Below are 57,671 nucleotides of genomic sequence, written 5' to 3'. Positions count from 1 at the left end.
AAAACATTGCGCGCAGAGCGAATAAAGAAGATAACTGCACAGGACGATTCTGGGAGGGGCGCTTTACGTCTCAAGCATTATTAGATGAAGCCGCACTTGCCGCCTGTATGGCGTATGTAGATTTAAATCCTATTAGAGCTAAAATGGCTAACACCCCAGAAGAGTCAGACCATACCAGCGTCCAAGAACGTTTAACAAATGCAAAGGATGGCAAACAACCAAAAAAACTACTTCGCTTTGCAGGCATGCCACGCCAAATAATGCCAAAAGGACTCCCGTTTGAGCTTAAATCGTACCTTGAACTTGTTGAATTAACAGGACGTTGTATACGAGAAGACAAGCGAGGGTATATTGAAAGTACACATTTGCCTTTACTAGACAGGGTGAATATCTCCCCAGAAAACTGGTTAAAGCTCACCACACAATTTACGCGCGTATTTCATGGCGCAGTAGGCAGGCCCACTTCACAAGTAAGTTACTGTGAAAATTTAAACCGAAAGCGACGAGCGAATATCAGTAATTGCGAAAAGCTACTCGCATAAGACGTAAACTTCTTAGTAAGAAATTAAAACTATAATTATGCAGTTATTCTCATGCGTGTAATTTAGGTTTAAGGGCGCTAATGACTTACTAAATGGATGAAATTAAAATAACCGAGTAGGAAAGGTAAATAATTAACCTAAAAGTAGATTTTATGGCACAGTTTTATTTTTTAATTGAAGTGGCTGTCTAGTTTAGTTGCAATTGAAGTGGCTGTCTAGTTTAGTTGCAATATGTTAGCGGTTATTAAAATTAATAGTTAACTCATCATAAGTAGGTCGCTAATTTTAAGAGATAATAGTTATAAAATTAAATTTTTCAGCCGCGTATGTGCTAGTGTAGGTCGGATAAGCGAAGCGCCATCCGACACAGTAAAATACCTTGCCAATTATTATCAACATTTTATGTTGTTGAATGACTGGAGAGTGCCATAAACGAACACTCAAGCGTAACTCGTTTCTGCCCCAAAATGAGTTTTAAATACTATTTAAATCAATAAGCGATTCCAATACGAATAAGCCTCGCTATGAATGCGAGGCTCACAAACGATTGGGTTTTTACCACTAAATCAGAATTATGGTATACAGCATCGTTTATATTTCTTACCACTGCCGCATGGGCAAGGGTCATTTCTTCCTACTTTTCTGCCTTCTATCTGTGGCTGCTTACCAAAGGAAATTGTTCTTACGTCTTCTATGTGATGCTCTGGTGAAATAGGCTTTAGATCCGCAACTAATCTATCCATTTCATCTGATTTGTTCCACTTACCTTCGTGGTATGAAGCGAATCGGAATTTATCTTTAGTTGGGCTAAAACAACATCCAACCCAAGATTCTGCTTTGCATGTGTATTTTCGCTTCTCACAATGTGTCACTAGTTTCTTGTAGGCAGTATCATTCTCATCTTCATTACAATGGACAGTTAAACCAGTTTTTTCCTCTAACAAGGGAAGTGATATATCATGGTGCTGTTGATCTTTTTTAAACTGAGCAATCATCTTTGAAATAGCTTCATTGAGTAGAACGATACTATTACCACTCATAGATAGAAGCTGTAATCCTAGCTTCTGAAGACAATAATCTGCCGAAAACTCAATCTCATCGATAATTCTTCCAACATGAGACTTTCTAGGAAATGTGAGAAAACCTTCGGGAGTTTTCGGGCCATCATGGCCATCTCTTCTGGCTAACATGGCCAATTCAAGATCTGTGGAAATATCATCGTCAAGCATAACTAGTGTCGGATCTTCCTCAAAATATAAGTTTTGCTTGATGTAAGTTGAAAGAATTACTAGTTCATGATTAGAAAGGATTGAATCACCATACTCACTCCGTTTGAGAAGGTAATCGAGAACCCAGAGGGGAGATGGTAGCATTTCCGTAATCATATCTACTAAGAACACATCCATTACATAGGGATGTTTTATTACATTGGTTGTTTGATATTTTAGAAAGTGTCGCGCTTGCGCAGCAAGGGCTGGGAAGTGGTCTGATACGATACAAACAGGAAATATCGCCTTGAAATCTGATTGAATATTAACTTCTTTGCCAGATTCGTCTTTGAAAATATAACCTTCTTTTTGCAAGAGTTTGCTACACAAGTCAGCTTGGTCATAAGCGTCTTGAATCGCTTTCTTAAAATCGTCTTCAAGCTGCTGACTATTACCTTTACGAGCTTCAATCGTCAGCTTCTTAGACTTGGCTTGCACTACTATCGCGAAACGACCAAATGTGACTAAAACGTCAATCTCACCAGCTTTGTCTTTACCATCGAAGATATCGATATTGGTTAAAACGTTCTCTTCGCCAAATAATAATGCTAGGCGTTCTGCTGTAAAATTTTCAGTAAAAGCACCTCTGTGTTTGCTTGCAATAGACTTGTAAGCTTTGTCTTCGTTAAACCAAAAGAATGGGCTTTCATAAAGAGCTTCCCATAAACTGTAGGCTTGAAAACTGACGAAGGTGTCTTCACCAGTTTTTATTATAGGAAACGCATTCTTATGATTAAAATCATCTACAGATTTAAAGCATTGCATTCCTTCTTCAGGGTTGGCTGATAAAGCTGCGATCACAGCCTCGACAACCTTCTCGCCTAAACCACTTTGTGTTACAACTTCAGAGATGGTAAAAATGAACATAGGTAGGTGGTATGGCAATGGCCAGCTTTTCGCTGAAGAGGCTAATTGATTGGCTTTTTCTAGTTGAATTTTTTCTATAGCCGAAATGACATCAACTGCTTGAGAGATTTTGAACCCTTTGTTTGCCTCAAGCCAATCTTCATCAAGAGAATATCTACGCTTGGCTAAATCTCTATATTGATGTTTAAAAACCCCATCCCCTCCGTAAAAAATAGCTTCTCGCATAAATTGATTTTTATCACTATTTGGGGCTAGTTCTCGCATGAACTCACCAAAATTAGGGATATCATCACCAACCTTTTCGGACAAGTCAGCAAAGTCTAGTGGTGGATAAAAGCTATGATGTAATTCATCAAGAAGATGCCAGACATGTTCCGCTCTTTCTTTTAATTCATCTAAGCTCAATTGCTTATCTCTGAATCCGCTTTTACACGCTAAACCAATGAGTGTTGAAAGCTCAGTTCTGGATAAGCGAGTTCTATCAAATGCCTGCGCGAAGGCTTCAGCGTCCAACTTTCCACCAGAAAAATGAATAAAAGTGTCTTTACAACAGAAAAAAGCTATAACCTCCCAGAAACCTTCTTGGGCAGCAATTACCTCTAGTTCATCAAAAATTTCTTGCTCAGTTCTCATAGTATTCCGTGATATGTATGGTTACTTATACCCAATTTAACACATACTGAAGCATATCAATTAGATGAAGGCCTTGTTTTTCATTAGTTACTTTAATCAATAGCCACGGGGTTACAGCAATTATACAAACTCGTTTCTGTCCAAAAACGAGTTTACCCGACCGTCTGCTCCTCGCCCTTAACTGTCTATCAATTGCACTCTACAATGCGTTATTTGCTCTTCTTTACTTATTTATTTTGTCCTGTTTTTGGCTGGCTTAATACGGATTATAAATATATGATATTGATAATTATTTGTATTAACAGGTTTTAAAAGGTGTGTATGAAAAAGTCTATGTTAACTCTGGCGTTAGTTATGGGTTTGAGTGGTTGTAGTACAACCACTGTGCTGCCCGATAAAAGCTCATCGCTGTATTTCTCAGCACTTTATAATGCCAAAGCAAAGGCTGTTAGCTCTGTATTATTAGAGCCCACGCTATTAAATGCCGATGTGGTTTTAGTAGGTGAATGGCATACGCACCCGGGCGTGCATTTATTTCAGGCTGAGTTATTTGAGCAATTAAGCAAAAGTAATAAACGCACTACCCTTTCGCTTGAGCAGTTTAGCCGTGCCGATCAGCCTATTTTAAACCAGTACATTAAAAGTGAAATTGGTGAGCAGTATTTAATTGATAACACCCAAGCGTGGCCTAATTATAAAAGCGACTACCGTGCGCTTATAGAGCTGGCAAAAACGAACAATAGCGATGTAATAGCTGCAAATGCGCCTAAAAATATTGTTACGTGTATTGGCAGGCAAGGCATAAGTTACCTCAATAAACTTGATGATAAACAACGCCGCTACATTGCAGCCACTATTGATACGTCCCCCAGTGATTATAAACAACGCTTTATGACCTCAATGCACCACGGCTCGGTGAGTCAAAACGAAAACTATTATGCTGCGCAAGTTACCTGGGATGAAACCATGGGTGAGTCTATCGTTAACTATTTAAATAATCATAAAGATGCGCAGGTAATGCATATAGCGGGCGATTTTCATGTAAAAAATGGCGAAGGTATAGCACGTGTTATTAAGCGTCTAGCGCCAGAGTTAAATGTTGTTTGGGTATCGCCGGTAACAAGTGTGCAAGCTAATCAAAGTGGGTACCAATTGCAGGTTAACCCTTTGCCTACTCGCTATGTACAAAAAGAACATCAACAAGCGGCTTTTAAGGCTTTAGCCAAACGAGGCGAGCAAACAGCTTGCTTATGAAACAACGACATAGTTAGTGAATCTCTTAATCAGAGTTCAGGTTAACTATGTCGTCATTTATTTATTTAGTCACTTCGAGCTTGGTTAGTTAACGCAACCAGCGCTTTACGTACCTCTAACGGGCTGTTGCACTGGGTTTTAAAGTTAATAAAGTAGTTACGCTTTTGGCTTTGTATATAAAAACCTGTGGGTAATAAGCCGCTCATTATTGGGGTGTTATCAGCAACGTTATAGTGCTGCATTAATATGAGCGACATAGCATCTTGATGATCGTCGTTCATATGGCTTATCATGCTTTGCTGCTGGTTTTCGTCCCAGTTTTTTGCCTCGCCTTGCCATTCGTTTTGTTCAAGCCAAAATATTTTTCCAAAGCCGCCAATGTAGCGCACGCGCACTACGTCTAATTGCCATAACTGAAAGTCGTGCGCGTTGCGATAGCTAGCGGCTTCGGGATATAGGGCAATATAGTTATTAAGTAAAGTGTGTGCGTGCTCACTTGGCACAACAGAGCCATCCCCTACAAGCGTTACTCGCCCGTGCTCGTTTTGATCGCCGTAGTCGGCAGCATCAAATACGGTAAGGCTCATGCGAGAGTCGTGCTTTAGGTTTTTAGTGTGCTGGGCTATATCGCTAATAAAAAAGTAAACACGGCCTTGTTCGTCGCACATATAAGGGGTTACTGATCCAAACGGGTAGCCGCGTAAATTATTAGAAATAGTCGACATAACACCGGCATTGGTTTTGTAAACCAAGGTGCGTGCATCGTTTAATGCTTGCTCTCTCATAAAAACTCCTGACGTTGAGAAAAAACCATGGGTGCATCGTTATAAGGATGAGGATTTACATGCAGTTTCATGGCGTACATTTGTTGTAAGTTTTGTTCAGTTAATACGGTGTTTATAGGCCCGCTTTGCAGCACTTTTTTGTTGTGCAGTAAAATAGCATCGGTTGCATAAAGGCTGGCCAAATTTAGATCGTGTATTGCAATAATGGCGCTGTTACCCTGCTCCACAAACGCTTTAACGCAGCTGAGCAAAGCATGTTGGTGGCGCATATCAAGTGCTGATGTAGGCTCGTCGAGCAACATGAGTTTTGGCTCGGCCGATTGTGTAAAGGCGTTTAGCTGCGCTAAAGTACGCGCCATATGCACGCGTTGTTGCTCCCCGCCCGAAAGCGCACTTACGCGGCGAGTTAAGTAATTACTTAAATCCATAATTGCGGCGTATTTATGTACTTTTTCGCTTTGCATTTTTAATGACTCTACATACGGGTAGCGGCCCATTGCAATAAGCTCAAATACAGTAAAATCAAACCCTACGTGGTTTGCTTGCATCATCACCGCGCGCTGTGTGGCTAGGCTTTTTTTAGCGTGAGAGGCCAATGGCTTGTTATTAAAAAGTACACTACCTGTAAAGGCATGCATACCCGCTAAGGTATGTAGCAAAGTAGACTTACCAGCGCCATTTTCACCAAGTAGTGCAACAAGTTGCCCTTGTTTAGCACTGCCATTAATGGTGTTTAAAACGCTATGGTTGCCAAAGCCAACGCTTAGATTACTAAACGCGATCATGACCAACCTCGCTTATTTTTAACGATTAAATAAATAAACAATGGCGCACCTAAAAGCGCAGTAATAATGCCAATAGGTAGCTCTGCAGGCATAACGACTAAGCGTGCTAACCAGTCTGAAAGTAGCAATACTACTATGCCAATTAACATACAAAGCGGCAGCATATTACGTAAATGCGGCCCCACCATTAAGCGGGCAATATGCGGGACTACTAAACCAACAAACCCTATTAAACCAGTAAGCGCTACAACCGCACCTACCCCTAAGGCTACAAGTATAATTACATATAATTTAAGCTTATTTGTGTCTACTCCTAGGTACTGAGCTTGTGACTCGCCAATAAGAAGTAAGTTCATAGGATTTTTTAAACGCCACAGGCCAATTAGGCTAATAAGCAGTAATGGCGCAGCTTGAATAATTGTGCTCCAGCTTGCTCCGCCTAATGAGCCCATGGTCCAGTAATTTATTAATCGTAATGCGCTGTCGTCGGCAAAAAAGCTCAGTAGCCCAATAACCGCAAAGGCTAATGCATTAATAGCCACACCCACTAATATAAGTGTGGTTATATTTATTTGCCCCTGCTGCTTGGCAATAAAATATACCAGCGAGGTAACCCCAAGCGCCCCTAAAAACGAGGCATAAGGTAAATACAGCTGAGCGTTAAAATTAAACTGCGCGCTAAGTGCAATAAATGCTACTGCAACCATGGCCGCACCCGCACTAATGCCAATAATAGATGGGTCGGCCAATGGGTTGCGGCACAGTGCTTGCGTTGACGCGCCTGTTTGGGCAAGCACCAATCCTACAAGCACAGCAAGCATAAAACGTGGCAAACGTATTTGCATAACCACATTAATTTGCAGGGCATCAAACTGATTAAAGTACTCGGGCGCAAGCCAAGCAATGGCTAAACGCCAATCCCATCCGGCAGGCCCGTACCCTATGCTTAGTAGCGCCAAAGCAAAAATAAAAACAGAGGTTAATAGCATCCATTTATGGGGTTGGCTAAGTGTTATAGGCACAAAGCGACTTAACGTTAGGGTGTTCATAAGTGGGCTTTGTACTCGTTAAGCTCACTAATTGCTGTGGCAATACGCGGCGACATGCCAAGCGAAAGCAAGCTATCCATTACAAGTAAGTTACAGCTTTGCGCGGCTTTTAATAACCGTAGTGTAGGTTGCTCACAAAATGCCTGCTTACCGCCAAGGCTTTGCACAACATGCTTTGGTGCAACTAAAAAGTCAGGTTGATTTACAGCAAGTACTTCATTATTAATTGCTTTAAAGCCTGAATGTGTAGCACCTATATTGGTAATACCTGCATAGCTAAATAATAAATTAGGCACGGTTTCTTGCCCTGCGGCAACAAGCCCGCGCTCATTAGCTGAGAGTAAAAATAGCGCACGGTGCGTTTGCGTTTTTGCTTTTTTAGGCAGCGTTTTAGTAATTTGAGTAATAAGTGACTGTGCTTTTTGCTTGGCATTTAAATCGTCACCTAAGCGCTTTATTAGCTCAAGTAGCTCATTAACTGAGGTGGGCTTTTTATAATGAATGAGCTTAACCCCTGTTGTCTCAATTTGTTTAAGCGCTTGGCTTCGCCCTGCGCCTTCAAGTGCTAGTAAAGTAGTTGGGCGCATAGAAAGTACGCCTTCTGCTGCTAAATCTCGGTAATAACCCACTTGCGGTAATTGCGTAGCTTGTGGCGGGTACATGCTAGATTGATCAACCGCTACAAGGGTACTTTGTTTGCCTAGCGCATAAATTATTTCTGTAAGGGTGCCGCCCGCGCTAATAACACGCTCTTGTGCAAGTGCAGGTTGGGCTATTAAAGCAAACAATACAAATAGGTATTTCATTCCATACTCCGGTTTTATTTTTTGGCTATTATAACTAACAAAATCTAAATGAAAATGATTATCATAACCAATTGATCTTAATTTGACTTAGTTGTAACATTCTCGCCATAAATAATAATTATTATCATTTGGAGTTGATATGAATCCCTCTGCTTTTAAATTTACTGCTATAGCAACCTTATTACTTGGCTCGGGCACTGCATTTGCCGAAAACATAATTGACGATCATATTGTTGTGAGCGGCTCTCGCTTTGAACAAAAACTTAAAGATGTAACAGGCTCAGTTACTGTTATTACCGAGCAAGACATAGAGCGCCAGCTAGCTGTAGATTTACAAACCATGTTTAAATACGATTCAAGCATTGCAACCACAGGCAGTGGCGCAGGCGCGCAAACACTTACCGTACGTGGTGTTGGCGGTAACAGTGTTGTATTTATAAAAGATGGCCGACGCACTAACGATGGCTACGCAGGCGGAGGGGGTTATTTAGTTGGCCGCAATTACTTTGATGTAGCTGGTGTAAAACAAGTAGAGGTCGCCAAAGGTGCTGCATCATCTTTATATGGCTCTGACGCATTGGGTGGCATTGTGGTTATAACCACTAAAGACCCCAGTGATTATTTAAAAAATAACAGCAGCTTTGTAAAAATGGCACTGGGGTATCAAGGTCAAAATAATCAAGTTGCCGCTGATATTACTGCTGCCAAAGATTTAGGCGATTTTGCAGTAGGCGCGGTTTATAGCCACCGCGACAGTGAAGAAGTACAAAACTATGACGAAAACTTACCCGGTTATGATGCAAAATCGGATGCTTTATTAGTTAAATTTGAGCAGCAACTTGATGAAAAGCGCACACTTAAATACACCCTTGATTACTTTAACCAAACAATTGAGCAAGTTATTACTCCTGCCGTTCAAGAAACCGAAGAAGACGACACTAACTGGTCGTTGGCGCTCGATTATCATTCAGAGGTAGCAACTGCTGCGTTTGATAAATGGCACGGGCAAGTGTCTTACAGTAGTTACGAGCAGCAAAGCGATCAAATTAGCGGCGCAAGCACTTACACCGATTATAACGACTATCGTTTTGAGCAAAATATTTTAGGCTTAAAAGCGGTGTTTAATAAAGGGCTAAAAGGAGAAACCACCGATCATGAAGTGGTATACGGGGTTGATATCGACTTATACGACACCACCCGCCCACGTTTTAAAACACGTATTTTAGCCGATGGCACCGTTGATTTTACAGATCAAAAACAAAAAGCATTCCCTGGGGCTGATACCTCTTTAATTGGTGCCTACGTACAAGACAGTATTTCGTTTAAAAACAGCGCGTGGTCGGTTATTGCAGGTGTACGATATGATTACTACACCCTAGAGGCTAAAAATGATGAGCTATACGCCGATGCACAGCTTGATGATATTACCGAGTCGGCTTTTTCGCCTAAGCTAGGTGTTATTTACCAAGTGGATGATAACTTATCGTGGTACGGGCAATACGTACGAGGCTTTAAAATACCGCCGCACGACCAAGCCTATCAAAGCCACGGTGTTGAGCCGTTTTACCAAATATTACCAAACGCCGATTTAGACCCAGAAAGCAGCGACTCATTTGAGCTTGGGCTTAGATACGCAAGTAGTGATTTTAGCGTGAACTTAAGCGCGTTTTATGCAGCCTACGATGACTTTATAGAAACCGCCGTAGTGGGTGTTGAGCCAACGTTTATTCCTGGTGTAAACAAAACGCTGTATCAGTATCAAAATATTAGCGAAACACAAATAAGCGGTGTAGAAGCAGGAATTGCCATGTATGTAGCCGAAAATATACTACTAGAGGCAAACGTTGCTTACGTTGATGGTGAGAATAAAGAAACCGATCAGCCACTTACCAGCATTAGCCCGTTAAACGGCTCAGTATTGTTAAGTACAGAACTGGGTAATATTAACTGGACCGCTGCATGGCGTTTAGCTAAATCGCAATCGGATGTGGTACTTGATGCAAACGGCGATAAAACCACACAAGGGCATGGCTACGGTATTGTTGATTTATACGCAAATTACGAGTGGCAAGCGTGGCAGCTAAATGTAGGTGTACTTAACTTGCTTGATAAGGAATATGTACCCTTTGAGCTAATTGCAGGGCAATCTGCAAGTGCTGATTTTAGCCAATACACGCAACCTGGGCGTAACTTTTCAGCCAAAATAAGCTATGAATTTTAATTAGCGTTTAACGTACTAAATGACATAAAACGCTGCATAAAGCTGTAGCGTTTTATGTTTATTTTGAAATAACACCCATCTTAATTTTGAGTTTAAACGGTGTTTACTCCAACAATTGGCAGATGAAATAGCCCTGCGCATTATTGTATTTAGATTTAGTTAAAATGACACCCATTTTAATTTATCGGTATTAACTGGAATAATTATAAGGTGACACCCATCTTAACTTTTCAATCGATTGATTGGGTTAACGACCTAAGCTTATAAACTTAACAAGACACCCACTTGAATCTGGCAATGGCTAAAGTACAAAATTAACAGTGGGTGTCACTGTAAACTTTTAGCTCTTTATCATCTTAAACTTACTAAATAGTTACACTTTATAAAACTGTAAAGTCTCGGGTTTCTAAATAACTCGGCGCATTTTTAAAACAGGCCTCTAGCTTACTTTTAAGTGCAGTATTTATCGCAGTATTACACTTTAACTCTGCGTTATATTTACCATTACGCAGAGGTACTAAGCTTATCGAGTCATAGCTTGGCTTGCTTTGTATTTTATGAATTACTAAGCCTTGCGTTGCAGAAACTTTTATTAAATCAAACTCTGCTTTTTTGGGTTTAGTTATAGCGAGTTTTTTCACATATAACGGTTTTTCAAAAGTTAGCTTTGTTGAAAACAGTGCGTTGCCACCGCGCTCAAAATGCCCGTTAAATACAGTTACATTTAAGGTGGGTGTCTTTTTACTTATTAATAAGTTCAAATCAAATTTGGTGGGTAAAATAGTGATCTGTTCTTGCTCGGTTGCTGCTTTTTTTAAAACACTTTTGATTGTATTAAAGTGGGTGTCACTTGTAGTTACTTCATACACTATTTGGTAGTCGTGTGGAGGGGCGTATAACGGCATGTGGCTAGCCAGTACTTTATCGCCCGCTAATATAAGTGCCATACCATGAAATCCCACGTAGCTGTGGGTTTTGTGTTGATGTGTATTTGCAAGCGCTGTGCTCGACAATAAAATAGCAGTATGTATTTCATGTTAATTCTCAAAAATAAATATAGCGCTACTATAAGCTGGTTTTTATGTATAAATAATCGATAATAAGTAACTTGTTGTTTCCTTTTAATCAATACGGCTTGGCACATGCACATAGATGACATTGAAAAAGTAATACATATGGCGGGTTCGCAAAATCTGCATACAACCGCTAAGCATTTTAATATTACCCCAGGAGCGCTGTCTAAAACGCTAAAAAAGGTTGAGGTAAACTTAGCCACAGAGCTGTTTAACCGTGTGGGTAAAACCTTAGCGCTTAATGATAAAGGCAAAGAGTTTGTTAAGCACAGTAGTGATTTAGTTCATAATTACCAGCAGCTTACTAGTCGTTTTAAAAGTGATAATCATAAATTTAATGCGGTTATTGCAGGCCCAGCGATTTTACTTAAAAGTGGCCTTAAAAAGCTGCTTACACCTCTTAGTAGCCTACCCTGCTCGGTGCGTATTAATAATGTGTTTGAAGGTGAAGCCATAAATCAAGTGGCATCAGGCTCGGCGCATATTGCGCTAGTGACTCGCGAGGCACTAAATAATAGCTCACATAGTAATTTATTGGCGGTTGATGTATTTAATACTGGGTTTAGTGTGGCTGCGCACGCTTCGCATCAGCTAGTTCAAAAAGGGGTATTAACGCTTAATAAAAAACAATTACTGCAGACGGCTTTTGCATGCCCTTTGTTTTCACCCCTGTGCGGCCTAGAGCAAGGAATAGGCTCCGACGGCTGGCAAGATGATATTGCACCGCGCAATATTGTATTTAGATGTAGCGATTACAGTGCGTTAATAGAGGTTGTGCAAAGTGGCTTGGCGTTGGCGTATTTTCCTAACTTTGTGATTGACGATTTAGGGCTTACAAAATTAACTGTAAAGGGGGTTAACAGTCACTACAGTGAAAGCATTGTAATGATATACAAACCTTCAAAGGCTGATGGTTGGCTTAATAAACTTATGCATTCTTTATAAAAAAGCGCTTAAAAATATAAAGCGCCTTAACCACTACATTAAGACGCTTTAGGATGAAAACTTTAAGTTGCTAGCTATTAAAAATTATAAGCTAACGACATTTTAAATTGAGTTGGCGCACCTGGGTAAACCCATAAAGCGTTGTAGCTGCTTTCGGCGTAATCTTCATCAAAAATGTTATTAACACTGATATTAAGCTCGGTTTGCTCGGTTAAGTTTACGTTGCTAAACAGGCCGACTAATTGGTAGCTTGGTAGCCTAAAACTTAAATCGGCGGCATCACCTAAACGGCTACTTGTGTATTGGTAACTTGCGCCAAACTTTAGCTCTTTGCCCATTAATGCTGTTTGATGGCTAAGCGTAAGGTTGAGGTTGTTTTTTGGCACATTAACCAGCGGGCTGCCTTTTTTAATTGGTACGCCCCAATCGGCATTAATAATGTCGTTTGCTGTGGTGGCATCTATATAGGCGTACGATAAGTTAAACGCGGTTGCATCAGTAATATAGGTGTTTAAATCAAGCTCAAACCCTTTGCTATCGGCTTTACCAATAGGGGCTGAAAAACCGACGTTTACAGGGTCTGCCACTAACATATTGCTTTTAGACGCGTCAAAAATAGCCACAGTACCGTTTACGCCTAGGTACTCAAACTTAGCGCCAACTTCAAACGAGTCGCTGTACTCAAAGCCAAACGGGTCGCCACTTGCATCAGTGCCACTTAGTGGTAAAAAGCCTTCTGAGTAGCTGCTGTATAACGTTAATGCATTACTTAGCTCGTATACTACGCCAACACGCGGGCTCACTTGGCTTTCAGAGCTGGTTGAAAACACGCCGCTGTTGGTTTCTAAAATGTCTTGGTCAACGCTGTCAAATCTTAGGCCAACTAACAGCTTAAATTTGTCGGTAATATCCATTTGGTCTTGAACATAAATACCGTATGCGTTTTGCTCTTCGTCGTTTTCGTAAAGTAAGCTAACTGCTGGGCGCTCAACATCGTAATTTGGCTCAAAAATATCAACAGTATAAGTACCATTACCGCCACGGTAGCGTGAAAGCGCTGTACGTAAATCGTATTTATATGCATCGGCACCTATTAATAAGTGGTGCGTAATGCCTGCTGTATCTACACTGCCGCTAACTTCAAATTTAACGCTTGTGTCTTCTACTTCGTAGTCGCGATAGCGCTGTTGGCGAGTAAGTGTGCGGCCATCGTCAAATAACGATTGGCGCGACGGCGAAAGTTCAGCATCCGACGAAAACCCCGTTAATGTAGAGCTGCGGTAGTTTGCACCTAAAACTAACGACCATTCGTCATTAATGTCGTGATTTAACGTAATTTGGTGACCGCGCGAATACACCTGCGTGTCGCCATCGTTTGGATTACCTAAATAGCGTGAGTTTGGTACGGTGTTAAAATCGTTATTAAGTACTACAACGCCACGGTCAAATAGCTGGGCTAAATCTACGTATTCAAACTCATACGTTACACTGGTCGATGCGTTTATTTGATGATAAACAGACGGCGTAATCACCTTTTTATTGGTGTACACCTCATCGCGGTAGCTGTCGCTATCTTGCCACGCGCCATTTATTCTAAACGCAGTGTTATCGTTAATGCCGCTTGTGTAATCGCCTTCAATACGGTTAAAGCTGTCGCTGCCTAAGCTTAGTTTTAGCTCACCTTGAGAATCAAACTGTGGCTTTTTAGTTACAATATTAACAGTACCGCCGGGCTCTGAGCGCCCATAAAGTGCTGAACCTGGGCCTTTTAATACCTCAATGTAATCAATGTTAGATACATCACGCGGGCCGCTAAAACCACGCCCACCGCTAAAGCCATTAATTAAATAGCCCGATGGCATGTTTTCGTTACCCGAAAGGCCACGAATAGAAAAGCTATCCCATAATGCACCGCTGTTATTTTTGCGAGAAATACTCGCCGAAAAATCAAGCGCGTCTTGTAATTCAGTAATGCCTTTTTGATCTAACGCGGCGCTGCTAACACTTACAATTGACTGCGGCATTTGCTTTTGAGGAATGTCGCCACGGTATGCTTGTTTATAAGTAACCGATATTTTTTCAATTTCGTCGGTTTGTGCTTGAGCAAGTGTTTGCGCACTAATGCCCAAACAGGCTAAGTAAATTAAAGAGTACTTCATGATTGATAATAGAGAATATACAAATGTGATGTTATAACGATAAGTTTAGCATGTGTTACTTTATAACAAAAAGACTTTTTTGAATTTAAAAATTGCATTAGCAGCTTTGTATACATCACGTTAGTATGGTGTTCTATTTAGGTTACATAACGATAATTTTTATGAGCATAAAAACAAACGCATTAATTTACTTTTTAGCCTTTTGCAGTGGTTTTTGCATTATGGGTATTGAGCTTTTAGGTGGGCGCATATTAGCGCCTTTTTTTGGCAGTAGTGTGCATATTTGGGGCAGTATAATTACCGTATTTATGCTCAGCCTTTCTTTTGGTTATTTACTGGGTGGTAAGCTCAGTACTAAAAATGCATCGCTTACAAAGTATGGTTTAATATTTTTAACCGCCAGTATTATGGTGGTGCCTATTGCGCTGTTTTCGCAGCCAATAATGGAATTTATTTTTACCCACATTGAAGACACACGCTATGGTTCATTGCTTGCCTCTACAGCTTTATTTTTTGTTCCAACGGTAATTTTAGGCATGATCTCGCCTTACTCGGTGCGTTTGTTAGTTACCGATAGCGAAAAAAGCGGCCAAGTGGCGGGTATTTTATATTTTGTAAGCACGCTAGGTAGTGCCCTTGGCACTATTATTACCTCGTTTTACTTTGTACTGGCGTTTGATGTAAATACTATAATTAGCGCATTTGCGTCTACGCTTGGTTTACTTGGCGTACTGGCTATAGCTATTAATAGCTTGGCTGGTAATAAGGAGTTGGCTCATGCTTAAATATTTGCTCTTAGCTGTCAGTGTGTTCTCAACCGCGGCGCTAAGCGATGTAATACACGAGGAGCGCTCTTTATATCGCAATATTATTGTTGATGAAACACGCGACTTACGTTGCTTAAAATTTAATACAAAAAGTAGCCAAACCAGCCAAAGCTGTATGTATAAAAACGACCCCGACAAACTGGTTTTTAACTACACCAAGCTTACTTTTGCCAGTTTGTTAGTAACCGAAAATCCTAAAAACGTGCTTATTATAGGACTAGGTGGCGGGACGCTTTCTAATGTAATTCATGAGCTTTACCCTGCGGCTAAAATTCATAACGTTGAAATAGACCCAGCAGTTTTAAAAGTAGCCCGCGATTATTTTAACTTTATAGAAACCGGCAACGTTACATCAAGCGTGCAAGACGGCCGTATATTTATTAAACGCGCTGCTATTAAAAAGCAAAAGTACGACTGGATTATTCTTGATGCATTTAATGGCGACTACATTCCAGAGCATCTGCTTACTAAAGAGTTTTTTGAAGAAGTTAAAAGCGTACTGGCCGAAGGCGGTGTTATTGCAGCTAATACGTTTTCGAGCAGTAAATTATACGAGCACGAGTCGGCAACATACCATAGCGTATTTGGTGACTTTATAAACGTAAGCCGCCCTAACCGCTCTAACCGTATTATTTTAGCAGGCGTTAAAACGATGCCAACCCAGGCGCAACTTAACAAGCGTATTAAAGCCCTTGCGCCACGTTTAAAAAAATACGATGTAGACATGAAAGCAATAAGCACCTATATGCAAAGCACCAAAAACAATCAAGACTGGCCTGCTAACACCAAAATATTGACTGATCAATACTCCCCCGCTAACCTTCTTAATTTTTAAACGTACAGAATTTACTTAGCCCCAGTTTTGGGGCTTTTTTATTTTTGAAAAACACCACACATTTACTTAGCACGCTAACTAATGTTAAAATGCTTAGCATGCTAACTAATTTGGAGTGGTGATGACGACTCAAAAACCTTTTCACGAAACGCTCGATTTAACCTTAATTGGTAATATGGGCCGGGTCCATAGGCTATGCCGCGAAGCAGTTACCATCGCAGTAGAGCCCTTAGGGCTTACGCAATCACGTTGGACCGCACTCATGCATATAGATATGCATGGCGAAGGATTAACACAACTTGAGCTTGCTAACAGCTTAGGGATAGAAATGCCCTCTCTTACCCGCACATTAAAACAATTAGAAGAGCAGCAATTAATTACCCGTAAAGTAGATGAGCACGATAAGCGCAGTAAAAAGATTTACTTTACTAATAAAGGCGGCTCTGTTTTACAGTCGCTAAACAAAAAGCTCGTTGATATTAAAAGCCAGCTTTACAGCGGTTTAAGCACTGAGCAGCTCGACGCACTCGCGCGTGGCATAGTTGAAATAGAAAAAAACGCACTAAACTGTATTCAAAACCAAGTTAAAGGGTAAAGCACGTAATGACCCCGGATCAAAAATTTACACGTTATGTAAGGCTCTCATTAGGGGCTTTTGTAATTGTATTTATTTATTATTTAATGGCCGACATGTTCATGCCGGTAACACCACAGGCACGGGTTTATCACCCTGTTGTGCAAATAGCGCCGCAAATAAGTGGCCGTGTAACTAACGTATTAGTAGCTAATAACCAAGCTGTAAAAGCGGGCGATGTACTATTTGAAATAGACCCAAAACCGTATAGATTAGCACTAGAGCAAGCACAGCTCGCCCTCGACGACGCCAAATTACAAAATAAACGCCTAGATACCAATGTAAAAGCACTTGAGGCGCAAATTTCGGCGGCCAAAGCAAAGCTACACGAACAGCAATTACTCAATAATCGTGGCGAAGCATTATATAAGCAACGCTCTATTTCTGAGCAAGAGCTTGAAAGCATTAAAGCTAACTTTGAAGCAAGTAAATCAAATGTCGCCTCATTAGAAGCGCAATTGGCCGAGGCAGTGCTTGCACGTGGCGAAAGCGGTGCACAAAATTTAGCGCTTCGCCACGCTGCAAACCAATTAGCACAGGCTGAGCTTAACTTATCCTACGCCCAAGTACGTGCGCTAAGTGCGGGTGTGGTGTCTAACTTACAACTGCTTGACGGCGCATATGCTGTAACCGGTAGCCCGCTATTAGCTATTGTGGCTAATAAGGCCGACTTAGTTGCCGATTTTAGAGAAAAATCATTACTCAATATGAAACCAGGCAGCCAAGCACGAGTGGTATTTGATAGCCGCCCAGGTGAGGTTTACAACGCGTATATAAGTACATTTGAGGCAGGTGTTAGCGACGGGCAACTCAACGCCAATGGCGCGCTAAGTAGCACCGAAACCAGTAATCGTTGGGTGCGCGATGCACAGCGTCAGCGTATTCATTTAGTGATGCCAGATAACGCCAAGTTAATTGCAAATATGCCAAGTGGCGCACGTGCTACTGTACAATTATTGCCAGAGTCAACAATTGGCCAGTGGTTAGCATCGGCGCAAATTAGGTTTATTAGCTGGCTACACTATATTTATTAATGGAGGGAGTATGACTCAAGCAGTTAGCCAAGCACCTCAATTAGACTCAAATGGATTACGCCAAGCGCTACGCATAGCCGGTGGTTGTACCTTAGGGTTTACTATCAGTAAGTTAATGAACTGGCCATACGGTATATTTTTTACTGTTTACCCTATGTTACTACTCGGTTTAGTGCCAGTGTTAAATAAACACATTGTGCGCCAGTTTTTAGCCAGTGCCGCCATTAGTATTCCTATGGTGTTAATTATGCAGGGCTTTTTTTCTCACCTGCCTGTTTTAATGACCATTATTGTATTTTTAGCGTTTTGCTTTTTGTTTTATCAAATGAGCTCAGGTGCGGCTTTTTTATTTGGCGCATTAGGTGTGGTGGGGTTATCTATTCAGTTGCATTTTTCAAGCTATGTAACCGGTACAAGTAGTGTTTACCCACTTATTTTAAGTAATGGTTTGGCGACCCTACTCTCTACGGCTATCGCTTTTGCTATGCATGGTATTTTTCCTGATGTAACCGCGCGTGCTGTAAGGGCGGTACCTGCAAAGGCAAAAGAAAGTATTCGCCATGAGGTACTACTGTGCGCTACGGTCGCTACGCTTTCGTTTGTAGTATTTCAGGTGCTTGATTTGCAAGATTCAATATCGGCGCAAGCCTCATCCGTTTTAATTTTGTTTTCGCTGTGCTGGAAAGCGGCAGGTATGGCGGGTTGGCAGCGTGCTATTGGCACACTCATTGGGTGTAATGCGGCGTTGTTAGCGCAAGTGTTATTGTATAACCACACCGATTTTTTATTGTTTCCGGTACTTATACTATGGACGTTATCGTTTGTGTTTAGTCGCTTTCATATTATAGGTGGCGGCGCACCGGGTATAGGGTTTGGTGTATTAACTACCTTTGGCATTTTGTTTGGCAACTCTCTTGGCCCAGGGCAAGATCTTGTTTATAGCGCCATGTACCGCTTTAGCTCTGTAGCGGTGGCCATTGTGGCCAGTTTATCTGCGGTGTATGTAATGCATCATATTTTAAATCGTTTTAGTGCTACTCGTCATCATACCTACGAATAACCCACTCACGCCTACGGCTAAATATAAGCTGTAGGCGTAATTTTCAATGTTGTGAGCTATATATTTCTAAACTTAGAATTAAAACTTAATGTTGCCGCGCAGGGCTTTGGTTTGCCCGTGCTTGGTTTTTTTATCCATGCGTTTTCGCTGCGAGCTGCGGCTTGGTTTGGTTGCACGGCGGGCTTTATTTACTTTAGTTGCGCTTAAAATTAAATCTTTTAAACGCTTTAGTGCATCTTCCCGGTTTAGCTCTTGGGTGCGAAAGCTTTGAGCTTTAATTACCACCACGCCCTCTTTTGTAATGCGTGAGTCGTTTAGTTTCAGTAATCGTTCTTTGTAAAAATCGGGTAACTTTGAGCGGTTAATATCAAAGCGCAAATGAATGGCACTGGCTACTTTGTTAACGTTTTGGCCACCGGCACCTTGCGAACGAATAGCTGTTAGCTCTAGTTCCCATTCATCTATAGTGACAGTATTTGAAATAGTTAACATTACGTTCAGCTCTTATCGACAAAAATGCAGTATAACATTAGTAGCTATATTTGTGCTGAATCAGCTTAAGTTACAGCACTTTAAAGTATTTATACTACTTTATAACCTAAATACACCTGTTACTTTAGTTATGTATTGGCAAGCGCTTACATTTAGTTTTAAATAGCGTTAAATAAATAATAGGAAAAGCCCCATGAAAAAAATACTTGTATCTCTTAGCTTATTAGCAATGAGTTTTTCAAGCCTTGCAGAAGATATTAGCGAAGGCCAATTACAAAGCTACATGAAAGCACTACCGGCTGTTTCTAGCTGGGCTAGTAGCCAAGATACGTTAAAAAACCTTGATTTAGCAAGCATGCTCGGTGGCTCTGCCGAGCAAAGTGTTGAAGAGCAAAGCTCGCTTGCTAATAGCGCATTAAGCATGATTAAAGAGCAAGGCTTATATAAAAGCTTTGCCGATATTACTAACCGTTACGGTTTTTCGCCTGAAGAATTAGTTTCTGTGGGTTCTGAGGTATCTATGGCTTACATCGAAAACCTCAAATCGGGCCTTTCAGCTGAAAACCAAGAAACAGCAAATAAAGTAATGGGTGGCCTACAAAGCCTTAAAAGTGCCAAAAGCAGTGATGCTAGTTCACTGATGGGTGCGTTTGGTAAAGCTTCAAGCGCGGCCGAAGAATCTACTGACCCACTAGTAAGCGAAAACAATCTTGAGCTTGTGGGCGAGTACATGCCACAGCTGCAAAAGATATTTGCACTACTATAATTTTACAAATAACCTAAACTGAGGTTAAGTAAACACTTACACAAAAGGTGGTATTTACCACCTTTTTTAATGCCCAAATTTTAAGTAATTACGACATTTATTAAGCGTACTGAGTGGCGCTATGTATAAAGTCCAGCGCATGAGTACCCTTAGCCAGCGTGGCACAAAGCTGTTGGCTTTTTCATAATAAGTTTCTTTTTAACATGTGCTGTTTGTATAAACAGCACATGTAAAGCCCCTTTACAAGCATATAACCATCAGTTTTATAGCTATTCATAGTGGCTCTTTAGTTAATATTTTAGCTACACGTTCGCTTAGCTCTGGTAATACTGTTTGCTCAAACCATGGGTTCTTTTTAAGCCAAATATTATTGCGTGGGCTTGGGTGCGGTAGCACCAAATGCGCCGGCCAATATTCACGCCACGATTTTACTAACTCGGTTAAAGGCCTATTTTTTGTGTGAGGTAAATGGTACGCCTGCGCATATTTACCAAGCACTATTGTCAGTTCTAAATTTGGCAGAGCATCCAGTAATTGCGCTCTCCATGCCGGTGCACATTCTTTACGCGGGGGTAAGTCGCCCGACTTACCTTTACCAGGGTAACAAAAGCCCATAGGTAAAATAGCTATTTTTTGCGGATCATAAAACTCATCAACACTTAGCCCAAGCCATTCACGTAGGCGGTTTCCGCTGGCATCGTTAAAGGGCTTGCCAGTTTCGTGTACTTTTATGCCCGGTGCTTGGCCGGCAATTAAAATACGCGCATTGGCATTAAATTGTATAACGGGGCGAGCACCTAACGGTAAATGAGGTTCACAGATCACGCATTTACTAACTTGCTCAATTAAATTGATCGGATCCATATAAATCTGGCCTTAAATGCTTAAATGTTGTTCTAAATGGCCATTTAGACCTAATGAGTTGGTAAAAAATCGGTTTATTTTACTCAAATTAGTTATAAGTTGGTAAAATCGTGATCTTATTTAAAAATAACAACTAATCACTTGATATATTTATTTTTTTTCTGACCATACGGCAAATTCGTTACCGCTTGGCTCGGTAAAATGAAACCGGCAACCACCGGGGAACCCAAAAATAGGTTTTATTATTTTACCGCCATATTGCGCTACTTTTTCATAGGTTGCGTTAATGTCGTTACTGTAAAACACCAGCAGTGCGGCCCCATGTTGTGTAAGTGATTTAAGCGGTGCTTTAAAAAAGCCACCATCCAAGCCTTGGCCGCTAAACGCCGTATATTCTGGGCCATAGTCGGTAAATTGCCAGCTAAACACGTTAGTAAAAAAGCTTTTTGTGGCTGTTAAATCGCACGCGGGAAACTCTACATAATTTAGTTTTTCGTGGTTGCTCATCTTTAATTTACTCTTTGGCTTGCCAGTATTGACCACTGTAAACCTTCGTTATTAGCTAAGCAATATAGCTAAACCGCTTGAGATCATTATTTTACTAGCATGCTAAGGGTTGTTATTAAATTATCTAAAATATACAAATGAGAATCGCTATCTTTTGTATTTGTAAGCTTTATAATAACGCCTTATTTTTTATCCTCGTATTCGAATAAGGGATTTGTTAACTATGCAAGCACCTTTGCACATTGCACCTTTTACAAAAAATAGACTAGCTGGGCTTTTTAAAGCTGCGCAAAGCTATAGAGTGTTAGTGTTTTTGCGTTTTTTTATTGCCATTTTTGGGGGGTATGCGTTTACTTCAGCATGTATTTCATTATTAAGTGTAGTGCTGCCAATTCCTAAGCAAGATGCCGTATTGCTGTGCGTGTCTATCAGTATTTTAATTTATGCTTTGGTGTTTATTTATGCGTTTGCGATTAAGTCATTAAAAACTGTATGGATCAGTATTTTACTAAGTAGTGGCTTTTTTGTTGTTGTATTAGCATTACTTAAGGGTTGGCTATGAAAGACAGTTTTTTTAGGTCGATGACCTGGCTACATACGTGGGTTGGTTTACTTACGTGCTGGATTATTTACACAATATTTTTTTCAGGCACGGTTAGCTTTTTTAGAGACGAAATAAATCTCTGGAATCAACCTGCTATACACAATGTGCAAGCCCAAACCGACAGGGTGGCCGCGCAAAGGCAGCAAATTATTAAGGGCTTTGATTACTTAAATCAGCACGCTGCAAATTCCCCAAGTTGGCGTATTACCTTACCCGAAGAGCGTATACCGTATTTAGTATATGGTTATGCAAAACCTAAAGAGCCAGGGCAGCGACGCAGCCAATTTGTAAATACCCAATTAAACCCAAACACCATGCAAGCGCTGCCTCCTTTTGTTGAAAGTAAAGGCGGTAACTTTTTTTACCGATTGCATTATCAGCTTTACTATTTAGATGCCATAACCGGGCGCTGGGTCGTGTGTTTTGCCAGCTTTTTTATGTTGCTAGCAATAATTTCGGGCGTGGTTATTCACAAGCGGATATTTAAAGATATGTTTACGTTTAGGCGTAATAAAGGAGTGCGTAGCTGGTTAGATGCGCACAACTTAAGCTCGGTACTGGCTTTACCGTTTCATTTAATGATTACCTATACAGGCATTATTACCCTTATATTTATGTTGTTTCCTTACCCTGTATTAACCAACTACGACAATGGTATACGAGGCTTTTTTAACGAGGTAAGCCCCAGTAATAATGTGACTAATAAAGCGCAAGGTAGCGCAGATATGCTCTCTATAAACACTATTTTGGATCAAGTTTATACTAAGTGGCCAGATGCAGACATTACGCGTGTTCAGGTTAGCAAACCTAATATGGCGGCTTCAACAGTAACAGTACTGGTGAGTCCGAAAAAGGCCCTTCGCGATCAAGCACCGCGGCTTTTATTTAGTGGCGCTACAGGAGAGTTAGTAGCGCAAACAGATGACGAGCTTAGCAATAGTAAAGCACTTTACGAGTCACTTAACTCTATGCATACAGGGCGCTTTGCCACGCCTTTATTGCGCTGGTTATACGTGCTTGGCGGTATTGCAGGCTGCGTGATGATTGCCTCTGGCTGCATAATGTGGGCTAAACGTATACGCGAGCGTAACAAAGGCAAAGCCTCGTTTGGTTTACAACTGGTAGAAGGATTAAACCTTGCCACCATTATGGGTTTACCACTGGCTACCTGCGCCTTTTTTATTGCCAATAGATTGCTAAGTCCAACCCTCGCTGGGCGCGCTGATAAAGAAGTAGCTGCGTTCTTTTTAGCGTGGTGTGTAGTTGCCGTTATGGCACTTTTAAAGCGAGATAGGCTGCAATGGCGTGTAATGGCGAGTATAAATGCATTAGCGTGTTTAAGTGTGCCCGCCATAAATGCGCTTACTACGCAGGGCAATATAGTGAGCTACTTACTAAATAAACAATGGGCCTTATTTATTGTCGATGCGTTATTTTTACTATTTAGCATACTGTTTTTAGTACAAACCGAAAAATTACGTACTGCTTCTAATACATCTAAAAAAACAGCAAATAGCTCAACCAATCATAAAAGGAGGTAAAAGGCATGATTGATTTACTTAGCTTTAGCCTCTGCTTACTGGCTTTTAATGGTTTTGCCTTAGCAAAACCAGCGCATTTTAAAACGGTATTTAAAACGCGCCCCTCTGAGCAGCAAAGTAATTTGCTGCTAATTGTTGCTTGGATCAGTATTTTACTAAGTTTAGTATTTTGTGTAGTTGCCCAGCAGGGATACGGCGCTTTACTTTTTTGCGGCTTCATGAGTCTAAGTGTATTAATTATAATGCTTTTTTATAATTTTATAGACTCATTAGTAAAGCCATTTAGCATCTTAAATATGCTATTGGTTGGCGTATCAGGGTTATTAATAGCAGTAAACGCACTTTAGTTAGTAAAAACCTGATCCAAAAAAGGCTGTTAATTTTAGGCAAAAAAATGGCAAGCTATAAAGCTTGCCAACAATAGGGGGATGTTCAGTATGTCCAACACTTGCATGTCTCGTTGCAAGTGCAGCTAATATAGCCCTAACATATTTAACTTACCTTACAGTGAAATGAAGGTTTTATTACAGCTGTAACAATCACATTCACAGTAACTGTAAAGCCCCTTTACAAAGCTAAGATGTTTACTGCTCAACCCAAATAATTTGCTCTGTAGCAAAACCAAGTTGTTTAGCTTTAGCTATAAAATGCTGTTTTAGCTCATTACTCACCGTTGGCGTGCGAGATAAAAACCATAAATAGTCGCGGTTATAACTAGTAATAAACGCGTATTGGTAGTCGTTTTGGTCGAGCTCAAAAATCACATAAGCGCCATAAAATGGACCAAAAAATGATACTTTAAAATGGCCCGTATCACTGCCTTTTACAAATTTTGCTAAACCCTGCGCTTCATCCCATTTTTGCTCTTTAGTGATAAACCCTTTGTTGAGCACCTTTACTGTTCCATCATCGTTTACTGTGTAAGTTGCGGTTACTTGTTCCATGCCCTCTTCGAATGAGTGGTCAAGGCGGGCAATTTCGTACCACTTACCTTTGTATTGCTCTAGGTCAAAGTTTTTAACTGGCGTAATACCCTCTGGTGCACTTGTGCAGGCGGTGAGTAAAAATAACCCTGTAATGAGTAAAATAGTCGTAATGGCCTTCATGAAAGCTCCTTTTTAAAAGTGTTAGTGTTTGTACGGCGCTAAGCCAATAAAGTTTGCTAGCCGATTAAAATAAATTGCTATAGGATCAGCTAAATACTAGAGCAATTAAAAGATTACAGCATGAAAATATGGGTAGATGCCGACGCGTGCCCCGTGGTTATAAAAGAAATTCTTTTTAGAGCCGCTGAACGTACGCAAACACCAACCATTTTAGTAGCTAACCATGCAATGCGCATTCCGCCTTCAAAGTTTATAAGCCGCGTACAAGTTTCAAGCGGGTTTGATGTAGCCGATAACGAAATAGTAAAACGCGTAGAAAAAGGTGATTTAGTTATTACAGGCGACATCCCCCTTGCCAGCGAAGTGATTGATAACGGCGCTCAAGCACTCAATCCGCGTGGTGAGCTTTACACGCCAGAGAATATTCGCTCGTTATTAAACGTGCGCGACTTTATGGATACTATGCGCTCAAGCGGCGTTGAAATGAGTGGCGGACCACCACCGCTTAGCCAAACCGACCGCCAAAACTTTGCCAATAACCTTGACCGTATTTTAGCGCAAAAAAAGGCGAGTTAGTGTGAGTGAGCAACTAATAGGCTTAGGTGAGCAGGCCTTTAGCGTAGCCGTGTATGTTGCTAAAGCGCCGCCTATGCCCTACTTTGAAACCCTACAAAGTGTTGAGCCCGTAATAAACGAGCAAATAAATACCATAAATCAGCACTGTGGAAATGGTTGGCGCAAGGTGTTTAACGTATACGCCAAAGTATTATTTGCGCTACCGAGCGAGCATTACAGCTTTGCTAAACAAGCCGATAGTTGGCAAGCGTATCGCGATGCATTTTTACTGCAAAAAAACAGTAAAACAGCATTGTTATTTAGTGCACCCATTATTAACGGCACCAATAAAAACCAGCTGCATATTATTGCAGGTCGTACGCACGCTAAAAACTTACTACAGCAAGGTAAGCTTAATGCGCAATTTAATTGGCTTGATGATGAGTTTGCAATTGATACAACGAATAACATTATTGTGTGCCCGTACTTTGATTACAGGCAGTTAAGTAATATTAAAATAGCCCGATTAAGCGAGTTAGTTGCTCAACTAAAAATGGCTAAATAAACATTGTAAGGAACAACCATGGCGGGAATTTTAGAACTAAACACTTTGCTTAAAACAATGAACCCTGAGCTTAAACAAGGTGAATACATATTTTGTTGCTTAGCAGGCAACCTTGCTGATTACGTTCATTTGAATCCGCTCGCCAGCTACGTTGAAGAAGAAGGGTTAACCCTTATTTTAAAAGCTGAAACCGCCGACAAAGCCGGTATTACTTACGAAGGTAAATATAATTTAATTACCCTTAACGTGCATTCAAGCCTTGAGGCTGTTGGGTTAACCGCTGCGGTATCGGCCAAATTAACCGAGCACAATATTAGCGCGAACGTAGTGGCTGCGTTTTATCACGATCATATTTTTGTACAAACCGATAAAGCGCAGTCGGCCATTAAGGCACTAAGCGAGATTGGTAAGGTTTAGTTGGTAAAAATCTGATTCATTTAGGTAAAAGTAAAAGCCGGTATTGCAGTACCGGCTTTTGTTTTATTTATCGCTGCAAAAGTGCTGCGCTACAGACTCTAATTTTACTTTATCACCTGCAGTTACGGCTACGCATTGCGTATTTTTATCGAGTTTTTGCTTTTGAATAACAGTAAACGCCCCTTCGTTAGCAGCGTATAAGTTATATTGATAGGCATCATCGCCCCCTTCAAACAGTGCGGTAAATAGTCCTCCCACTAAGCCGCCAATGATGGCTCCGCCGAGCATTTCTTCAGTGTTACCATCTAAGCTGTCTACAAAGCCAAGCCCGGCGCCAGCTGCTATGCCTGTGCCTACCTCTGATGAAAGTGTTACGGGTTGTATTGATTCTACCGATGCATAGTAGCGCTTAACTATTTGGTTTTGATTGTTTCTATCTACCCCCTGTGATGCACAGCCAGAGAGTAGTAATACCGCAATAAGATACTTTTTCATGTTAACCCCTTAAATATTTAATAGGGAGATAGTAAGCGTGCGAGCATAAAAAATATGTGAGGAGTTTGTTTGTAGCTGTCAGGAAATGTAAGGATGTGTATAAAATAAAACACCGAGTACGCATACTCGGTGTTTTGGGATTACATTAGGTAAATTTTATATTATTAAACCACGTAACCACTAAAACCAAGCGCTTTAAAATAAAGCTTAGGAATGCCGTATTTACACTCGTTAAGTAACTCGCTAAAGCGCATTCTATCAAGCGGGTAAAATTCACTCTCTAAGTTTTGAGCTGTGTAGGCTTGCCCTGCATCACTTAAGCCTAAATTGGCACACACAGTAATTTGCGCTTCACGTTCAAAGTCGGTTTCGGGTTTCATTAAATCGCTAATAAATAGGTTTGCGCCTTTATTTAAATTAGCTTTAATGTTTTTAAGTAGCTGCTTTTTGCTGCCGTCGTCTTCTAAAAAGTGCAGGACGAGTAGGCATAGCGCCGCATCGGCCTTAGTAGCAAGTTTATCGAGCTCGCCTTCAATAACCTTAACACGCTCTGTTATGCCATGCTGTTCAAATGCTTGTTTAGCAATTTCAAGCATATCACCTGAGGTATCTTGTGCGGTAAATTGCCAAGTTGGGTTAAGTGCTGCGAGGGCGAGTATTTCTTTACCTGTGCCAGCCCCAACCACTAAAATATGTGCGTTATCGTTAAGAGTTGCTTTAAGCTGTGCATTGGTAAGTTGGTGTAATAACTCATATCCAGGTACTAAACGGGTAATGCGATTGTCGTAATGCGTTGCTTGCTCGCCTTTAAATGTTGGCATTTTTAACTCCTTTAATCAGCTTATAAAACTTCAACAGTGGAGTATCCACCACTTTTTTTACTTACATGTACTTGCGTAGCTACGCGTTCACTCATTTCACTCACATGCGATATAACCCCTACTTTGCGGCCTTGTGCTTGTAATGAGTCGAGTGCGTCCATAGCAACGCTGAGTGTTTCGCTATCTAACGTACCAAACCCTTCGTCAATAAACAAAGAGTTGATTTGGACTTTGTTTGATGAAAGCGATGCAAGCCCTAATGCCAGTGCCAAAGATACTAAAAATGATTCCCCTCCAGAGAGCGTATTAACCGAGCGTTGTTCGTCGGCCATGTCGCGGTCAATAATGGCTATATCGAGCGATTGCGCAATAGCTGTAAGCTCATAGCGTTTATTAAGGGTTTTTAAATGGCTATTAGCATAATGCAGCAATATTTTAAGGGTTTGTGTTTGCGCTAAATTGCGCATGGTTTTACCGGTTGCATCCCCTAATACTTTATTAAGCACGTGCCACTGCTCTACCTGTTTTTTAAGAGTAGTAAGTTCAGCGTGTTTGCTCTTAAGTGCTTTGGCGTTTTGATTGTGTTGCTCAAGCGCGGTATTAGTGCCAAGCAAACTATTTTGTAGTTCAGTTTGCTGATTAGCTAAAAACGTTTCTTGCTCTGCTAATTGGCTTTCGCTTTTGTCTGGCTTGTTAGTATTATGGTGATCTGTTTGCGCTTTTTGTTGTTGTTTAAGCGCTGCATTTGCGTCTGTAAGTGCTGTTAAACGCTGCTCAAACTGCATTAACTGCGCTTTTATTTGCTCACTAGTCAGCGTTAGTAAAATAGCGATCTGTTCGTGGTTTACCTCGCTATACTGCGCTTTAAAGTCGCTAAACCAAGCATTGTAGCGCTCTTCAAGTGTGCTTTGCTCTTGAATTTGCTCTGCCAATCGCTGCTCAACGTTTTTAAGTGTTATAGCGTGCTCATCGCGTTTTTTAATGGCGTTGTCGTGAGCTTGTTGGCTTGTATGTAACTCCTTTTGGCATTGCTCAAGCTGCGCATTAAGGTTTGCTTGGTAATCATCGGCGCTTAATGGCTCGTTGTTAAATAAAGCAAGGCGCGCAGTGTGCGTGGTGTTTTGCAGTTGTTGTGCTTTGGCTATGTCGTCTTTTAACACTTTAAGTGCCTGTTCACTTTTAGCCATTAACGGAGTGAGTTGCTGTAATTGCTGTTCAGCGCTGTCTATTTGTTTTTGACTTTGCTCAAGTTGAATTTGTGTTTGCTGGTACTGCTCAACCTGCTGGCTTAAATCGCCCATATTAAGCGTGTTATTTTGCAATTGTTGCCAAAAGTCACTGTGCTCAAACTGCGCGTTTAGGGTACTAGTAAGCTCGTTAATTTGCGCACTTAGCTCTGCATGCTTTGTGTTTATTTGATTAAGCTTATTGGTTAATTCAACATGCTGATTATGCAATTGCTGTTGTGTGTGTTGCTCAGTTTTTAAGTTGTTTATTAGTTGGTTTACTTTTTCTTGCAGGGCTGTTTGCTGTTTTTGCGACTCAAAATAGTGCGACTTTTGACTGCTTAGCTGGGCATGGGTGTCATCAAGCTGCTGTGCTGTTAACTCGTTAAGCTCTGTACGTGCCCCTTGCATTGTCGTTTTAATCTCTAGCTGCTTAGCCTGTGCGCTTTGTATGGCTTGGCTATACTGGGCGTGCTCAGTGATAAGTACCGCATGTTGAGTTTGGTGCTGATGCAGCTTAGCTTGGGCGCTATCGTGTTGCTCTTTAGCTTGGTTATAAGTTGTTTCAAAGTCGGCTATTAGGTTATTTAATTGCGGGTTTTGGCTGCTGGCATACGGGTGCTCTTTTGCACCGCACACAACACAGGGCTCGTTAGGGGTAAGCTGCGTACGTAAATGCTCTACGTTTTCGCTGGCACGCAGGCGAGCTTGGTTTAATGCATATTCACTGTGTTTAAGTGCTTGCTCGCACGAGGCTAAGCTTTGTTGCAATGATGTTTGCATTTGCTCACTGTGTAAAAGCTTCGCGGCCACCGCGGCTTGTTGCTGTGTACTGGTTTTTATTTCTTGATTAAGCTGCTGATAGCGCAAGCGCTGATCTTTTAAATATTCAATATTTTTAAGCGTGCTATCGCATTGCTCAATATTAAATTGGTGTTGTTGCTCAGTTAGCTGACTTAAGTTTTTCTGTTCAGATGCTAGTTGCTGCTCTTGTAATTCTACTTTTTTAGTTTGCTCTGTTAGCAGTGTCGCTTGTTTAGCTTGTTCTGCTAACAGCTGTTTGTTTTGAGAAGCGGCGGCTTTTAGTTGCTCATTGGCACTTAAATATGTGTTAAAGCTATGTTGATAATAATTCCAATCAGTGGCTAATGGTTTTAGCTGCGCGTACTCGTTTAACCATGTTTGATGCCCTGTGTGGAGTTTTTTTGCTTCATCAAGTGCATTTTTGCTTTGCGTATACTGCGTTTGTAATTCGCTAAGTTGCTGCTGCTCTTTTTCGCTTTGCTGAGTCAGGCTTGTGATTGTTTGTGTATGTATAGCAAGTTGGCTATCTAGCTCACGAGCTTTAGCAATAATAGGCTCTGCCGTTTGCTTTTGCTGCGTGGCAGTTTGCAGTGCAGCTTGGTGTGTTTTTAATTTTTCGGCTTGTTCACTTATAAGCGCTGCATGGTCAATCGCTTTCAAATCGCTTATTTGCGTACTCAGTGCCTTGTTTTGCGTCGTTAAGTATTCATGACGTTTGCGATTGTCTTTTATTTCGAGGGCGCTTTGGGCTTGTTTTGCTTGCTCACTTTGCTTTGCTATTGCATCAAGCTGTTGTTGTGCGTGTTGTTGCTGCTCTACTGCGTGTTCAAGTGCCTGCGATAAGCGAGCTGCTTGCTTGTACCAATTTAAGTCTTGCTCTGTGGCTGCATGCGTTTTTTTAGTTTGCTCAATTTTTTCAAGTAACTCATCACGCAGGGTTTGTTTAGCAGTTAATTCGTCATCGCTTAGCAAGGTGTAGCTTGCAAGGCTTGCATTAAGTAATTCATATTGATCTTTTAGCGCTTTATTGCGCTCAAAAATACGTTTACCAATTAAGCTAAATTTATCGGTGCCGGTTAAACACTCTAAAAGTTGTGCGCGTTCATCGCCTGTGGCTTTTAAAAAGGCGGCAAATTCGTGTTGTGCTAATAAAACCGCACGGGAGAACTGATCAAAGCTTAGCCCTATTTTGTTCTCTATTGTTTTTATAGTTTGGCTTTTATCGGCTATCAGGGTTTCATCGGGCAAGGTCACTAACGTATGCTCGGCTACTTTTAGTTTGCCTGTTGCCTTTTTGTGAGTACGTTGTATTGAATAACGTGCACGGTAAAGCGCTTTGTCTTGCCCTACAAAATCTACTTCGGCAAAACCTTCCCACTTTCCTCTGCGCAGTAAGTTGCGCGCATCGTTTAATTTTATACTGTCGCCATTAAAATCTATTAAGTTGCCTTTATCACCTTTTAAGCGTGCAGTTTTGGTATAAAGCGCTAAACAAATAGCGTCTAAAAAGGTACTTTTACCTGCACCGGTGTCGCCGGTTATTGCAAATAAACCAGCGTCTTTTAGTGGAGCTTGAGTAAAGTCGATTTCGGCGTCAACTATTGAGGCTAAGTTATGTATGCGTACTGCGGTTATTTTCATAGTTGCGCTTGCTCCGTCAGCTCACTTATTACATCGTTTAAAAGCGTTTTAAGCTCATCCGGTACAGTTTGGCCGGCCATGTCTTTGTCGTTCGCAAAGGCTTGTTCTAATAAGTTTAATGGGTTGAGCATTTCAATTTCGCTTAAATCTTCAAACACGGCGCTGTTATCGCTTGTTGTGGTTTGTTCTCGCACCCGTTCGATGCCACAAAATTTTATGTGTTTACCCTCAAGAGCTTGCTCTATTTGCTCTCTAAAGGTGGTGTCGGTATCACTTGATTTAAGCTTTACGCGTAAATAAGGGGCAATCGTATGTTGTGATGTATCGAGTGCTTTAATTTGCTCGCATAGCTCGCTTAATGGCACACACTCTCCCTCTGGTAGCATAATCACCTCAGCAGAGCGTGGAATGTAAAGGGGGTTTACAGATGTGCTAATAGATTGTTTTTCATCATTTTTAAATTCGACGACATTAACTTGGTGTGTGTACTTACGTTCCGAAAACGACATAGGAATAGGCGTACCGCTGTAACGTATAACGTCTTTTTTAGCAACTTGCTGCGCTTTGTGTAAGTGACCTAGGGCTACGTAGTCTGCTTGACTGCCAAATACATTAGCCGAAATAGACTCCTCCCCACCAATTACTAAATTACGTTCTGAATCACTTGAAATATCACCGCCTTTGGCATGTAAATGCCCCATTACAATTAACGGCGAATTTTGCGCATTAATGCTATAGGCGTGTTCAAGGGCAAGCTTATAGGCTTTTTCTACGCCTTGTGCGTAACTAGGGCCATTTTTAGTGTGACTAAGTGAACTTATATCGCTGGTACGTAAAAAAGGCATAGCGACGATTACAGCGCGTTTATTTTGCGTATTTATTTCGATCACTGTATTGGCTGGGTTGGTTATGTCAAAGCGCCCAACCACATGGGTGTCAAACTGAGCAAGCAATGGCTGCGCCGCTAATATACGATTTGCTGAGTCGTGATTGCCGGCAATAATAACAACATGTAGTTGTGGGCAACGCTTTTTAGCATCTTTTATAAATTGGTAGAGCTGGTTTTCGGCGCTGGCACTCGGTGTGGCTGTATGGTAAATGTCGCCTGCAACTAAAAGTATATCTATGTGTTGCTCTACGAGGGTGCTAAGTAGCCAAGTAAAAAATGCAGCGTGCTCATCGCGGCGGTCATGTTCATAAAATTGTTGGCCTAGGTGCCAATCAGAGGTGTGGAGAACTTTCATATCGCGCTCTTAAAAAACCATAAGAGCGCCAATATACCCAAGGCAAGTAAAGATGCAAGCCTCGGGAGGGCTTTAGTTTAGGTAAAACTATATATTGCAATAATAATGACAGGAAGCGCTAGCAAAGCCATGCCTAGCGGCATTTTTAAACTTTTAGTTTGCTTTGCTTGCAATGCTTTTATGGCATTTGTTTCGTTACAGGCGGCTACTTTATCAATATAAAAATAACCTGAGTCTAGATACTGCTTACAACTTTGCTGATTTGCTGGAATGGCTATTAGCTCTTGTTGTTTTTTTAGGATATAAAAATCCATACACCCACCACATTGCTTACCGGTAATAAGTACATATTTGAGAGTAATCGTAACGATTTTATTATGCTCAAATAAAAAAAGTGGGCGATTTTAAATATAAAATGCACTAAATATCAACCTTAAATTTCACTATTTTTAATTTATCGTATAAATAGTTAATATTAGTGAGAACACGGCAATATTTGCGCCAATTATTAGCCACATTTTACTGTGTTTTTGTTCAGTATGAAGGCGCTTTAGCGCATCTTGTTTGTTGCATGCCGACACCACATTCACATACGAATATTGGTTTGATTCGTAGCGTTCTAGTAAGTCTTTATCAGCAGGGATCGCTTCGAGCTGATGATCTTTTTTAACAATGTAAAATTTCATATCGGGCTCCTTAAGTTTAAATGTGCTGATTATTTACATTGAGCTTAAGCGCATTAAACCTTGTAAACAGCGCTCACGCTATAAATTTAAGTTCAACTTAAACAACATATTTTTACACCTTAATTTAATCCTAAGCTAATGGCATGAATTAGGCCTGAACCCTCATAAATACAGTGCTTGTACCTTAATTTATACATGCTCTTTCGGTGCAAGGTGTAAACCCCCTTTACAGTTTTAAAAGCAGCTTAATTTACTGATTGAAAAAGCATGTTAAAACAACGTGAATATTACCGTGTTTAATAGGCGGTTGGTCGCTAATTAATTGAACAAAAATAGTAACTTTGTCAAAGTACGCTCACAAAATCCCACTAGGACTCATAATGAAAAAAACAGTTCTTACGCTTAGCGCTTTTGTGTTGCCTTTGGCAATGTCGAGTGCTGTGCTTGCATCATCCGTTGAGCAAACTAAAGGCTCATTTGTTGATAAGTTTCGTCAGTTAGACGAAGCCCTTCCTACCCCAAATGTTTATCGTAGTGCTGCAGGTGAGCCTGGCGAAAAATATTGGCAGCAACGTGTTAATTACGACATAGACGTAAAGCTTGACGAAAAAAAGCGCCGCTTAACAGCAAGTCAAAGCATTGAGTATAAAAATAACTCGCCGCATACACTTAAATATTTGTGGTTACAGTTAGATCAAAATATTTTTAAAAGCGACTCAATTGCCGAAACCACAAAAACCTTTAAAAGCACGCTAAATAGTTTACCTGCACAAAAGCCGGCTAAATTAAGCTTAGGTGAGCTGCGCCGTCAGCAATTTATGAGCGACAACGAACTTGGCTACACAATTAGCAATGTAAAAGACGACAATGGCGATGAGCTGCGCGTTACTGTGGTTGATACGCTAATGCGCATTGATTTAAACGAGCCGCTAAAACCAGGCAAAGAAGTTGAGTTTAGTATGAACTTTGCTTTTAACATTGTTGAAGAAGATGCTGTAGGTGCACGTTCTGGTTACGAGCATTTTGAAGAAGATGGCAACGATATATTTTTACTTGCGCAGTGGTTTCCGCGTTTAGCTGCTTACACTGATTACGAAGCATGGACTAACAAGCCGTTTTTAGGTCGTGGTGAGTTTACCCTTGAATTTGGTGACTACGATGTAGAAATTACTGTGCCTGCTGATCATATTGTATCAGCAACGGGTAAGTTAGATAACGCAAGTAAAGTACTTACGCGTACACAGCGTAACCGCTTAGAAAAAGCCGAAACGGCTAAGCGCCCAGTGTTTATCGTGACAGAAGAAGAAGCGCTCGAAAACGAAAAACAAGGCACCGATAAAACAAAAACGTGGCACTTTAAAGCAGAAAATGTACGTGATTTTGCTTGGGCGTCGTCACGTAAATTTATGTGGGATGCAAAGGGTTACCAGCAAGGTGGTGAAGAACAACCTTTAGTGATGGCTATGTCGTTTTACCCTAAAGAAGGTGGCGATTTATGGAAAAAGTATTCAACTGAATCTGTAGTGCACACCATGGAAGTGTATTCTCGCTATTCATTTGACTACCCTTACCCGGTAGCGCAATCGGTTAATGGCCCAGTTGGCGGCATGGAATACCCAATGATCACCTTTAATGGCCCTCGTACTGAGCTGCAAGATGATGGTACGCGTACTTATTCTCAAGCTGAAAAACGCTTTTTAATAGGCGTGGTTATACACGAAGTGGGTCATATTTATTTCCCTATGATTGTAAACTCTGATGAGCGCCAATGGACTTGGATGGATGAAGGCTTAAATAGCTTTTTAGATGGCGTTGCTGGGCGTGAATGGGACCCAACTATACCGTGGGGTGTTGAGCCGCGCGATATTGTAAGCTACATGAAATCGCAAAACCAAGTACCAATTATGACACAGTCAGACAGCGTATTACGTTTAGGCCCTAATGCTTATACTAAACCGGCTGCAGCACTTAATATTTTACGTGAAGTTATTTTAGGTCGTGATTTATTCGACTTTGCTTTTAAAGAGTACGCACAGCGCTGGAAGTACAAACGCCCTACCCCAGCTGATTTTTTCCGTACCATGGAAGAAGCATCAGGGGTTGATTTAGATTGGTTTTGGCGTGGTTGGTTTTACAGCACCGACCATGTAGATATCTCGTTAGATAAAGTGTATCAATTACGTTTAGATACCAAAAACCCAGATATTGATTTTAAACGCTTACGCGATATAGAAGCCGACAAACCAACATCACTGTTTGTTAAACGCAACCGTGAAGAAGGTAAAAAAACGTGGGTTGAAAATAATCCAGATATTACCGACTTTTACGACGAGAACGACCGCTTTACTGTTACCAATAAAGAGCGTAATGCGTACAATAAGTTTTTAAAAGGCTTAGAGCCGTGGGAGCGTAAAACGCTAGACCGTGCGCTTGAAGAAGACAAAAATTACTATGTAATGGAGTTTTCGAACCTCGGTGGTTTAGTAATGCCTATTTTATTAGAGCTAACGTATGAAGATGGCACTAAAGAAGATCGTTACATTCCAGCCGAAATTTGGCGCCGTAACCACAAAAATGTACAAAAGCTTATTGTGACAGATAAAAATAAGCCGTTAGTATCGGTAACCGTTGACCCACGCTGGGAAACAGCTGATGTAGATGTTGAAAACAACAACTACCCTCGTCGTATTATTCCTTCACGCATCGAAGTGTATAAAAAGGAAAAGAGTAAAGCGAAAGTGAGTCGAGATATTATGCAAGACATTAAAACTGAGCTTAAAAAAGACGACGAAAAAGGTGAGGAGCAACAATAATGCGCTTTTTGCTTATTATTGTTTGCCTTTTAGTTGCTGCGCCAAGTTTGGCGCATCAGCTAAAGTCATCGGTTACTACAGTGCTTTTTAATAAGCGTACCCACAATATTGAGCTCATGCATCGCTTTTATCTACATGATACTGAGCATGCGGTAGCGCATTTATTTGATGGAAAAGCCGATATCATTAGTAATAAAGCAGACCAACAACGTTTTGTAGACTATGTTGAGTCGCATGTTGCACTGCAAACCTTAAAAGGCGAGCCATTAACGCTTAGCCAAGTAGGTGCGCAAATTGATGGAAAGTTTTTTTGGGTGTACCAAGAAGCGCCTATCCCTAAAGGGATTAAAGGTATAAAAATGAGTAACGGAGCACTGCGTGACCTATGGCCTTCACAAGTAAATATGGTAAACGTAGAAGGTAGAGGCAAGATTAAAACCCTTCATTTTACCCAAAATGATACTTGGCTTGAGGCTAAGTTCGAACAATAAATGCTTCCCCAACCTACGCGCACTGCAGTAAATGTGCGCGTATTCTTCTTTTATTTATACTGTGTTCATTTTTGATCTGTTACTAATAGATGATCGTAGAATTTTAGTAATAAACTGCTGTTTACAAAGCTTAGTATTAGATAAGCGATTACTTTTCTAATAATTTGTTTGATAAACATTTGCTAAATTATTCTCATGAAGTAGAGTCATTATGTTTACGCATGTTGTATTGATTTTTACCCCATTCAAGGAATGATATGAAAGCACAAGTAGAGGCTATTCAGGGAGTTATATTTGATTTAGATGGTACACTAGTATCGTCGGAGTTAGATTTTTCTCTTATAAAAGCACAAATAGGTTGCCCTTGCGAGGAAGACCTACTTGATTATATTGCCCAATTGCCATCGCCCTACATGCGCGAAGAGGCGATGAATATAGTGCATCAACATGAGCTACAAGATGCTCAATTTGCGACTATATTGCCAGGGGTTACCGAAGCCGTTAATGCTTTAAAGGCTAAAAATATTCCTATGGCAATTGTGACTCGTAATTTTGATAAAGCGGCGGCAATAAAGCTGCAAAATAATCCGCTCCCCATTGAAACAGTATTGACCCGTAGTGATGCTCCTGCCAAACCCGATCCCAGTGCCTTAAACGCAATTGCAACACTTTGGAATATCAGTGCCAGCAATTTGTTATATGTTGGGGACTTTTTATACGATATCCAGGCTGCACATAATGCCAATATGCGCGCTTGTTTGTATGCGCCTAATATGGTGCCTGTTTATGCCGATCAGGCTGACTACGTTTTACGCGACTTTATTGAATTAGTGACTTTAGTTGAAAGTTACTCTCAAAAAGTTGAGTTATGTTAAATAGGCTTTCAGTGGTTTTTTTGTGTAATAAACCTTGCTTTATTTAAATATCATAACTAGCCCAATAGGATTTGAATTGGTAAAATATTGGTAAAATTAACGTATTGATTAGAGGCACAAGATGGGCAGAGCATTTGAAGTCCGTAAGAGCTCGATGGCTAAAACAGCCAACGCAAAAACTAAAGTTAACTCAAAGTACGGTAAAGAAATTTATGTTGCCGCTAAAAATGGCGAACCAGATCCCGATGTTAATCAATCACTGCGTCGCCTTATAGAAAAAGCAAAAAAAGACCAGGTACCCGCTCACGTAATAGAAAAAGCAATCGAAAAAGCAGCCGGCGGGGCAGGGGAAGATTATTCTCCTGCACGTTACGAAGGCTACGGCCCAGGCAACTGCATGGTTATTGTTGACTGTTTAACAGATAACCCAAACCGCACAATTAAAGATGTTCGTTTGCCGTTTACCAAAACAGATTCAAAAATTGGTACTCCGGGCTGTGTTGCACATATGTTTGATCACCTTGCTGTACTGGGTTTTGCTGGTGATGACGACGAAGTCGTACTTGAAGCACTTATGATGGCTGATGTTGATGTAACTGATGTTGAAGTTGAAAATGGCAAAGTGTCGGTATTTGCACCACATACTGAATACTACAAAGCAAAAAAAGCACTTGAGGAAAACTTTGAAGGGATCAACTTTGAAGTAGACGAAATTACATTTGTGCCGCAAGTACATGTTGAAATCGAAGACGAAGAAGTAATTGCTAACTTTGATAAGTTCATCAATATGCTTGAAGACTGTGATGACGTACAAAACGTATATCACAATGCAATTGTTAAAAATTAATTTAAAGCAAAACTACAGTTAGCTTTAAATAAACAAAAAGCGCGTTTTGTGTAGGCAAAACGCGCTTTTTTTGCATTAAATAAATGTTAGCTATTCAGCTAGGTTATGGTGTTTTGCTTTATATTTTAAGCGGTAGCTGTGTAATAGGGGCTCGGTGTAGCCACTTGGCTGCTTAGCACCTTCTAATACAAGCGCTAAAGCGGCTTGATAAGCAATACTATTTTTAAGTGACTCTTGGGTTTGCGCCATTGGCTTATACGCACTATCGTGCTCATTTTGGCCATCGACTACCTTGGCCATTTTAGCCATAATCGACTCTATTTGTTGCTGTGTACACACCCCATGCTGTAGCCAATTTGCCATATGTTGGCTTGAAATTCGTAAGGTTGCTCTGTCTTCCATTAAACCTATGTGATTAATATCAGGCACTTTTGAGCAGCCAATGCCTTGGTCTATCCAACGTACTACATAGCCTAAAATGCCTTGTGCATTGTTCTCAAGCTCACTTTGAATATCTTCTTTACTGAGCGTTTGCGGCTGGGCCATTAAAGGCGGTGTAAGTAAATCTGTAAGGCTTGCCATGCCGCGTTTGGCAATTTCTTTTTGCTCGGTAAATACATCTACATCGTGATAATGCATAGCGTGCAAAGTGGCAGCGGTAGGCGAGGGCACCCACGCGGTATTAGCGCCAGATTGCACATGAGCCAGCTTTTGCTCCATCATAAGGGCCATTTTATCTGGCATTGGCCACATACCTTTGCCTATTTGCGCTTTACCACTTAGGCCACAAGCAAGGCCTGTATCAACATTACGATCTTCGTACGCTTTGATCCACGGCTGAGTTTTAATAGCAGCTTTTGGCAAAGCGACCCCTGCGTGCATTGATGTATGAATTTCATCGCCGGTGCGGTCTAAAAAGCCGGTGTTTATAAATACTGCGCGCGCTTTGGCTGCATGTATACACGCCTTTAAATTGACAGAAGTACGGCGCTCTTCATCCATAATTCCCATTTTAAGGGTGTTTCTTGGCAAGCTAAGCGCATCTTCTACCATGGTAAAAAGTGTATTTGTAAAAGCAACTTCTTCAGGGCCATGCATTTTTGGTTTTACAATATTGATACTTTGCGCACTGGTATTTTTAATGCCTGAGTGTTTATTTAAATCGTGCAGGGCGGCGGTCGCTGTAAACATTGCATCCATAATACCTTCAAATACGTTTTGGCCGTAAATGTCGGTAATGGCGGGGTTTGTCATTAAGTGGCCCACATTACGGACAAACATCATGCTGCGGCCTTTTAGTGTAAGGCTACTGCCATCAAGGGCGGTATATTGCCTATCGTTTTGTAAGGTACGCTCTATGGTTTTATCACCTTTTTTAAACGATTCAACTAAGTTACCTTGCATCAAGCCAAGCCAATTTTTATAAACTTGTACTTTATCCTCGGCATCTACTGCGGCAACAGAGTCTTCGCAATCCATAATGGTTGTTAGAGCAGCTTCAAGCAGTACGTCTTTTAGGCCTGCTTTATCAGCTTGACCGATAGGGTGATGGTGATCTATTTGTAGCTCTACATGCAGGCCATTGTTTTTTAATAAAATTGCGCTTGGGTTTTGCGCCTCCCCTTGGTAACCAATAAGTTGCTCGGGGTTTTTTAGTTGGGTATGCGAGCTGTCTCTTAAGGTGATAGACAAGGCTCCTTCAACAATGGAATAGTTGGTACTTTCTATGTGTGAGCCATTTTTAAGGGGGAGGGCTTTATCTAAAAATTGGCGCGCATACGCCATTACTTTAAAACCACGAACTGGGTTATACGTAGTGCCTTTTTCAGCCCCGTCGTCTTCACTGAGTACATCTGTGCCGTAAAGGGCGTCATATAACGAGCCCCAGCGTGCGTTAGCCGCATTAAGCGCAAAGCGTGCGTTACTAACAGGCACAACAAGCTGAGGGCCTGCACTAAGCGCTATTTCGGGCTCTACATTTTGCGTTTCTATGGCAAAGTCTACAGGCTCGGGTACTAGGTAACCAATCTCTTTTAAAAATGCTTGGTAGTGCGCGCTATCCCACGTTTTATGTTCTTTATGGTAGTCATCTATTTGTTGCTGTAATTGCTCGCGCTTAGCGAGTAGGGCGTTATTTTGTGGGGTAAGCGTTTGTACTATATTTGCAAAGCTTTGCCAAAACTGCTGCTCTGATAGGTGCGTGCCTGGGAGTAGCTGAGTTTTTACAAAGTTGGCCAGCTGTGTATCTACGCTTAGCCCTGAGTGTGTGAGAGTGTGTGCCATATTTACCTTCCTTAAACGGTCGCGGTGTTGTTGTGTGCGTTAAAGCAACCATAACGCAAAAAAGGCTCAGTGCGTGCTTTTTAGCCATTCATAAAAAATATAGCGGTAATAACAACTATAAATTTACTAAATCTAAAAAATAAGCCTAATGTTGAATTAAGCGATACGGAGCACACACTCCTAGCCACTCTCACAATAATTTAAATAATTTATAGACCCGTTCGAAGGATTTTATTATGACAACATACACACGTGAAACCGATACTCTAGCAACACTTTGCCAATCTCAAGGTAGCGCATGGAAAGCCATTAACCCAGAGTATGCAAGTCGCATGCGTTTACAAAACCGTTTTCGTACTGGGATTGAAATTGCACAATACACCGCAGATGTAATGCGTGAAGATATGGCCGCTTACGATAGAGACACCAGCCAATACACGCAGTCTTTAGGTTGCTGGCATGGTTTTACTGCGCAACAAATGATGATGGCAATAAAGCGTCATCAAAAAACAACTAAGCGCAGTTATGTTTACTTAAGTGGTTGGATGGTTGCTGCGCTTCGCTCTGCATTTGGCCCGTTACCGGATCAAAGTATGCACGAAAAAACCTCTGTGCCGGCACTCATTGAAGAGATTTATACGTTTTTAAAGCAAGCCGATGCACGAGAGTTAGACCACTTATTTAACGAGCTTGATGAAGCCAAAGCCAATGGCGGCGATGTGCAAGCGGTACTTAATAAAATCGATAACTTTGAGACACATGTAGTGCCCATTATTGCTGATATTGATGCAGGTTTTGGTAACGAAGAAGCAACCTACCTACTTGCTAAAAAGATGATTGAAGCGGGTGCCTGCGCTATTCAAATAGAAAACCAAGTGTCTGACGCTAAACAGTGTGGCCATCAAGCAGGTAAAGTAACTGTTCCGCACGAAGATTTTTTAGCAAAAATTAATGCTGTACGTTACGCATTTTTAGAGCTAGGAATTGATAACGGGATTATTGTTGCGCGTACCGACTCATTAGGTGCAAGCCTTACGCAAAAAGTGCCTGTGTCGCAAACACCAGGCGACTTAGCTAGCCAATACAATGCGTTTTTAGAAACCACGCCTATTAACGGTGTAGATGATTTAAACGAAGGTGATACGGCAATGAAAATTAATGGCCAATTATGTAAGCCAACGCGTTTAGAAAACGGCTTGTATCAGTTCCGCGAAGGCACTGAAAAAGACCGCGTAGTACTCGATTGTGTTACAAGCTTACAATCAGGCGCTGATTTATTGTGGATTGAAACCGAAAAACCACATGTTAAGCAAATTGCAGAGCTAGTAAACCGCGTTAAAGAACAAGTACCGGACGCTAAACTTGTTTATAACAATTCACCATCATTCAACTGGACACTTAAATTCCGTGAGCAAGTGTATCAACAGTGGGTAGAAGAAGGTAAAGATGTAAGCGCGTACCCAACTCTTTGCGATAACAAAGGATTTATGGCACCAGAAATGGACGCTACAGAGCTTGCAGCCGAAGCGGATGTACTAGTACAAAACTTCCAGCGTGATGGCGCACGTGAAGCAGGTATTTTCCATCACTTAATCACGCTACCTACTTATCATACGGCTGCACTAAGCACCGATATTTTATCAGAAGGCTACTTTGGTGACATGGGGATGCTTGCCTATGTACGCGATGTACAACGTCAAGAAATACGCCGTGAGCAAGCTTCAGTTAAGCACCAAGATTTAGCTGGCTCAAATATTGGCGATACACACAAAGAGTACTTCTCTGGTGAGAACGCACTTAAAGCCGGTGGTGAAGATAACACCATGAATCAGTTTTAACGTTTCTAGATAGTGTTACTCAAGGGCCTTACGGCCCTTTTTTTGTGGCTGATTATTAATACTATTCAGCAATAAGGCTTAATCACTTCGAGAGTTAAACGTGTCGTTATTGGCGTTAAAAAACTCTCATTTACGACTGCATGGAGGCAAAGCAAGGCAGGGGCAATTTCCAAGAGCAACTAAATAGCTCATTTTTGCTTAGCTATTTACACGTCTTCCATCTTCAAAATTGTTCACTTAAATAGGCGGATTGGTATCACTGTTTAAGGTTTAGATCAGCTTTTAACTAGCTCAGTTATTTTGAGATCAGAATTTAACTAGCTTTTAAGTTGGCCTGATTTAATAGCTTATTTTTACTTTAAATACGATGAAATAGAGGAAAAAACAAAAGAAAACAACCGTTTTTAAGTTTATAACAGGTATTAAGTAAAATAATAAACCGAATTTTTACTAACTAAGCTCTGTTATAAAACATTTTTTTACTAACTGAGCGCTTATAAACAGTGACTCAAACCGATTTTTTACTAACTCAAACCATTAAAAACACAATAAACCGAAATTTTACTAACTGAAAACCACCTAAGTCCGATATGGTTAAATATTAAAACTGTAAAGGGGGTTTACAGTTTTAGCAAAATATTAGCCACGCAGAGGTGGCTAATATTAAATTTAGTCACAGTACTTACTTTTTGTTTGTATGTTTATCAAACCACCATTGGATATAAGCGACTTTGGTCATTAAATTAGAAGGGCGAGCTGTAATTCCATGCGAGGCATTAGGTATACGTACCATCGCAGTATCAACGCCTTGGAGCTTAAGAGCTTGGTAAAATTGCTCAGTTTCTGAAATTGGAGTACGGTAATCAGACTCACCTGTTAAAAGCATAGTGGGAGTTGTTACGTTCCCTACATAGCTAATAGGAGAGCGTTTCATGTAATGCTCCATATGATCCCAAGGCTTACCCGGAAACCAGTAATCAGCGAAGAATGGATAGAAATCGGCAGTTAGTACAAAACTGATCCAATTAATAACAGGTTTTGCAACTACGGCAGCGGCAAACCTATCAGTGTGACCTACAATCCATGCGGTTAATACACCACCGCCTGAGCCACCGGTAACAAATAGTTTAGACTCATCAATAAAGCCTTTTGCTATTAGCGCATCAACACCGGTCATTAAATCGTCAAAATCGTTACTGGGATAATTATGATGAATTGTCTGCGCAAAGGCTTTACCGTATGAATCGCTGCCACGAGGATTCATGTATAAAACCACGTTACCTTTGGCTGCAAATAATTGCACCTCGGTACTAAAATGCGGGCCGTAGTTAGCTACAGGGCCGCCGTGAATTTCTAGTACCAGTGGGTATTTTTTTGATTTATCAAAGCCTGGTGGATAGGCTACCCAGCCTTGAATCGGTAATTGATCGTGGCTTGATTTAAGCCAAATTTCTTCTACTTTTGCCAGTTGTTTATCGCCTAGTGCATCGGCATTGAGTGTGGTGAGGCGCTGAACTTTACCGCGTTTTATAGTGGCTATATCTGCAGGACGCTGAGTATCGGCAAGTGTAAAAGCAATGTCGCCATCTTCGCTTATATCAAAGTCACCCCCTGAGTAGGGGCGGCCAAAAGCAACACTGCCAATTTGCTCAGTGATTACTCTACGTTTGCCACTGCGAGGCTGATAGGCAAGGGTGGTTTGACCTTCATCTGCGTAGCTAAAGTAAACCCCTTTAGAATTAGCACTCCATTTAATTTGTCCCACGCTTCTATCAAAGTTAGGGGTTAGGCTTGTTGTTTTACCAGACTTTAAATCGCGAATATAAAGTTGCGTGTTTTCGTAATTAGTACGTTTATCGTCATACCCTGTATACGCTAAGTAACGCCCATCGGGAGATACTTTAGGTTGTTGATCTGGCCCATTGCGGTTGGTAATGGCCTTGATGTCTAGGGTGGTTAAATTAAGTTGGTATATTTCACTATTGATTGGTTTTAATTGATTTTGTTCATGGCGATTGGCAGAAAAATAAAGGGCTTTACCGTTTTTACTGAAACTTACTTCACCCGCATTATCAAACTTATCGTGTGTAAGCTGCTTTGCATTACCGCCGTTGGCATCTATAGCAAATAATTGATTATAGCCTTTTTGTGTGTAGCCTCCACCGTCGGCTCGGTAGTAGACATCGTCTATAAATTTTGCTGGTTTGGCCCACGTCGCGCCTTTAGGCTTTCCAGGCAAACTTACAGGTGCGGCACTGCTACTGGGCACAAACATACTAAAAATAAGCTGATTAGAATTAGGGCTCCAAGTAATTGCACGTGGGCTGCTGGTTAGGTTACTTATTTTTGCTACAGCACCTGTTTTAAGCCATTTTATATAAATTTGGCTGCTACCATCGCGGTTAGATATAAATGCAAGGCGCTGGCCATCAGGTGAAAGTACTGGGGAGTGATCCATATGTACGCCAGAGGTAAGCGGCTGTAGTTGTTTGGTTTTATAATCAACTGACCAAATATTACTGACTTTACGGTCGGTTTTTATATCCATACGATTACGTACAAAGTACACCGTTTTACCATCGTCGGTTATATCAATTTGATTGGCATATTCAAGATTAAACACATCTTGTAGCTGTAATGTGTTGTCCTTTGCAAAAGCTAACTGGCTACTAGCTAGTAATAAACTGCTACTTAAACTTAGTGCTATAAGCGTCTTCATTTGTATTCCCTGTTGTGTTTTTTGTATACATAGTTATATGTCAGCAGGGAAAGGATGAAAAGCGCAATGCGGTGAAACAATAATTTGTAACTACGAGTTAAAGCTGTAAAGGGGCTTTACAGCTCGAAAGTATGAGTTATTAAGTTAATTCACACAGGGATTTAATTTCTTTAATAAGTGCAATACCGGCTGCGTTGTCGCCATGTACACATAAGCTGTTAGCGTTTAAATTAAGTGTACTGCCTGAGCGGGTGGTGACTGTGCCATCGTTTAAAAGCTGTTTTACTTGCGCTAAAAGCGCTGGTTTATCGTGAACACTGCCCTCAAGGTGGCGAGATACTAAGTGTCCTTCATCTGTGTATTGCCTGTCGGCAAAGGCTTCTAAAATTAGCTCAACGCCTAAACTGTTTGCGGCTAAAGAGTGTTTAGCAGAGTCTTTAGTGGCTAGTAGCATGAGCTTTAATGGCGACGGGTAGTGCGCAACGGCTGTAATAACCGTTTGTAAAATATGATCGTTTTTCATCATATCGTTATACAAAGCACCATGTGGCTTAACATAGCTAAGTGTTAAGCCTTGCACTTTGGTCATGCCATCAAGGGCAGCAATTTGGTAATGTAAGCAATTAATCAGTTCTTGCGCACTCAGCGCCATAGAGCGCCTACCAAAACCTTGTTGGTCGGGATAACTTGGATGCGCACCTATTTGAACGTTATGCTGCTTTGCTAAATATAATGTATCAGCGATGACATCTGAGTCACCAGCATGAAACCCACAAGCAATATTCGCCATATCAATATGAGGCATTACCTCATCATCTAACCCCATTTTCCATGCGCCAAAGCTCTCGCCTAAATCGCAATTAAGTTTCATTTTATATCCCTTGTTTTTATTATTTTATGGTAACAGGCAGCACGCCGTGAGCCGCTACATTACCCAACAATACCTTTGCTAGCGCTGTAAATGCAGGCCCTGCAACCGCATTGTTTTTATCTGTATCTATATTGTACGCATAAGAAGCAAGCACTGCATCAGCTTTGCTACCAAACTGCGCTATGTCGTAGGGGGCACGTAAGCTTATAAAAATTGTTTTTTTATTCACTGATGCTGCAATATCCAGTAAAGATGCCAGCGCTTTAGGTTGCTCTGCCGTATTGAGCGCAAAGCGAGGATTGTCTTTTAAATCATCCATTCCGCCAATCTCTACTGCACTTTGGTTCGGTGTGGCGTTGCCCGCGATAACAATATCCGCGTTTTTAATTAAGTTATGTGCTTTTACTGGGTCAAAGCCTTGCAAACTGCTGCAACTATATTTAAGCGTAATGGAACTTGTTGCGCTAAGTGCTTGTTGCATAGCCATGCATTTTCGTGTGTCGGGCATAATAATATGTACATGCTGCCCTTTAGTTAAGTTAAGGGGTAATGCGTTATTATTATTTTTAACCTCGGTAATGGCGTTTACGGCAAGCTCGGCTTCTATTTTTCGATGAGCTTTAGAGCCAATAATATTTTTTGCTTTAGCTAACGTGCTTAATGGGTCTAACTTGGTCGTTAATTTAAACTTATTTTTTAACGTTGTTATACGCGCAGCCGATTGAGCCACTTCGTTTTTATTTAGCTGGTTGCTGTTAACCGCTGCGATTAGTTCATCCATGAGTTCGTCTAGTGCGTTTAAATCATCCGGTGTTCTTATTTCTATGGGCATTAGGGCTAAATCTACGCCTGCTGCAAAAGTATTAATAACCGCTTGGGTTGGAGTGAAAAAATCGCTAATGCCAGCCATATCAAGTGCGTCGGTAACAACTACGCCTTGATATTTTAACTCGCCTCGTAAAATATCAGTAATAATAGTACGCGACATAGTGGCAGGCTTAATCATACTTTTGCCTTTAGTACTAACAAATGTACTGCTATCGAGCTGTGGGTATTGAATATGCGCCGTCATAATCATCCCCGGGTTTTGCGTAGCAATAATATCCTTAAATGGAGCGAGATCTTGCTTGTAAATTTCTTCTTTAGAATGGTTAACTTGTGGCAAGCCTGTATGGCTATCTACGTTGGTATCGCCGTGCCCTGGGAAGTGCTTTAACGACGTTATTACCCCATTGTTTTCGTACCCTGCAACTTGGGCTGCGCCAAGCTTACTGACCAAAGCTGGATTTTCACCAAATGAGCGTACATTAATTACAGGGTTGTCTGGGTTCATGTTTACATCTACGGTGGGAGCGTAGTTCACATTAATACCTAAAGATTTAAGTTCTTTTGCTATAACCGTCGCTATTTGCGTCGCGTATTTTGTATCGTGCTTTTCATATGTAGCCCCAATAGACATGTTACCAGTAAATGAGGTGGCCACGTCGCGAGGCAGTCTAGCAACGCGCCCGCCTTCTTGATCTATTGAAATAAATAACGGCAGTTTAGAGCTCGACTTGCTAGCAGCATTTTGTAATTGGCTATTAAGGTTAATGGTTTGCTCAATAGATTGGGTGTTTTCAGAAAATAAAATTACCCCACCAATATTATGCTTTGTAATGGCCGCTGCTAGTTCATCAGGGAGAGACGTAACCGGTGTTCTACATTGTTTGCTTGACCCTTGTTGACAAAAATAGCGTAAATCGAGTATTAGTTTTTGCCCCAGTTGTTGCTCAAGAGACAGAGTAGGCTTAGCAAAAGAAGATTGTAATGGCATTAAACACCCAGATAAAAAAACAACAGACGAAATAAAGCATTTATTTAGCAAAACACACTCCAGCGCTAAATAGATAAGTACCAGTAGCTTATCTACTTTTTTATACAACTGCAAAGTGCAGCTGCTTGTATGAGTAGGGTAATTTATTAGGCGTGTATCATTGCTGAATACAGATTTTTAGTTTGTACCAACAAGTACAGCTAAAGTGCTTTTGGAGTAAGTAGTAATGCACTTTGCGTAGGCCGCAGTATATATTTTCACCGTTTGGTAACAATACACTTTTAACGCATGCAGTGGATGTTACAAAGGCGCTAACGTACATAGGTTTTGGCGCAATTAAACGTGGCAGCTGAGGGTGATGTTATTTCCAATGGTGGGTATGCTTATAAATAGGGGCTCTCAAAGGGGTCGACAAAAGCTGAGAATTTAATAGTGTGCAGTTTAAACAAGCACGTTAACTACAAAAGCCTTGCTGTGGTTAGGTTTCAGGTTAGTTGCGAGGCTATTTATAGCAAAGCCCAAGCACTATTTATTAATTGTATTACCATAAAGGCTTGACATAAATAGTTAACTCTATATAGTGGGCCGCAGCTAGAAAGAAAGCATGATAGTTTATAAATCTTTATTTCGTTGTTGTATAAGTAATACTTGTAGTACCGTCCTGAAGTTTTTAAGTACCATCTCATTTTTTGCTACACCCGCTCTTATGAGCATATTTTTTATTTTTATATCAGGATATTACAATGTCTAACATCGTGTCAGGTACAGTTAAGTGGTTTAACGAGTCTAAAGGTTTTGGTTTCATCGAGCAAGAAAACGGCCCAGACGTTTTTGCACACTTCTCAGCAATCAAAAGCGAAGGTTTCAAAACTTTAGCTGAAGGCCAACGTGTAGAGTTCACTCTTTCACAAGGTCAAAAAGGTCCTCAAGCGGATAACATCACTCCGTTATAATTTTTACTGTTAAAGTAAAAATAAAAAAAAGCGCTTAAGGCGCTTTTTTTGTGCCTAAAATTTGACTGTCCTACCTAAACACCTATTCTTTTGTAAAAATTTATTATATTTATTGTGGTGTTGTTATTTTAAAAGCCTTACTTTCACTCCTTTTTATATTTTGCATACAATCTGTTTTGGCAAATAGCTTTAAGCTAACTATATATACTGATCATTTTGCACCGTATAACTTTTTAAACGATGAAGGTGTTTTGACTGGTGTAAATTTTGATATCGTAAATACATTATGCATTGACGCAAACATAGAATGCACATTTAAAGTGCAGCCCTTTGCGCGTGCTATGAAGTCTGTGTCGTTAGACCCCCACTCAGCAATCTTTTCTGTAGCTAAACATGAAAACCGGGTAAGTGTATTCAATTGGTTAGGGCCATTAGTTTCAGGTAAAACCTACTTTTATAAATTGGCTGGTAACAATCAAGTACAGAGCGCTAGTTTGAGCGAGCTTAAAAGTTATACTTTAGGTATTGTTAGAGGCGATATATATGGCACCCTAGTCGAAAAGGCGGGTTTTGAACGCGGCAAAAACCTCTTAGTAGTGGCACAAGAGCAAGAGTATATTGAGCTATTTATAAAAAAGAGCTTAGATTTAATTATAGGATCGGAGCAAGTCGTTAATAACCAACTTAAGGCATATGGTTTATCGCTAAGTAATGTTGAACAACTGTATGAGCTACCTGTTCCGCCTTCTCTAAAAGATAACTATTTGGCGTTTAATAAACAAGTGCCTTTAGAGGTTACCAAGCGCTTTGAAATTGCGTATAACAAGCTTGTGCAACAGCGAGGACTGGCATATTTTATGGCCCCCTATGAAAACTAGTCAAGGCTAAATATCATAGGGTAGGGGCGTTGTTTTTACTACCTCAAAATAGGCTTCATTAAGGGCCTTTATATATTTTAGATCAGTATTTATGTTGGCGGCTAAGTATGCATTAATGGTTAATTCATCCACTTTATAAAGAAAGCTTAAATGGTTTTTTTCATAGCCTAAGTACTCTACCATTTTAACCATAAAGTTTTTATCATCTACAATTAAGTCGACTTTATTTGCTAACAACAGCGCATATGATTTTTTTATGTCAGAGGTTAGTACCACCTCAAAGCCTATTTTCGATAACGTATCTGTTGCAAAATCGTTACGCTGCATCGCAATTTTATATTTTTTAGCATCCTCAGTTGTTGAAATACTTATATCTGAGCGACTACTTAAGCTAATAAACCCTAGTTCAAAATGACCTACTGGAGCGCCTATCCAGTGAAACTTAGCCTCTCGTTCTGGGGTTCTGGCGAGGCTATATATAAATGTATTATCCACTGTTGTTGCTAATTTATAAGCACGCGCCCAAGGGTACATATGAATGTCGGGAGATAAGCCAGCAGCTTTAAAAATGTCGCGTATGAACGCAGTGCCAGAGCCTGACACCTCTCCATTAACGAGGGTTTGATGCGGTGGTGAAAGCTCCGTAACGACTAAAATTTGCTTGGATGAAGCAAAGCTAAAAAAAGAAAAAAACAGCAATAAAGATACAATTACACGCATTAATTAAGTTCATCTCATAGTGTTCAATAACGAATACAACGCTTAGCTGGCCATCACATAGCAAAAAGTAAATAGGTTTTATTTTTTGATAGTTTTGTGACTAATAGCTCATAAGCAAAACACACGCCACTTATGTGCAAAAGATGCAGCAACGTTACAGCAAAAAATTACTACTAAGTGTGGTCTAAGATTGCAAATTTACCAATAATTAAAAGGATTTATGAGAAAAAGTTTATTTATTACGGGTGTTTGAGTAAACAGCTCGTTGAGGGAGGGACAAAGGCTAGTGCTTATTTAACTAAAAGGAGTAAGTTTTTAATAGCCCTAAAACGATAAAAGGGCCTTACGGCCCTTGGTGAAGTATCGTTCAAGTCAGATAGTGCTTTAACCCCTTAAAGTACTATCTTCTTGTTTTGCAACACCGGTGTTCATCTCATTAAGTTTCTAAGCTAGCGAGAGGAAAAACCCAGCAATTGCTGCGCTCATAAGGTTAGCCATAGATCCTGCTAACACTGCTCTGAGCCCTAAGCGTGCGATATCCTTTCGCCGACTAGGCGCCATACCGCCTAATCCACCTAGTAAAATAGCTATCGACGATAGATTAGCAAACCCACACAAGGCAAATGTTACAATTGCTTGAGTGTGCGCACTTAACGTATCGCGATAATTTATAAAGTCTAAGTAAGCAACAAACTCATTTACTACTAACTTTTGACCAATAAAACTACCTGCTATGATTGCCTCATCCCATGGTACGCCAAGTAACCATGCAACAGGGGCAAATACATAACCTAAAATTTCTTGTAGCGTTAAAGTAGGATAGTCAAACCACCCTCCAATTCCGCCTAATAAGCCGTTTAATAACGCTATTAATGCTACGAAAGCTAATAGCATTGCGCCCACATTTAGCGCTAAATGCATGCCGTTAGCTGCGCCTGATGCTGCTGCATCAATAACATTAACTGGCTTGTCTTCATCGCTATCTAACTCTGCAAGCGTATCTTTAGGTGTTTCGGTTTCTGGCACAATCATTTTAGCCATTAAAAACCCACCTGGTGCAGCCATAAAGCTAGCGGCAATTAAATACTTAAGCTCTACACCAATTATTACGTAACCTGCCATTACAGAGCCTGCTACCGTGGCTAAGCCACCTACCATTACTGCAAACAACTCAGACTTAGTCATGGTTGCTATAAACGGCTTAACGATTAAAGGTGCTTCAGTTTGGCCTACAAATATATTAGCCGTTGCTGAGAGCGATTCTGTGCGTGAGGTTTTCAATAATTTTTGTAAACCGCCACCCAAAATTTTAATTATCCAATCCATAATGCCAATGTGATAAAGCACAGCAACAAGTGCTGAGAAAAACACAATGACCGGTAAAACTTGAATAGCAAAAATAAAACCTAGCGTGTCTTGCGAAGCAAGTGGGCCAAATAAAAATCCAATCCCATCGTTTGCAAAACTAATAACCGAAGAAACGGCACTAGACATACTTGCTAACACATTTTTGCCTGCTTCAAAAAACAGTACAAACCCACCAATAACTACTTGCATAGCAAAGGCTATCGCTACGGTGCGTAAGTTTATTGCTTTGCGATTAGTCGACGCCGCAAAAGCAATACTTAGTAGTACAAACATGCCTACTAAGCTCATAAATGTTGTCATACAGATGTTTCCCGTTATTATTCTTGTAGTAAATACTTAATTTTACTTTTAATAATATCAATCGCAACGCGGTTCATACCGCCTCGAGTCACAACCAAATCAGCGTTATGCTTTGAAGGCTCAATAAATTGATAAAACATCGGTCTAACAGTTGCCTGATATTGCTCAACAACAGATTGTAATGTTCTACCTCTTTTTTCCATGTCTCGTTGCATACGACGCATTAAGCAAATATCAAGGGGGGTATCTATAAACACCTTAATATCAAATTCTTTATTAAGTGCTTTATCACTTAATAATAAAATACCTTCTACTATTAAAATTTTAGCTGCAGCAACGCGGCGAGTTTCATCGCTTCGTGTGTGTTGTGCATAATCATAAGTAGGTACTTCGACAGAGTTACCACTACGAAGCTGAGTTAAATGTTCTAACATTAACTCATGTTCAAATGCATCCGGATGGTCGTAGTTAGTTTGCGTACGGTGTTCCATAGGCAAATGCGACTGATCCTTGTAATAAGCATCTTCTTCAATAATGGCGATAGCGCCTGGTTCAAGCTCATTAACCAACTCATTGTAAATAGTTTGGCTAAAAAGAGATTTGCCCGACGCCGATGCGCCAGCAATAGCTATAATAGTTCGTGTCACTAAAGTTCTCACCCACACAGAAAAGGAAAAGTTGTTTGGTTGATCACAATAGCAAAAAAGACACGAATAATCTCTTTTGCTTTGCTTAAGAACGCAAATTTATAATGTTTAGCTTTTATGAAACAGGACTTATGTCCTGTACGGAAAATTCGTTCAGCGGATAAAGTAACCACCTAGAAGCAAAGTGAGGTCAACATGGCAAGAGCAATCATCTTAATGGCAGACAGCCTAGGTATAGGCGCAGCACCCGATGCAGACAAATTTGGTGATGTTGGAGCAAATACACTTGCCCACTTGTTAAAAGCATACCACGATGAAACAGGAAAAGCGTTATCGTTACCTAATTTATCTAAATTAGGTTTAATTGATGCCTGTGAGGCAGCAGGTGGCGAAACGTGTTTAGTTTCTGACCGTCAAGCATCACAAGGTGCATGGGGTTATGCAAAAGAGCTTTCAAGCGGTAAAGATACGCCTTCAGGGCATTGGGAAATGGCCGGCGTACCCGTGTTATTTGATTGGGGTTATTTTCCTAAAACACAGCCGAGTTTCCCACAAGAATTTGTAGATGAATTTATAGCCCGCACGGGTATTCCTGGTATTTTAGGCAACTGCCATGCATCAGGCACCACCATTTTAGAGCAACTTGGTGAAGAGCACGTAAAATCAGGTAAGCCAATTTGTTATACCTCTGCAGATAGCGTATTTCAAATAGCTGCTCACGAAGAGTCATTTGGTCTAGAGCGACTTTACGAAATTTGTGAAATTGCTCGCGAATTACTCGACAAGCTAAATATAGGTCGTGTTATAGCTAGGCCATTTTTAGGCACAAGCAATGCAGACTTTGCTCGCACAGGTAATCGTCGTGATTATTCTGTATTGCCGCCGTCGCCAACATTGTTAGATGTGTTATCTAATCACGGTGGTGAAGTAATAAGCATTGGTAAAATTGCTGATATATATGCACACCAAGGTATTACGCAAAAACATAAAGCCCCAGGGCTAATGAATTTGCTTGAAAAAAGCAGCGAAGTATTAGCAAACGCGCCAGACAACAGCTTAATTTTTACCAATTTAGTTGATTTTGACGAAAAGTTTGGCCACCGTCGTAACCCAGTTGGTTATGCAAAAGCATTAAAAGAATTTGACGATTACTTACCAACTATACTAAACCAATTAAATGCAGATGATGTATTAATGATCACTGCAGATCACGGCTGTGACCCAACCTTTCCAGGTTCTGAGCACACCCGCGAATATGTACCAGTTATAGCTTATCAACCGGGCATGCAAAATACCCCGCTTGGCGAGCGCAATAGCTTTGCAGATATAGGTCAAACCCTTGCACAGTGGTTTAACTTACCTGCACTTGAATACGGCGACGGCTTTTTAAATAAGCTTAACGCGCCTAAATAAAAAGGAAAAACAATTAATGAGTACTCCGCATATTAGTGCAAACGTTGGTGACTTTGCTGAAACAGTATTAATGCCGGGCGATCCGCTTCGTGCACAGTACATTGCTGAAAACTTTTTAGATGATGCAGTACAAGTAACTGGTGTACGTAACATGTACGGCTTTACAGGCACATACAAAGGTAAACCGGTAAGTATAATGGGTTCGGGCATGGGCATACCATCTATGTCTATTTATGCGCGTGAGTTAATTGTAAGCTTTGGCGTTAAAAATATTATCCGTATTGGTACCTGTGGTGGTATTGGTACAGATATTAAAATTCGCGACGTAATTTTTGCACAAGGTGCAAGCACCGATTCAAATGTAAACCGTGCACGCGTTCGTGGTTACGATTTTTCAGCAATTGCTAACTTTGACCTACTTTTAAACGGTGTTAACGCTGCTAAAGAGCTAGGCATAAAAGCAAAAGTAGGTAACGTATTTACTACCGATACTTTCTACCAAGCTGACGACACATTTTACAAAGACCTAGATAAACTAGGTGTACTTGCTGTCGATATGGAAACAGCCGGTTTATACGGCGTAGCAGCAGAGTACGGTGCAAATGCAATGGCATTATTCACGGTAAGTGACCACGTGATCACTGGTGAAGCAACACCAGCCGATGAGCGTCAAAGCACGTTTAACGAAATGGTTAAAATTGCATTAGAGTCTATTTAATAAACGTAATTTTATTAAATTAGCAAACAGTTCCTTGGTAACGTATTCACTAAGTTTTGGAGACACGCCCAAAGTGAAGTGAGACTAAACCCCCAAAGCCGCATTTTATGCGGCTTTTTTTATGCCTATAAAAGCGTTGCTTTTAAAACGCCAGCAAGCTGCGCATTAACAAACAAGTAGCAGTGAGTTTACCTCGTGTTTGTTATTAATTTATCGCGGCATAAAGCCGCTGCTACTCATTAATTCTCTCAAAGCACACAGAGGCTCTTAGCGTTACACAGAGAACATGGGGATTGGCTCATCATTTTTAAATCACTTATTCTCTACCTCTAAAAGCGGAGCGTCTCTTAACCTCTTTGTGAATAATTGGCTTAACTTGTTTTCACCACCGAGAACACAGAGGCGCTTCGCGCTACACAGAGAAAACACAGAAATTAGTTAGTCACTGCTCCTATTTTTCTCCTTCACTTCTCGGTGGTGACATAATCACTTTTAAACGCGTCTACAGAAAATGAGTATGGCGCGTAGCTGGAGCGTACTTCGCGTTTGGTATTAAATTTTTCGCGGCATAAGCTGCTGCTACTCATTAATTTCCCACAGAGGGCGCAGAGGCGCTTCGCGCTACATAGAGAGAACACAGGTATTGGCGAATAGCTTCTCCTGCTCTTCTCCTTCACTTCTCGGTGGTGACATAATCACTTTTTAAACGCGTCTACTGGAAATGAGCTTTGCGCGTAGCAGGAACTTACTTCGTGTTTGTTATTAATTTATCGCGGCATAAAGCCGCTGCTACTCATCTTTTTAATAAAACCAATGTTACCCAAATTAAAAACGTTATGTTTAAAAAGTAGTTGCTCGCAGTGTCACTCTACTTAAGTTAATGCTAGTGTATAAATTACAACCATTTATCATTTTTAAAGCGTTAAGCTATGGAGTTGACTATGTCTAACTGGGTAGATGCAACCGTAAAAAAAGTAACATGGTGGAGCGATACACTTTTCAGCCTGGTAGTAAACGCAAGCGTAGAGCCATTTAAAGCAGGGCAGTTTACTAAGCTCTCGATTATGGATGGAGATAAGCGTATTGCACGGGCATATTCTTATGTAAACGCGCCTAATAACCCCGATTTAGAATTTTACCTTATTAATGTAGAGGGTGGCTTATTATCGCCTAAGTTGGCGCAATTAAAACCAGGCGACACTGTATTAATAGAGCAACGTGCTACTGGCTTTTTTACCCTTGACGAAATACCGCCAAGCCAACAGTTATGGATGTTAAGCACAGGCACCGCAATAGGGCCATTTTTATCTATTTTACAGCAACCAGAGGTATGGCAAAAATACACACAAATTAACTTAGTGCACGGCGTACGTTTTAATACCGATTTAAGCTACCAAAACTTAATACGCACGCTTACAAACGCGCACCCTACACAGCTTAGTTATATTCCGGTTGTAAGCCGTGAGGAGCCCCAGCAAGGCCTAAAAGGGCGTATAACTACAGCAATTCAAAACGGTGAGCTGTTTAGTAAAACCCCACACATGCCAACGCCTGATAATGCCCAATTTATGATTTGCGGTAACCCACAAATGGTGAAAGACACAACCGAATTACTTTTAGCCAAAAACTTTAAACGAAATCGTCGCAGAGACCCAGGGCATATAACGGTTGAGCAGTATTGGTAAAGTGTATAACAATCATTTAATTGCTACCCGAAAACGCTCAAATTTGTTATGTTGCAGCATTAACAGCGTTATATGTTCATATTAGGAAAGTTATGAAATCGTTATCTATTATTTTTGCCACGCTTATTGCCACAGTAGCCCTGATCAGTTACGCAGCAGATCAAACCGAAGAGAGTCAACAAGAGCAAAAAAGCACCGAGCAAGCGTCAAGCTCTACTCAAGCCAGCAGTTCGCAACCAAAAGATGAAAAGTTAAACACACTTGAGTACCAAGCCCCAAAGCTTAAAACGCCAAAAGTAGATACAACTAAACCTGATGATTCAAAAGTTCTAGGTAGCGAAACCCCTAAACCGGTAGAAAAACCAAAAACTAAAGTAGAAAAAGCCGCGGCCGTAGCCGAGGCAGAAAAAGCGGTAACCCAAGCCAAAGAAGCATTAACTGCAAAACAACAAGCTAAAGCTAAGCAGTCTCGTGAGTCGCTTGCTGTTGTAGAGCAATTAGTTGAAGCTTATAACGCACGTAACATTGAGCAATTTATTCGTATGTACGATGAAGATGTAGAGTTTTATATTTTCCCTAATGAGCTATTATTTAAAGGAAAAGAAAAGCTAATAGCCCGTTACGGCTTAATGTTTAAAAAATTAAAGTGCATTAATAGCTCGCCAATAAAGCGTATTGTGCACGGCGACATAGTAATAGATCACGAGCTATCAGAAACCTGTTCAACAGACGAAAACGTGGTAGATAAACGCTCTGAGTTAGTTTCGAGCTATCAAATAAAAGACGGAAAAATAATCCGCGTATTATTTTTTAGATAATTATAAAAGGCATACTATGCAGTTAGCAGACGACAAAAAAATTCGCTTAATGTACCGCGTTGAGCCTGGGTGTTTAGGGCCGCAAGGCGCAGATCACATAGAAGACTTTTGTCGTTATGCTAATAAGCACATTAAATCACCTTATTACGGGCAATTTTTGTTTTTACCGCGTTTTGATAAACAAAAAGACGAGCGCCAGTACAGCGTAAAAAACCGTAACTTGTCGCGAGTGCAAGCCAAAGCCTATTTAAACCATTTTGAGATTGATATAGATACCTTCGAAGAGCAACTCGACGAACTCCTCACCAAAGCCATCGATTTATACTTTAAACGCTAACGTTAACATTTTATTTGTTGTGCTTGCTCACGTTAGTAGCGAAGCTTCTCATTACTCAAATGATGTACTGCACAAAGAGAAAAAAGAGGAGTAAATGAGGAGTGAAGGTTGTAGGCGCGGTGCTTGCTCGCGCTAGATGCTAGTTACTTCTCTAAAGCGCAGCGCCTCTT

Annotated in this window: 53 protein-coding genes (1 of these 53 running past the window's edge); 28 read left to right on the top strand and 25 right to left on the bottom strand. The window is 40.8% G+C overall.

Features of this window, described 5'->3' with window-relative positions; translation table 11 throughout:
* Positions 1–542, top strand: partial view of a transposase gene (locus CWC17_RS02910; RefSeq protein ID WP_138612048.1) — the 3' portion only. 433 nt of this gene lie to the left of the window's left edge; only the last 542 of its 975 coding nucleotides appear in the window; its start codon lies off the left edge, out of view; its stop codon occupies positions 540–542.
* Positions 543–1,114: 572 nt separating this feature from the next.
* Here the strand turns inward: CWC17_RS02910 and CWC17_RS02905 are convergent.
* A complete protein-coding gene (locus CWC17_RS02905) occupies positions 1,115–3,310 on the bottom strand; it encodes a nuclease-related domain-containing protein (protein WP_138612047.1) in 2,196 nt (731 codons plus the stop codon).
* 321 nt (positions 3,311–3,631) lie between these two features.
* On the opposite strand from CWC17_RS02905, the gene CWC17_RS02900 reads away from it, so the two are divergent.
* Positions 3,632–4,564 (top strand): ChaN family lipoprotein, encoded by a 933-nt coding sequence (locus tag CWC17_RS02900; protein WP_138612046.1) that lies wholly within the window; start codon positions 3,632–3,634, stop codon positions 4,562–4,564.
* 65 nt (positions 4,565–4,629) lie between these two features.
* On the opposite strand, the gene CWC17_RS02895 is transcribed toward CWC17_RS02900, so the two are convergent.
* From CWC17_RS02895 to CWC17_RS02880, 4 genes are read right to left on the bottom strand one after another with little or no spacing between them, the layout of a single operon-like run.
* Positions 4,630–5,349, bottom strand: coding sequence for a HugZ family pyridoxamine 5'-phosphate oxidase (locus CWC17_RS02895; protein WP_138540113.1), 720 nt, complete (start codon positions 5,347–5,349; stop codon positions 4,630–4,632).
* A complete protein-coding gene (locus tag CWC17_RS02890) occupies positions 5,346–6,134 on the bottom strand; it encodes a heme ABC transporter ATP-binding protein (RefSeq protein ID WP_138612045.1) in 789 nt (262 codons plus the stop codon). The genes CWC17_RS02895 and CWC17_RS02890 overlap by 4 nt, the downstream gene beginning before the upstream one ends.
* Positions 6,131–7,183, bottom strand: coding sequence for a FecCD family ABC transporter permease (locus tag CWC17_RS02885; RefSeq protein WP_138612044.1), 1,053 nt, complete (start codon positions 7,181–7,183; stop codon positions 6,131–6,133). The genes CWC17_RS02890 and CWC17_RS02885 overlap by 4 nt, the downstream gene beginning before the upstream one ends.
* Positions 7,180–7,989 (bottom strand): heme/hemin ABC transporter substrate-binding protein, encoded by an 810-nt coding sequence (locus CWC17_RS02880; protein ID WP_138612043.1) that lies wholly within the window; start codon positions 7,987–7,989, stop codon positions 7,180–7,182. Before CWC17_RS02880 ends, CWC17_RS02885 begins: the two co-directional genes overlap by 4 nt.
* 139 nt (positions 7,990–8,128) lie before the next feature.
* Here CWC17_RS02880 and CWC17_RS02875 point away from each other — a divergent pair, with 139 nt between their 5' ends.
* The gene (locus CWC17_RS02875) at positions 8,129–10,210 is read left to right on the top strand and encodes a TonB-dependent hemoglobin/transferrin/lactoferrin family receptor (protein ID WP_138612042.1); all 2,082 of its coding nucleotides are present in this window, start codon (positions 8,129–8,131) and stop codon (positions 10,208–10,210) included.
* 380 nt (positions 10,211–10,590) lie between these two features.
* Here CWC17_RS02875 and CWC17_RS02870 read toward each other — a convergent pair whose 3' ends face one another.
* On the bottom strand, positions 10,591–11,157 hold the full coding sequence (locus CWC17_RS02870) for a hypothetical protein (protein ID WP_249935881.1): 567 nt from the start codon (positions 11,155–11,157) through the stop codon (positions 10,591–10,593).
* A gap of 195 nt (positions 11,158–11,352) precedes the next feature.
* Between CWC17_RS02870 and CWC17_RS02865 the strand changes: the two genes are divergently transcribed.
* Positions 11,353–12,228, top strand: coding sequence for a LysR substrate-binding domain-containing protein (locus CWC17_RS02865; RefSeq protein ID WP_138612040.1), 876 nt, complete (start codon positions 11,353–11,355; stop codon positions 12,226–12,228).
* Between the two features lie 77 nt (positions 12,229–12,305).
* Here the strand turns inward: CWC17_RS02865 and CWC17_RS02860 are convergent, their stop codons facing one another.
* Positions 12,306–14,387, bottom strand: a complete 2,082-nt coding sequence (locus tag CWC17_RS02860; protein ID WP_138612039.1) for a TonB-dependent siderophore receptor — start codon at positions 14,385–14,387, stop codon at positions 12,306–12,308.
* A 161-nt stretch (positions 14,388–14,548) separates the two neighbouring features.
* Here CWC17_RS02860 and CWC17_RS02855 point away from each other — a divergent pair, with 161 nt between their 5' ends.
* From CWC17_RS02855 to CWC17_RS02835, 5 genes are all read left to right on the top strand, one after another.
* Complete coding sequence (locus CWC17_RS02855; RefSeq protein WP_055017023.1) at positions 14,549–15,172, top strand: fused MFS/spermidine synthase; 624 nt, start codon at positions 14,549–14,551, stop codon at positions 15,170–15,172.
* Positions 15,165–16,049, top strand: a complete 885-nt coding sequence (locus CWC17_RS02850) for a spermidine synthase (protein ID WP_138540121.1) — start codon at positions 15,165–15,167, stop codon at positions 16,047–16,049. Before CWC17_RS02855 ends, CWC17_RS02850 begins: the two co-directional genes overlap by 8 nt.
* Positions 16,050–16,170: 121 nt before the next feature.
* On the top strand, positions 16,171–16,644 hold the full coding sequence (locus tag CWC17_RS02845; protein ID WP_055013517.1) for a MarR family transcriptional regulator: 474 nt from the start codon (positions 16,171–16,173) through the stop codon (positions 16,642–16,644).
* Positions 16,645–16,652: 8 nt separating this feature from the next.
* The gene (locus tag CWC17_RS02840) at positions 16,653–17,717 is read left to right on the top strand and encodes an HlyD family secretion protein (protein ID WP_138612038.1); all 1,065 of its coding nucleotides are present in this window, start codon (positions 16,653–16,655) and stop codon (positions 17,715–17,717) included.
* 10 nt (positions 17,718–17,727) lie between these two features.
* On the top strand, positions 17,728–18,777 hold the full coding sequence (locus CWC17_RS02835) for a DUF2955 domain-containing protein (RefSeq protein WP_138612037.1): 1,050 nt from the start codon (positions 17,728–17,730) through the stop codon (positions 18,775–18,777).
* Between the two features lie 78 nt (positions 18,778–18,855).
* Here CWC17_RS02835 and arfB read toward each other — a convergent pair whose 3' ends face one another.
* Complete coding sequence (arfB, locus tag CWC17_RS02830; protein ID WP_138540125.1) at positions 18,856–19,269, bottom strand: alternative ribosome rescue aminoacyl-tRNA hydrolase ArfB; 414 nt, start codon at positions 19,267–19,269, stop codon at positions 18,856–18,858.
* A 193-nt stretch (positions 19,270–19,462) separates the two neighbouring features.
* Here arfB and CWC17_RS02825 point away from each other — a divergent pair, with 193 nt between their 5' ends.
* Positions 19,463–20,035: a short-chain dehydrogenase gene (locus CWC17_RS02825; protein WP_138612036.1), complete on the top strand. Its 573-nt coding sequence runs from the start codon at positions 19,463–19,465 to the stop codon at positions 20,033–20,035.
* Positions 20,036–20,308: 273 nt separating this feature from the next.
* Here the strand turns inward: CWC17_RS02825 and CWC17_RS02820 are convergent, their stop codons facing one another.
* Complete coding sequence (locus CWC17_RS02820; protein ID WP_138612035.1) at positions 20,309–20,899, bottom strand: uracil-DNA glycosylase family protein; 591 nt, start codon at positions 20,897–20,899, stop codon at positions 20,309–20,311.
* 150 nt (positions 20,900–21,049) lie between these two features.
* Positions 21,050–21,406, bottom strand: a complete 357-nt coding sequence (locus tag CWC17_RS02815) for a VOC family protein (RefSeq protein WP_138612034.1) — start codon at positions 21,404–21,406, stop codon at positions 21,050–21,052.
* 223 nt (positions 21,407–21,629) lie between these two features.
* Between CWC17_RS02815 and CWC17_RS02810 the strand changes: the two genes are divergently transcribed.
* The 3 genes from CWC17_RS02810 to CWC17_RS02800 are packed head-to-tail and all read left to right on the top strand — an operon-like array spanning position 21,630 to position 23,898.
* Entirely contained in the window at positions 21,630–21,968 is a 339-nt protein-coding gene (locus CWC17_RS02810; protein WP_055013498.1) for a hypothetical protein, read from the top strand.
* Complete coding sequence (locus CWC17_RS02805) at positions 21,965–23,551, top strand: PepSY-associated TM helix domain-containing protein (protein ID WP_138612033.1); 1,587 nt, start codon at positions 21,965–21,967, stop codon at positions 23,549–23,551. The genes CWC17_RS02810 and CWC17_RS02805 overlap by 4 nt, the downstream gene beginning before the upstream one ends.
* 5 nt (positions 23,552–23,556) lie before the next feature.
* Positions 23,557–23,898, top strand: a complete 342-nt coding sequence (locus CWC17_RS02800) for a DUF3325 domain-containing protein (protein ID WP_138612032.1) — start codon at positions 23,557–23,559, stop codon at positions 23,896–23,898.
* Positions 23,899–24,135: 237 nt separating this feature from the next.
* Here the strand turns inward: CWC17_RS02800 and CWC17_RS02795 are convergent, their stop codons facing one another.
* Positions 24,136–24,657, bottom strand: a complete 522-nt coding sequence (locus CWC17_RS02795) for a lipocalin family protein (protein ID WP_138612031.1) — start codon at positions 24,655–24,657, stop codon at positions 24,136–24,138.
* A 120-nt stretch (positions 24,658–24,777) separates the two neighbouring features.
* On the opposite strand from CWC17_RS02795, the gene CWC17_RS02790 reads away from it, so the two are divergent.
* From CWC17_RS02790 to CWC17_RS02780, 3 genes are read left to right on the top strand one after another with little or no spacing between them, the layout of a single operon-like run.
* The gene (locus tag CWC17_RS02790; protein WP_055013495.1) at positions 24,778–25,233 is read left to right on the top strand and encodes a YaiI/YqxD family protein; all 456 of its coding nucleotides are present in this window, start codon (positions 24,778–24,780) and stop codon (positions 25,231–25,233) included.
* Between the two features lies 1 nt (position 25,234).
* Complete coding sequence (locus tag CWC17_RS02785; protein WP_138612030.1) at positions 25,235–25,777, top strand: DUF6942 family protein; 543 nt, start codon at positions 25,235–25,237, stop codon at positions 25,775–25,777.
* An 18-nt stretch (positions 25,778–25,795) separates the two neighbouring features.
* Positions 25,796–26,194 carry an ACT domain-containing protein gene (locus CWC17_RS02780; RefSeq protein WP_138612029.1) on the top strand — a complete coding sequence of 133 codons (399 nt, stop codon included), beginning with the start codon at positions 25,796–25,798 and terminating at the stop codon, positions 26,192–26,194.
* A gap of 63 nt (positions 26,195–26,257) precedes the next feature.
* Here the strand turns inward: CWC17_RS02780 and CWC17_RS02775 are convergent, their stop codons facing one another.
* The 6 genes from CWC17_RS02775 to CWC17_RS02750 all read right to left on the bottom strand — a co-directional run bounded on the left by CWC17_RS02775 (position 26,258) and on the right by CWC17_RS02750 (position 33,111).
* A complete protein-coding gene (locus CWC17_RS02775) occupies positions 26,258–26,689 on the bottom strand; it encodes a hypothetical protein (RefSeq protein WP_138612028.1) in 432 nt (143 codons plus the stop codon).
* Positions 26,690–26,853: 164 nt separating this feature from the next.
* Complete coding sequence (locus CWC17_RS02770; RefSeq protein WP_138612027.1) at positions 26,854–27,510, bottom strand: class I SAM-dependent methyltransferase; 657 nt, start codon at positions 27,508–27,510, stop codon at positions 26,854–26,856.
* A gap of 20 nt (positions 27,511–27,530) precedes the next feature.
* On the bottom strand, positions 27,531–31,181 hold the full coding sequence (locus CWC17_RS02765; RefSeq protein WP_138612026.1) for an AAA family ATPase: 3,651 nt from the start codon (positions 31,179–31,181) through the stop codon (positions 27,531–27,533).
* Positions 31,178–32,425 (bottom strand): exonuclease SbcCD subunit D, encoded by a 1,248-nt coding sequence (locus tag CWC17_RS02760; RefSeq protein ID WP_138612025.1) that lies wholly within the window; start codon positions 32,423–32,425, stop codon positions 31,178–31,180. The genes CWC17_RS02765 and CWC17_RS02760 overlap by 4 nt, the downstream gene beginning before the upstream one ends.
* Positions 32,426–32,502: 77 nt before the next feature.
* Complete coding sequence (locus CWC17_RS02755; RefSeq protein ID WP_004588266.1) at positions 32,503–32,739, bottom strand: hypothetical protein; 237 nt, start codon at positions 32,737–32,739, stop codon at positions 32,503–32,505.
* 135 nt (positions 32,740–32,874) lie between these two features.
* Complete coding sequence (locus tag CWC17_RS02750) at positions 32,875–33,111, bottom strand: hypothetical protein (RefSeq protein ID WP_138540137.1); 237 nt, start codon at positions 33,109–33,111, stop codon at positions 32,875–32,877.
* Positions 33,112–33,491: 380 nt separating this feature from the next.
* Between CWC17_RS02750 and CWC17_RS02745 the strand changes: the two genes are divergently transcribed.
* The 4 genes from CWC17_RS02745 (at position 33,492) to CWC17_RS02730 (ending at position 38,137) form a co-directional block, all read left to right on the top strand.
* Positions 33,492–35,924, top strand: a complete 2,433-nt coding sequence (locus CWC17_RS02745) for a M1 family metallopeptidase (RefSeq protein ID WP_138612024.1) — start codon at positions 33,492–33,494, stop codon at positions 35,922–35,924.
* On the top strand, positions 35,924–36,415 hold the full coding sequence (locus tag CWC17_RS02740) for a DUF6702 family protein (protein WP_055013486.1): 492 nt from the start codon (positions 35,924–35,926) through the stop codon (positions 36,413–36,415). The genes CWC17_RS02745 and CWC17_RS02740 overlap by 1 nt, the downstream gene beginning before the upstream one ends.
* 257 nt (positions 36,416–36,672) lie before the next feature.
* Positions 36,673–37,290 (top strand): HAD family hydrolase, encoded by a 618-nt coding sequence (locus tag CWC17_RS02735; RefSeq protein ID WP_138540139.1) that lies wholly within the window; start codon positions 36,673–36,675, stop codon positions 37,288–37,290.
* Between the two features lie 121 nt (positions 37,291–37,411).
* The gene (locus CWC17_RS02730; RefSeq protein ID WP_055013484.1) at positions 37,412–38,137 is read left to right on the top strand and encodes a YebC/PmpR family DNA-binding transcriptional regulator; all 726 of its coding nucleotides are present in this window, start codon (positions 37,412–37,414) and stop codon (positions 38,135–38,137) included.
* A 90-nt stretch (positions 38,138–38,227) separates the two neighbouring features.
* Here CWC17_RS02730 and CWC17_RS02725 read toward each other — a convergent pair whose 3' ends face one another.
* A complete protein-coding gene (locus CWC17_RS02725) occupies positions 38,228–40,420 on the bottom strand; it encodes a malate synthase G (RefSeq protein WP_138612023.1) in 2,193 nt (730 codons plus the stop codon).
* 236 nt (positions 40,421–40,656) lie between these two features.
* Here CWC17_RS02725 and CWC17_RS02720 point away from each other — a divergent pair, with 236 nt between their 5' ends.
* Positions 40,657–42,258, top strand: a complete 1,602-nt coding sequence (locus CWC17_RS02720; RefSeq protein ID WP_138612022.1) for an isocitrate lyase — start codon at positions 40,657–40,659, stop codon at positions 42,256–42,258.
* A 682-nt stretch (positions 42,259–42,940) separates the two neighbouring features.
* Here the strand turns inward: CWC17_RS02720 and CWC17_RS02715 are convergent.
* From CWC17_RS02715 to CWC17_RS02705, 3 genes are all read right to left on the bottom strand, one after another.
* The gene (locus CWC17_RS02715) at positions 42,941–44,977 is read right to left on the bottom strand and encodes a S9 family peptidase (RefSeq protein WP_138612021.1); all 2,037 of its coding nucleotides are present in this window, start codon (positions 44,975–44,977) and stop codon (positions 42,941–42,943) included.
* A gap of 139 nt (positions 44,978–45,116) precedes the next feature.
* Positions 45,117–45,848 (bottom strand): 5-oxoprolinase subunit PxpA, encoded by a 732-nt coding sequence (locus CWC17_RS02710; protein ID WP_138612020.1) that lies wholly within the window; start codon positions 45,846–45,848, stop codon positions 45,117–45,119.
* A 19-nt stretch (positions 45,849–45,867) separates the two neighbouring features.
* Positions 45,868–47,664: a glycoside hydrolase family 3 protein gene (locus tag CWC17_RS02705; protein WP_138612019.1), complete on the bottom strand. Its 1,797-nt coding sequence runs from the start codon at positions 47,662–47,664 to the stop codon at positions 45,868–45,870.
* A gap of 743 nt (positions 47,665–48,407) precedes the next feature.
* On the opposite strand from CWC17_RS02705, the gene CWC17_RS02700 reads away from it, so the two are divergent.
* Both CWC17_RS02700 and CWC17_RS02695 read left to right on the top strand, forming a co-directional pair.
* Entirely contained in the window at positions 48,408–48,617 is a 210-nt protein-coding gene (locus tag CWC17_RS02700; protein WP_004587186.1) for a cold-shock protein, read from the top strand.
* Between the two features lie 176 nt (positions 48,618–48,793).
* Positions 48,794–49,495 carry a substrate-binding periplasmic protein gene (locus tag CWC17_RS02695; protein WP_171042067.1) on the top strand — a complete coding sequence of 234 codons (702 nt, stop codon included), beginning with the start codon at positions 48,794–48,796 and terminating at the stop codon, positions 49,493–49,495.
* 6 nt (positions 49,496–49,501) lie between these two features.
* On the opposite strand, the gene CWC17_RS02690 is transcribed toward CWC17_RS02695, so the two are convergent.
* The 3 genes from CWC17_RS02690 to udk form a co-directional block, all read right to left on the bottom strand.
* Positions 49,502–50,215, bottom strand: coding sequence for a substrate-binding periplasmic protein (locus CWC17_RS02690; protein ID WP_138612017.1), 714 nt, complete (start codon positions 50,213–50,215; stop codon positions 49,502–49,504).
* Positions 50,216–50,659: 444 nt separating this feature from the next.
* Positions 50,660–51,883 (bottom strand): NupC/NupG family nucleoside CNT transporter, encoded by a 1,224-nt coding sequence (locus CWC17_RS02685; protein ID WP_055013477.1) that lies wholly within the window; start codon positions 51,881–51,883, stop codon positions 50,660–50,662.
* A gap of 17 nt (positions 51,884–51,900) precedes the next feature.
* A complete protein-coding gene (udk, locus tag CWC17_RS02680; RefSeq protein ID WP_004587190.1) occupies positions 51,901–52,530 on the bottom strand; it encodes a uridine kinase in 630 nt (209 codons plus the stop codon).
* A gap of 195 nt (positions 52,531–52,725) precedes the next feature.
* Here udk and CWC17_RS02675 point away from each other — a divergent pair, with 195 nt between their 5' ends.
* Together CWC17_RS02675 and deoD are read left to right on the top strand one after the other, a co-directional pair.
* Positions 52,726–53,943: a phosphopentomutase gene (locus CWC17_RS02675; RefSeq protein ID WP_138612016.1), complete on the top strand. Its 1,218-nt coding sequence runs from the start codon at positions 52,726–52,728 to the stop codon at positions 53,941–53,943.
* A 16-nt stretch (positions 53,944–53,959) separates the two neighbouring features.
* Entirely contained in the window at positions 53,960–54,661 is a 702-nt protein-coding gene (gene deoD, locus CWC17_RS02670) for a purine-nucleoside phosphorylase (protein WP_055018945.1), read from the top strand.
* 464 nt (positions 54,662–55,125) lie between these two features.
* Here deoD and CWC17_RS19725 read toward each other — a convergent pair whose 3' ends face one another.
* Complete coding sequence (locus CWC17_RS19725) at positions 55,126–55,248, bottom strand: hypothetical protein (RefSeq protein ID WP_283956910.1); 123 nt, start codon at positions 55,246–55,248, stop codon at positions 55,126–55,128.
* Between the two features lie 354 nt (positions 55,249–55,602).
* On the opposite strand from CWC17_RS19725, the gene CWC17_RS02665 reads away from it, so the two are divergent.
* From CWC17_RS02665 to CWC17_RS02655, 3 genes are all read left to right on the top strand, one after another.
* Entirely contained in the window at positions 55,603–56,346 is a 744-nt protein-coding gene (locus CWC17_RS02665) for a ferredoxin--NADP reductase (protein ID WP_138612015.1), read from the top strand.
* A gap of 92 nt (positions 56,347–56,438) precedes the next feature.
* Positions 56,439–57,164: a nuclear transport factor 2 family protein gene (locus CWC17_RS02660; RefSeq protein ID WP_138612014.1), complete on the top strand. Its 726-nt coding sequence runs from the start codon at positions 56,439–56,441 to the stop codon at positions 57,162–57,164.
* Between the two features lie 16 nt (positions 57,165–57,180).
* On the top strand, positions 57,181–57,501 hold the full coding sequence (locus CWC17_RS02655; protein WP_004589283.1) for a hypothetical protein: 321 nt from the start codon (positions 57,181–57,183) through the stop codon (positions 57,499–57,501).
* Positions 57,502–57,671 lie beyond the last annotated feature (170 nt).

The sequence above is a fragment of the Pseudoalteromonas sp. S3785 genome, assembly GCF_005887365.1.
Lineage (GTDB): Bacteria > Pseudomonadota > Gammaproteobacteria > Enterobacterales > Alteromonadaceae > Pseudoalteromonas.
Note: the sequence above shows the minus strand (reverse complement) of the source record. Positions and strands in the feature narration are given on the sequence as shown.

What these genes read in the sequence shown, in the direction of transcription:
- CWC17_RS02905 (WP_138612047.1), bottom strand. Translation starts at nt 3,310, where the DNA reads ATGAGAACTGAGCAAGAAATTTTTGATGAACTAGAGGTAATTGCTGCC.
- CWC17_RS02900 (WP_138612046.1), top strand. Translation starts at nt 3,632, where the DNA reads ATGAAAAAGTCTATGTTAACTCTGGCGTTAGTTATGGGTTTGAGTGGT.
- CWC17_RS02895 (WP_138540113.1), bottom strand. Translation starts at nt 5,349, where the DNA reads ATGAGAGAGCAAGCATTAAACGATGCACGCACCTTGGTTTACAAAACC.
- CWC17_RS02890 (WP_138612045.1), bottom strand. Translation starts at nt 6,134, where the DNA reads ATGATCGCGTTTAGTAATCTAAGCGTTGGCTTTGGCAACCATAGCGTT.
- CWC17_RS02885 (WP_138612044.1), bottom strand. Translation starts at nt 7,183, where the DNA reads ATGAACACCCTAACGTTAAGTCGCTTTGTGCCTATAACACTTAGCCAA.
- CWC17_RS02880 (WP_138612043.1), bottom strand. Translation starts at nt 7,989, where the DNA reads ATGAAATACCTATTTGTATTGTTTGCTTTAATAGCCCAACCTGCACTT.
- CWC17_RS02875 (WP_138612042.1), top strand. Translation starts at nt 8,129, where the DNA reads ATGAATCCCTCTGCTTTTAAATTTACTGCTATAGCAACCTTATTACTT.
- CWC17_RS02870 (WP_249935881.1), bottom strand. Translation starts at nt 11,157, where the DNA reads ATGGCACTTATATTAGCGGGCGATAAAGTACTGGCTAGCCACATGCCG.
- CWC17_RS02865 (WP_138612040.1), top strand. Translation starts at nt 11,353, where the DNA reads ATGCACATAGATGACATTGAAAAAGTAATACATATGGCGGGTTCGCAA.
- CWC17_RS02860 (WP_138612039.1), bottom strand. Translation starts at nt 14,387, where the DNA reads ATGAAGTACTCTTTAATTTACTTAGCCTGTTTGGGCATTAGTGCGCAA.
- CWC17_RS02855 (WP_055017023.1), top strand. Translation starts at nt 14,549, where the DNA reads ATGAGCATAAAAACAAACGCATTAATTTACTTTTTAGCCTTTTGCAGT.
- CWC17_RS02850 (WP_138540121.1), top strand. Translation starts at nt 15,165, where the DNA reads ATGCTTAAATATTTGCTCTTAGCTGTCAGTGTGTTCTCAACCGCGGCG.
- CWC17_RS02845 (WP_055013517.1), top strand. Translation starts at nt 16,171, where the DNA reads ATGACGACTCAAAAACCTTTTCACGAAACGCTCGATTTAACCTTAATT.
- CWC17_RS02840 (WP_138612038.1), top strand. Translation starts at nt 16,653, where the DNA reads ATGACCCCGGATCAAAAATTTACACGTTATGTAAGGCTCTCATTAGGG.
- CWC17_RS02835 (WP_138612037.1), top strand. Translation starts at nt 17,728, where the DNA reads ATGACTCAAGCAGTTAGCCAAGCACCTCAATTAGACTCAAATGGATTA.
- arfB (WP_138540125.1), bottom strand. Translation starts at nt 19,269, where the DNA reads ATGTTAACTATTTCAAATACTGTCACTATAGATGAATGGGAACTAGAG.
- CWC17_RS02825 (WP_138612036.1), top strand. Translation starts at nt 19,463, where the DNA reads ATGAAAAAAATACTTGTATCTCTTAGCTTATTAGCAATGAGTTTTTCA.
- CWC17_RS02820 (WP_138612035.1), bottom strand. Translation starts at nt 20,899, where the DNA reads ATGGATCCGATCAATTTAATTGAGCAAGTTAGTAAATGCGTGATCTGT.
- CWC17_RS02815 (WP_138612034.1), bottom strand. Translation starts at nt 21,406, where the DNA reads ATGAGCAACCACGAAAAACTAAATTATGTAGAGTTTCCCGCGTGCGAT.
- CWC17_RS02810 (WP_055013498.1), top strand. Translation starts at nt 21,630, where the DNA reads ATGCAAGCACCTTTGCACATTGCACCTTTTACAAAAAATAGACTAGCT.
- CWC17_RS02805 (WP_138612033.1), top strand. Translation starts at nt 21,965, where the DNA reads ATGAAAGACAGTTTTTTTAGGTCGATGACCTGGCTACATACGTGGGTT.
- CWC17_RS02800 (WP_138612032.1), top strand. Translation starts at nt 23,557, where the DNA reads ATGATTGATTTACTTAGCTTTAGCCTCTGCTTACTGGCTTTTAATGGT.
- CWC17_RS02795 (WP_138612031.1), bottom strand. Translation starts at nt 24,657, where the DNA reads ATGAAGGCCATTACGACTATTTTACTCATTACAGGGTTATTTTTACTC.
- CWC17_RS02790 (WP_055013495.1), top strand. Translation starts at nt 24,778, where the DNA reads ATGAAAATATGGGTAGATGCCGACGCGTGCCCCGTGGTTATAAAAGAA.
- CWC17_RS02780 (WP_138612029.1), top strand. Translation starts at nt 25,796, where the DNA reads ATGGCGGGAATTTTAGAACTAAACACTTTGCTTAAAACAATGAACCCT.
- CWC17_RS02775 (WP_138612028.1), bottom strand. Translation starts at nt 26,689, where the DNA reads ATGAAAAAGTATCTTATTGCGGTATTACTACTCTCTGGCTGTGCATCA.
- CWC17_RS02770 (WP_138612027.1), bottom strand. Translation starts at nt 27,510, where the DNA reads ATGCCAACATTTAAAGGCGAGCAAGCAACGCATTACGACAATCGCATT.
- CWC17_RS02765 (WP_138612026.1), bottom strand. Translation starts at nt 31,181, where the DNA reads ATGAAAATAACCGCAGTACGCATACATAACTTAGCCTCAATAGTTGAC.
- CWC17_RS02760 (WP_138612025.1), bottom strand. Translation starts at nt 32,425, where the DNA reads ATGAAAGTTCTCCACACCTCTGATTGGCACCTAGGCCAACAATTTTAT.
- CWC17_RS02755 (WP_004588266.1), bottom strand. Translation starts at nt 32,739, where the DNA reads ATGGATTTTTATATCCTAAAAAAACAACAAGAGCTAATAGCCATTCCA.
- CWC17_RS02750 (WP_138540137.1), bottom strand. Translation starts at nt 33,111, where the DNA reads ATGAAATTTTACATTGTTAAAAAAGATCATCAGCTCGAAGCGATCCCT.
- CWC17_RS02745 (WP_138612024.1), top strand. Translation starts at nt 33,492, where the DNA reads ATGAAAAAAACAGTTCTTACGCTTAGCGCTTTTGTGTTGCCTTTGGCA.
- CWC17_RS02740 (WP_055013486.1), top strand. Translation starts at nt 35,924, where the DNA reads ATGCGCTTTTTGCTTATTATTGTTTGCCTTTTAGTTGCTGCGCCAAGT.
- CWC17_RS02735 (WP_138540139.1), top strand. Translation starts at nt 36,673, where the DNA reads ATGAAAGCACAAGTAGAGGCTATTCAGGGAGTTATATTTGATTTAGAT.
- CWC17_RS02730 (WP_055013484.1), top strand. Translation starts at nt 37,412, where the DNA reads ATGGGCAGAGCATTTGAAGTCCGTAAGAGCTCGATGGCTAAAACAGCC.
- CWC17_RS02725 (WP_138612023.1), bottom strand. Translation starts at nt 40,420, where the DNA reads ATGGCACACACTCTCACACACTCAGGGCTAAGCGTAGATACACAGCTG.
- CWC17_RS02720 (WP_138612022.1), top strand. Translation starts at nt 40,657, where the DNA reads ATGACAACATACACACGTGAAACCGATACTCTAGCAACACTTTGCCAA.
- CWC17_RS02715 (WP_138612021.1), bottom strand. Translation starts at nt 44,977, where the DNA reads ATGAAGACGCTTATAGCACTAAGTTTAAGTAGCAGTTTATTACTAGCT.
- CWC17_RS02710 (WP_138612020.1), bottom strand. Translation starts at nt 45,848, where the DNA reads ATGAAACTTAATTGCGATTTAGGCGAGAGCTTTGGCGCATGGAAAATG.
- CWC17_RS02705 (WP_138612019.1), bottom strand. Translation starts at nt 47,664, where the DNA reads ATGCCATTACAATCTTCTTTTGCTAAGCCTACTCTGTCTCTTGAGCAA.
- CWC17_RS02700 (WP_004587186.1), top strand. Translation starts at nt 48,408, where the DNA reads ATGTCTAACATCGTGTCAGGTACAGTTAAGTGGTTTAACGAGTCTAAA.
- CWC17_RS02690 (WP_138612017.1), bottom strand. Translation starts at nt 50,215, where the DNA reads ATGCGTGTAATTGTATCTTTATTGCTGTTTTTTTCTTTTTTTAGCTTT.
- CWC17_RS02685 (WP_055013477.1), bottom strand. Translation starts at nt 51,883, where the DNA reads ATGACAACATTTATGAGCTTAGTAGGCATGTTTGTACTACTAAGTATT.
- CWC17_RS02675 (WP_138612016.1), top strand. Translation starts at nt 52,726, where the DNA reads ATGGCAAGAGCAATCATCTTAATGGCAGACAGCCTAGGTATAGGCGCA.
- deoD (WP_055018945.1), top strand. Translation starts at nt 53,960, where the DNA reads ATGAGTACTCCGCATATTAGTGCAAACGTTGGTGACTTTGCTGAAACA.
- CWC17_RS19725 (WP_283956910.1), bottom strand. Translation starts at nt 55,248, where the DNA reads ATGAGTAGCAGCAGCTTATGCCGCGAAAAATTTAATACCAAACGCGAA.
- CWC17_RS02665 (WP_138612015.1), top strand. Translation starts at nt 55,603, where the DNA reads ATGTCTAACTGGGTAGATGCAACCGTAAAAAAAGTAACATGGTGGAGC.
- CWC17_RS02660 (WP_138612014.1), top strand. Translation starts at nt 56,439, where the DNA reads ATGAAATCGTTATCTATTATTTTTGCCACGCTTATTGCCACAGTAGCC.
- CWC17_RS02655 (WP_004589283.1), top strand. Translation starts at nt 57,181, where the DNA reads ATGCAGTTAGCAGACGACAAAAAAATTCGCTTAATGTACCGCGTTGAG.